The 54,083-nt window shown below is 69.4% G+C and carries 61 protein-coding genes and 1 pseudogene (1 of these 62 running past the window's edge); 37 read left to right on the top strand and 25 right to left on the bottom strand.

The window, feature by feature from the left end; all coding sequences use genetic code 11:
- Positions 1-623, top strand: the 3' portion of a protein-coding gene (locus tag ACLJQ7_RS14050; protein ID WP_410648652.1) for an SAM-dependent methyltransferase. 235 nt of this gene lie to the left of the window's left edge; only the last 623 of its 858 coding nucleotides appear in the window; its start codon lies off the left edge, out of view; the stop codon is at positions 621-623.
- Positions 624-627: 4 nt separating this feature from the next.
- On the opposite strand, the gene ACLJQ7_RS14045 is transcribed toward ACLJQ7_RS14050, so the two are convergent.
- A complete protein-coding gene (locus ACLJQ7_RS14045) occupies positions 628-891 on the bottom strand; it encodes a hypothetical protein (RefSeq protein WP_410648651.1) in 264 nt (87 codons plus the stop codon).
- 5 nt (positions 892-896) lie between these two features.
- Positions 897-1,169, bottom strand: a complete 273-nt coding sequence (locus ACLJQ7_RS14040; RefSeq protein WP_034310462.1) for a hypothetical protein — start codon at positions 1,167-1,169, stop codon at positions 897-899.
- A 350-nt stretch (positions 1,170-1,519) separates the two neighbouring features.
- Here ACLJQ7_RS14040 and ACLJQ7_RS14035 point away from each other — a divergent pair, with 350 nt between their 5' ends.
- Positions 1,520-1,774, top strand: a complete 255-nt coding sequence (locus ACLJQ7_RS14035) for a DUF397 domain-containing protein (protein WP_364200540.1) — start codon at positions 1,520-1,522, stop codon at positions 1,772-1,774.
- 58 nt (positions 1,775-1,832) lie between these two features.
- Here ACLJQ7_RS14035 and ACLJQ7_RS14030 read toward each other — a convergent pair whose 3' ends face one another.
- The 7 genes from ACLJQ7_RS14030 to ACLJQ7_RS14000 all read right to left on the bottom strand — a co-directional run bounded on the left by ACLJQ7_RS14030 (position 1,833) and on the right by ACLJQ7_RS14000 (position 8,298).
- Positions 1,833-2,381: a hypothetical protein gene (locus ACLJQ7_RS14030; protein WP_410648650.1), complete on the bottom strand. Its 549-nt coding sequence runs from the start codon at positions 2,379-2,381 to the stop codon at positions 1,833-1,835.
- Positions 2,374-3,507 (bottom strand): hypothetical protein, encoded by a 1,134-nt coding sequence (locus tag ACLJQ7_RS14025; protein WP_410648649.1) that lies wholly within the window; start codon positions 3,505-3,507, stop codon positions 2,374-2,376. The genes ACLJQ7_RS14030 and ACLJQ7_RS14025 overlap by 8 nt, the downstream gene beginning before the upstream one ends.
- A gap of 20 nt (positions 3,508-3,527) precedes the next feature.
- Positions 3,528-3,944 (bottom strand): FixH family protein, encoded by a 417-nt coding sequence (locus tag ACLJQ7_RS14020; protein ID WP_410648648.1) that lies wholly within the window; start codon positions 3,942-3,944, stop codon positions 3,528-3,530.
- Positions 3,941-5,389 carry a hypothetical protein gene (locus ACLJQ7_RS14015; RefSeq protein ID WP_410648647.1) on the bottom strand — a complete coding sequence of 483 codons (1,449 nt, stop codon included), beginning with the start codon at positions 5,387-5,389 and terminating at the stop codon, positions 3,941-3,943. The genes ACLJQ7_RS14020 and ACLJQ7_RS14015 overlap by 4 nt, the downstream gene beginning before the upstream one ends.
- Before the next feature lie 130 nt (positions 5,390-5,519).
- Positions 5,520-6,374 carry an oxygenase MpaB family protein gene (locus ACLJQ7_RS14010; protein WP_410648646.1) on the bottom strand — a complete coding sequence of 285 codons (855 nt, stop codon included), beginning with the start codon at positions 6,372-6,374 and terminating at the stop codon, positions 5,520-5,522.
- Positions 6,371-6,919 carry a TetR/AcrR family transcriptional regulator gene (locus tag ACLJQ7_RS14005; RefSeq protein WP_410648645.1) on the bottom strand — a complete coding sequence of 183 codons (549 nt, stop codon included), beginning with the start codon at positions 6,917-6,919 and terminating at the stop codon, positions 6,371-6,373. Before ACLJQ7_RS14005 ends, ACLJQ7_RS14010 begins: the two co-directional genes overlap by 4 nt.
- Positions 6,916-8,298 carry an amidase gene (locus ACLJQ7_RS14000; RefSeq protein ID WP_410648644.1) on the bottom strand — a complete coding sequence of 461 codons (1,383 nt, stop codon included), beginning with the start codon at positions 8,296-8,298 and terminating at the stop codon, positions 6,916-6,918. The genes ACLJQ7_RS14005 and ACLJQ7_RS14000 overlap by 4 nt, the downstream gene beginning before the upstream one ends.
- A 74-nt stretch (positions 8,299-8,372) precedes the next feature.
- On the opposite strand from ACLJQ7_RS14000, the gene ACLJQ7_RS13995 reads away from it, so the two are divergent.
- A complete protein-coding gene (locus ACLJQ7_RS13995; protein WP_410648643.1) occupies positions 8,373-9,377 on the top strand; it encodes a D-cysteine desulfhydrase family protein in 1,005 nt (334 codons plus the stop codon).
- A gap of 78 nt (positions 9,378-9,455) precedes the next feature.
- On the opposite strand, the pseudogene ACLJQ7_RS13990 reads toward ACLJQ7_RS13995, so the two are convergent.
- Together ACLJQ7_RS13990 and ACLJQ7_RS13985 are read right to left on the bottom strand one after the other, a co-directional pair.
- Positions 9,456-9,926, bottom strand: a pseudogene (locus ACLJQ7_RS13990) (DUF998 domain-containing protein); the annotation flags it as partial.
- Positions 9,927-10,060: 134 nt separating this feature from the next.
- Positions 10,061-10,834, bottom strand: a complete 774-nt coding sequence (locus ACLJQ7_RS13985) for a hypothetical protein (RefSeq protein ID WP_410648642.1) — start codon at positions 10,832-10,834, stop codon at positions 10,061-10,063.
- Positions 10,835-10,895: 61 nt separating this feature from the next.
- Here ACLJQ7_RS13985 and ACLJQ7_RS13980 point away from each other — a divergent pair, with 61 nt between their 5' ends.
- A complete protein-coding gene (locus ACLJQ7_RS13980; RefSeq protein ID WP_004559389.1) occupies positions 10,896-11,105 on the top strand; it encodes a sigma factor-like helix-turn-helix DNA-binding protein in 210 nt (69 codons plus the stop codon).
- Positions 11,105-11,629 carry a Clp protease N-terminal domain-containing protein gene (locus tag ACLJQ7_RS13975; protein ID WP_410648641.1) on the top strand — a complete coding sequence of 175 codons (525 nt, stop codon included), beginning with the start codon at positions 11,105-11,107 and terminating at the stop codon, positions 11,627-11,629. The genes ACLJQ7_RS13980 and ACLJQ7_RS13975 overlap by 1 nt, the downstream gene beginning before the upstream one ends.
- 1 nt (position 11,630) lies before the next feature.
- On the opposite strand, the gene ACLJQ7_RS13970 is transcribed toward ACLJQ7_RS13975, so the two are convergent.
- Entirely contained in the window at positions 11,631-12,281 is a 651-nt protein-coding gene (locus ACLJQ7_RS13970; RefSeq protein ID WP_410648640.1) for a YczE/YyaS/YitT family protein, read from the bottom strand.
- Between the two features lie 61 nt (positions 12,282-12,342).
- Between ACLJQ7_RS13970 and ACLJQ7_RS13965 the strand changes: the two genes are divergently transcribed.
- Positions 12,343-13,797: a PLP-dependent aminotransferase family protein gene (locus ACLJQ7_RS13965; RefSeq protein WP_410648639.1), complete on the top strand. Its 1,455-nt coding sequence runs from the start codon at positions 12,343-12,345 to the stop codon at positions 13,795-13,797.
- 515 nt (positions 13,798-14,312) lie between these two features.
- Here the strand turns inward: ACLJQ7_RS13965 and ACLJQ7_RS13960 are convergent.
- Positions 14,313-15,398 carry a hypothetical protein gene (locus tag ACLJQ7_RS13960; RefSeq protein WP_410648638.1) on the bottom strand — a complete coding sequence of 362 codons (1,086 nt, stop codon included), beginning with the start codon at positions 15,396-15,398 and terminating at the stop codon, positions 14,313-14,315.
- 365 nt (positions 15,399-15,763) lie between these two features.
- Between ACLJQ7_RS13960 and ACLJQ7_RS13955 the strand changes: the two genes are divergently transcribed.
- Positions 15,764-16,237: a sigma-70 family RNA polymerase sigma factor gene (locus ACLJQ7_RS13955; RefSeq protein ID WP_410648637.1), complete on the top strand. Its 474-nt coding sequence runs from the start codon at positions 15,764-15,766 to the stop codon at positions 16,235-16,237.
- 24 nt (positions 16,238-16,261) lie between these two features.
- Here ACLJQ7_RS13955 and ACLJQ7_RS13950 read toward each other — a convergent pair whose 3' ends face one another.
- Positions 16,262-17,425 carry a pyridoxal phosphate-dependent aminotransferase gene (locus ACLJQ7_RS13950; protein WP_410648636.1) on the bottom strand — a complete coding sequence of 388 codons (1,164 nt, stop codon included), beginning with the start codon at positions 17,423-17,425 and terminating at the stop codon, positions 16,262-16,264.
- Positions 17,426-17,454: 29 nt separating this feature from the next.
- On the opposite strand from ACLJQ7_RS13950, the gene ACLJQ7_RS13945 reads away from it, so the two are divergent.
- Positions 17,455-18,753, top strand: a complete 1,299-nt coding sequence (locus ACLJQ7_RS13945) for a DUF445 domain-containing protein (RefSeq protein ID WP_410648635.1) — start codon at positions 17,455-17,457, stop codon at positions 18,751-18,753.
- A gap of 347 nt (positions 18,754-19,100) precedes the next feature.
- Here ACLJQ7_RS13945 and ACLJQ7_RS13940 read toward each other — a convergent pair whose 3' ends face one another.
- A complete protein-coding gene (locus ACLJQ7_RS13940) occupies positions 19,101-19,601 on the bottom strand; it encodes a CGNR zinc finger domain-containing protein (RefSeq protein WP_410648634.1) in 501 nt (166 codons plus the stop codon).
- Between the two features lie 60 nt (positions 19,602-19,661).
- On the opposite strand from ACLJQ7_RS13940, the gene ACLJQ7_RS13935 reads away from it, so the two are divergent.
- Genes ACLJQ7_RS13935 through ACLJQ7_RS13925 form a run of 3 tightly spaced genes read left to right on the top strand, consistent with a single transcriptional unit; the run spans position 19,662 to position 21,106 of the window.
- Complete coding sequence (locus ACLJQ7_RS13935; protein WP_410648633.1) at positions 19,662-20,030, top strand: VOC family protein; 369 nt, start codon at positions 19,662-19,664, stop codon at positions 20,028-20,030.
- Between the two features lie 33 nt (positions 20,031-20,063).
- A complete protein-coding gene (locus ACLJQ7_RS13930; protein ID WP_410648632.1) occupies positions 20,064-20,447 on the top strand; it encodes a zf-TFIIB domain-containing protein in 384 nt (127 codons plus the stop codon).
- 2 nt (positions 20,448-20,449) lie between these two features.
- Positions 20,450-21,106 (top strand): AAA family ATPase, encoded by a 657-nt coding sequence (locus ACLJQ7_RS13925; RefSeq protein ID WP_410648631.1) that lies wholly within the window; start codon positions 20,450-20,452, stop codon positions 21,104-21,106.
- Here the strand turns inward: ACLJQ7_RS13925 and ACLJQ7_RS13920 are convergent.
- A complete protein-coding gene (locus ACLJQ7_RS13920) occupies positions 21,071-22,201 on the bottom strand; it encodes a methyltransferase domain-containing protein (RefSeq protein WP_410648630.1) in 1,131 nt (376 codons plus the stop codon). The genes ACLJQ7_RS13925 and ACLJQ7_RS13920 overlap by 36 nt on opposite strands.
- Positions 22,202-22,351: 150 nt before the next feature.
- Between ACLJQ7_RS13920 and ACLJQ7_RS13915 the strand changes: the two genes are divergently transcribed.
- The 5 genes from ACLJQ7_RS13915 (at position 22,352) to ACLJQ7_RS13895 (ending at position 26,000) form a co-directional block, all read left to right on the top strand.
- Entirely contained in the window at positions 22,352-22,759 is a 408-nt protein-coding gene (locus ACLJQ7_RS13915; protein WP_410649196.1) for a helix-turn-helix domain-containing protein, read from the top strand.
- Positions 22,756-23,430: a hypothetical protein gene (locus ACLJQ7_RS13910; RefSeq protein WP_410648629.1), complete on the top strand. Its 675-nt coding sequence runs from the start codon at positions 22,756-22,758 to the stop codon at positions 23,428-23,430. The genes ACLJQ7_RS13915 and ACLJQ7_RS13910 overlap by 4 nt, the downstream gene beginning before the upstream one ends.
- Before the next feature lie 84 nt (positions 23,431-23,514).
- Positions 23,515-23,808 carry a DUF2516 family protein gene (locus ACLJQ7_RS13905; RefSeq protein WP_125678935.1) on the top strand — a complete coding sequence of 98 codons (294 nt, stop codon included), beginning with the start codon at positions 23,515-23,517 and terminating at the stop codon, positions 23,806-23,808.
- 186 nt (positions 23,809-23,994) lie between these two features.
- Positions 23,995-24,549, top strand: coding sequence for a YbaK/EbsC family protein (locus ACLJQ7_RS13900; protein WP_410648628.1), 555 nt, complete (start codon positions 23,995-23,997; stop codon positions 24,547-24,549).
- On the top strand, positions 24,546-26,000 hold the full coding sequence (locus ACLJQ7_RS13895) for an aromatic amino acid lyase (RefSeq protein WP_410648627.1): 1,455 nt from the start codon (positions 24,546-24,548) through the stop codon (positions 25,998-26,000). Before ACLJQ7_RS13900 ends, ACLJQ7_RS13895 begins: the two co-directional genes overlap by 4 nt.
- Here ACLJQ7_RS13895 and ACLJQ7_RS13890 read toward each other — a convergent pair.
- Positions 25,939-26,655, bottom strand: a complete 717-nt coding sequence (locus ACLJQ7_RS13890; RefSeq protein ID WP_410648626.1) for an ABC transporter permease — start codon at positions 26,653-26,655, stop codon at positions 25,939-25,941. The two genes, ACLJQ7_RS13895 and ACLJQ7_RS13890, sit on opposite strands and share 62 nt — an antisense overlap.
- The gene (locus ACLJQ7_RS13885; protein WP_410649195.1) at positions 26,652-27,338 is read right to left on the bottom strand and encodes an ABC transporter permease; all 687 of its coding nucleotides are present in this window, start codon (positions 27,336-27,338) and stop codon (positions 26,652-26,654) included. Before ACLJQ7_RS13885 ends, ACLJQ7_RS13890 begins: the two co-directional genes overlap by 4 nt.
- Positions 27,339-27,487: 149 nt before the next feature.
- On the opposite strand from ACLJQ7_RS13885, the gene ACLJQ7_RS13880 reads away from it, so the two are divergent.
- The 3 genes from ACLJQ7_RS13880 to ACLJQ7_RS13870 all read left to right on the top strand — a co-directional run bounded on the left by ACLJQ7_RS13880 (position 27,488) and on the right by ACLJQ7_RS13870 (position 30,234).
- Complete coding sequence (locus tag ACLJQ7_RS13880) at positions 27,488-28,408, top strand: ABC transporter substrate-binding protein (protein ID WP_410648625.1); 921 nt, start codon at positions 27,488-27,490, stop codon at positions 28,406-28,408.
- Between the two features lie 293 nt (positions 28,409-28,701).
- Positions 28,702-29,136 (top strand): SRPBCC family protein, encoded by a 435-nt coding sequence (locus ACLJQ7_RS13875; RefSeq protein WP_410648624.1) that lies wholly within the window; start codon positions 28,702-28,704, stop codon positions 29,134-29,136.
- 99 nt (positions 29,137-29,235) lie between these two features.
- The gene (locus ACLJQ7_RS13870) at positions 29,236-30,234 is read left to right on the top strand and encodes an NADP-dependent oxidoreductase (RefSeq protein WP_410648623.1); all 999 of its coding nucleotides are present in this window, start codon (positions 29,236-29,238) and stop codon (positions 30,232-30,234) included.
- 79 nt (positions 30,235-30,313) lie between these two features.
- Here ACLJQ7_RS13870 and ACLJQ7_RS13865 read toward each other — a convergent pair whose 3' ends face one another.
- The 5 genes from ACLJQ7_RS13865 to ACLJQ7_RS13845 form a co-directional block, all read right to left on the bottom strand.
- Entirely contained in the window at positions 30,314-30,943 is a 630-nt protein-coding gene (locus tag ACLJQ7_RS13865; RefSeq protein ID WP_410648622.1) for a pyridoxamine 5'-phosphate oxidase family protein, read from the bottom strand.
- 178 nt (positions 30,944-31,121) lie between these two features.
- The gene (gene purU / locus ACLJQ7_RS13860; RefSeq protein ID WP_410648621.1) at positions 31,122-32,006 is read right to left on the bottom strand and encodes a formyltetrahydrofolate deformylase; all 885 of its coding nucleotides are present in this window, start codon (positions 32,004-32,006) and stop codon (positions 31,122-31,124) included.
- Positions 31,984-32,643: a DedA family protein gene (locus ACLJQ7_RS13855; protein ID WP_410648620.1), complete on the bottom strand. Its 660-nt coding sequence runs from the start codon at positions 32,641-32,643 to the stop codon at positions 31,984-31,986. Before ACLJQ7_RS13855 ends, purU begins: the two co-directional genes overlap by 23 nt.
- 63 nt (positions 32,644-32,706) lie before the next feature.
- The gene (locus ACLJQ7_RS13850) at positions 32,707-33,504 is read right to left on the bottom strand and encodes a class I SAM-dependent methyltransferase (protein ID WP_410648619.1); all 798 of its coding nucleotides are present in this window, start codon (positions 33,502-33,504) and stop codon (positions 32,707-32,709) included.
- Positions 33,486-33,983: a DUF2505 domain-containing protein gene (locus ACLJQ7_RS13845; RefSeq protein WP_410648618.1), complete on the bottom strand. Its 498-nt coding sequence runs from the start codon at positions 33,981-33,983 to the stop codon at positions 33,486-33,488. Before ACLJQ7_RS13845 ends, ACLJQ7_RS13850 begins: the two co-directional genes overlap by 19 nt.
- 26 nt (positions 33,984-34,009) lie before the next feature.
- Here ACLJQ7_RS13845 and ACLJQ7_RS13840 point away from each other — a divergent pair, with 26 nt between their 5' ends.
- From ACLJQ7_RS13840 to ACLJQ7_RS13810, 7 genes are all read left to right on the top strand, one after another.
- Complete coding sequence (locus ACLJQ7_RS13840) at positions 34,010-35,062, top strand: UDP-N-acetylmuramate dehydrogenase (protein WP_410648617.1); 1,053 nt, start codon at positions 34,010-34,012, stop codon at positions 35,060-35,062.
- A 220-nt stretch (positions 35,063-35,282) separates the two neighbouring features.
- Entirely contained in the window at positions 35,283-36,458 is a 1,176-nt protein-coding gene (locus ACLJQ7_RS13835) for a L,D-transpeptidase (RefSeq protein ID WP_410648616.1), read from the top strand.
- Positions 36,459-36,512: 54 nt separating this feature from the next.
- The gene (locus ACLJQ7_RS13830) at positions 36,513-37,325 is read left to right on the top strand and encodes an alpha/beta fold hydrolase (protein ID WP_410648615.1); all 813 of its coding nucleotides are present in this window, start codon (positions 36,513-36,515) and stop codon (positions 37,323-37,325) included.
- Positions 37,326-37,346: 21 nt separating this feature from the next.
- On the top strand, positions 37,347-38,651 hold the full coding sequence (gene mshA / locus ACLJQ7_RS13825; RefSeq protein ID WP_410648614.1) for a D-inositol-3-phosphate glycosyltransferase: 1,305 nt from the start codon (positions 37,347-37,349) through the stop codon (positions 38,649-38,651).
- Complete coding sequence (locus ACLJQ7_RS13820; RefSeq protein ID WP_410648613.1) at positions 38,648-39,163, top strand: YbjN domain-containing protein; 516 nt, start codon at positions 38,648-38,650, stop codon at positions 39,161-39,163. The genes mshA and ACLJQ7_RS13820 overlap by 4 nt, the downstream gene beginning before the upstream one ends.
- 68 nt (positions 39,164-39,231) lie before the next feature.
- Positions 39,232-40,158 (top strand): DUF4349 domain-containing protein, encoded by a 927-nt coding sequence (locus tag ACLJQ7_RS13815; protein ID WP_410648612.1) that lies wholly within the window; start codon positions 39,232-39,234, stop codon positions 40,156-40,158.
- Between the two features lie 592 nt (positions 40,159-40,750).
- The gene (locus ACLJQ7_RS13810; protein WP_410648611.1) at positions 40,751-41,500 is read left to right on the top strand and encodes a phosphoglyceromutase; all 750 of its coding nucleotides are present in this window, start codon (positions 40,751-40,753) and stop codon (positions 41,498-41,500) included.
- 70 nt (positions 41,501-41,570) lie between these two features.
- Here ACLJQ7_RS13810 and ACLJQ7_RS13805 read toward each other — a convergent pair whose 3' ends face one another.
- Positions 41,571-42,488: a hypothetical protein gene (locus ACLJQ7_RS13805; protein WP_410648610.1), complete on the bottom strand. Its 918-nt coding sequence runs from the start codon at positions 42,486-42,488 to the stop codon at positions 41,571-41,573.
- Positions 42,485-43,132: a DNA-binding response regulator gene (locus tag ACLJQ7_RS13800; RefSeq protein WP_410648609.1), complete on the bottom strand. Its 648-nt coding sequence runs from the start codon at positions 43,130-43,132 to the stop codon at positions 42,485-42,487. Before ACLJQ7_RS13800 ends, ACLJQ7_RS13805 begins: the two co-directional genes overlap by 4 nt.
- 271 nt (positions 43,133-43,403) lie before the next feature.
- Between ACLJQ7_RS13800 and ACLJQ7_RS13795 the strand changes: the two genes are divergently transcribed.
- The 11 genes from ACLJQ7_RS13795 (at position 43,404) to ACLJQ7_RS13745 (ending at position 53,930) form a co-directional block, all read left to right on the top strand.
- Complete coding sequence (locus ACLJQ7_RS13795) at positions 43,404-44,636, top strand: sensor histidine kinase (RefSeq protein WP_410648608.1); 1,233 nt, start codon at positions 43,404-43,406, stop codon at positions 44,634-44,636.
- Entirely contained in the window at positions 44,633-45,322 is a 690-nt protein-coding gene (locus ACLJQ7_RS13790; RefSeq protein ID WP_034310560.1) for a response regulator transcription factor, read from the top strand. The genes ACLJQ7_RS13795 and ACLJQ7_RS13790 overlap by 4 nt, the downstream gene beginning before the upstream one ends.
- A gap of 127 nt (positions 45,323-45,449) precedes the next feature.
- A complete protein-coding gene (locus ACLJQ7_RS13785) occupies positions 45,450-46,439 on the top strand; it encodes a hypothetical protein (RefSeq protein ID WP_410648607.1) in 990 nt (329 codons plus the stop codon).
- 105 nt (positions 46,440-46,544) lie between these two features.
- Positions 46,545-48,206: a hypothetical protein gene (locus ACLJQ7_RS13780; protein ID WP_410648606.1), complete on the top strand. Its 1,662-nt coding sequence runs from the start codon at positions 46,545-46,547 to the stop codon at positions 48,204-48,206.
- A gap of 22 nt (positions 48,207-48,228) precedes the next feature.
- On the top strand, positions 48,229-49,026 hold the full coding sequence (locus ACLJQ7_RS13775; protein WP_410648605.1) for a sugar phosphate isomerase/epimerase family protein: 798 nt from the start codon (positions 48,229-48,231) through the stop codon (positions 49,024-49,026).
- A gap of 141 nt (positions 49,027-49,167) precedes the next feature.
- Positions 49,168-49,998 carry a thioesterase family protein gene (locus ACLJQ7_RS13770; protein ID WP_410648604.1) on the top strand — a complete coding sequence of 277 codons (831 nt, stop codon included), beginning with the start codon at positions 49,168-49,170 and terminating at the stop codon, positions 49,996-49,998.
- Between the two features lie 24 nt (positions 49,999-50,022).
- The gene (gene proC, locus ACLJQ7_RS13765) at positions 50,023-50,838 is read left to right on the top strand and encodes a pyrroline-5-carboxylate reductase (protein ID WP_410648603.1); all 816 of its coding nucleotides are present in this window, start codon (positions 50,023-50,025) and stop codon (positions 50,836-50,838) included.
- 194 nt (positions 50,839-51,032) lie between these two features.
- Entirely contained in the window at positions 51,033-51,257 is a 225-nt protein-coding gene (locus ACLJQ7_RS13760) for a helix-turn-helix domain-containing protein (RefSeq protein ID WP_125678911.1), read from the top strand.
- A gap of 145 nt (positions 51,258-51,402) precedes the next feature.
- Entirely contained in the window at positions 51,403-51,504 is a 102-nt protein-coding gene (locus ACLJQ7_RS13755) for a 30S ribosomal protein bS22 (RefSeq protein ID WP_007030867.1), read from the top strand.
- A gap of 288 nt (positions 51,505-51,792) precedes the next feature.
- Positions 51,793-52,842 (top strand): NAD-dependent epimerase/dehydratase family protein, encoded by a 1,050-nt coding sequence (locus ACLJQ7_RS13750; RefSeq protein ID WP_410648602.1) that lies wholly within the window; start codon positions 51,793-51,795, stop codon positions 52,840-52,842.
- Positions 52,839-53,930 (top strand): lysophospholipid acyltransferase family protein, encoded by a 1,092-nt coding sequence (locus ACLJQ7_RS13745; protein ID WP_410648601.1) that lies wholly within the window; start codon positions 52,839-52,841, stop codon positions 53,928-53,930. Before ACLJQ7_RS13750 ends, ACLJQ7_RS13745 begins: the two co-directional genes overlap by 4 nt.
- The last annotated feature ends 153 nt before the right edge of the window (positions 53,931-54,083 follow it).

The following is a 54,083-nucleotide window of genomic DNA, read 5'->3' as shown; positions in this document are numbered from 1 at the left end:
AGTTCCTCGACATCGGCTCCGGCGTGCCCACCGTCGGCAACGTCCACCAGATCGCGAGCGCGGTCAATCCGGAGAGCCGGGTCGTCTACGTCGACATCGAGCCGGTCGCCGTCGCGCATTCCCAGCTGCTGCTGGAACGGGAGGGGTTGCTCGGGCGGCACGCGGTCCTGCAGGGCGATGTGCGGGATCCCGCCGACATCTGGAAACGTGCCCTCGAAACCGGGGTGATCGACCCGCGGCAGCCGATCGGGCTGGTACTGGTCGGCCTGCTGTACTTCCTCGGCCCGGACGAGCCCGTCCACGAGATGGTCCGGCGGTACCTCGATTTCCTGCCGTCGGGTTCGTACTTCCTGTCCTCGCATCTGACCGAGGACGGCGTCACCCGCAAGGAAGGCGACAACCGGGAGAACGTCCAGGAGCTGTACAAGAAGACAAGCGCGCCGTTCCATCTGCGGTCCCGCGCGGAGTTCGCCGCGTTCTTCGACGGGCTGGAGCTGGTGGAGCCCGGCATCGACTGGATGGCCACCTGGCATCTCGACGAAGCGGATTCCCGGGCGAGCGACCGGTTCGCGGACGACCCGACCTTCACCGGCGGGCTCGGCGGGCTGGGCCGCAAGCCCTGAGCGGTCAGGCCCGGCCGGTCAGATGCCCGATCAGGGGCGTCAGCTCGAACTGACCTTCGAGCGGCCGGCCGGTCCTGATCGGGTCCCGGTGCGCGCCGGGCGCGTCGACTTCGGAGTTCCACGGCGGCTGTTTGCGCAGTGGCGCCTGGATGAGGCTGAACCCGAACCGCTGACGCAGTTCGAGCCCGATGGTGCGGTGGTGGTGTTTCGCCGAGGCCAGGCGTTCGTCCTCACGGCGGAACAACAGCGTGGTGAGGCGGACGGCCATGGCGGTCACACCCCCCGGCTCGGACGCGGCAACCGCGCCTGGTCGGCCGAACCGGCGAGACCGAGGCAACGCTCACAGGGCATCCCCGAACCGACGGGGACCCATTCCAAGTGGTCGTACGGCATCGCCGCGCCGCAACGGGCGTGCAGGAACTCGGGGTGCGAACCCCCGGTGTGCAAATCGAAAAGATGCGCGGAGCGGCGGCTTTCGCCCGCCGTTCCGGCCATGAGCCTGCCGACGGCGAGTACCGTCGCCGGCATGGTGTCCTGAATGATCACGCTGATCCTCCCCCACGAGGTCGGCGGTGGGTGGTCATGCGCCGCGGGGTGGGTGTTCCTGCCGGTCACCTGCCGTCGGTGGCCTGCCGGAACGGCGAAACTCCCTGCTGACGCACCCGGTGACGTCCGTCGCCGGGGTGTCCGCGTGCTGCGAGCGAATCACCAACAACCGAGCCCCGGCCGCTGCGATTAATCCTACTCCTGGAATAATCTTCATGTCGAGGGTGGGCGGAGTTGATCACCCACTTGGCCGTGCGGGATAGTCCCGTTGAGGCAGGGAGAAGCCGGGACGGTGACGGTTCGCGCAGGTCGCGGCCCGCGCCCCCGACCGACGTTCGGAGGTACGACCAATGGCCGATTATCCATCGGCGGCGGATTACGATCCGACCACGGCCGTGTCGCTGTTCGACGACTCCGCGTGGGAGAAGTCCTTCGCGAGTGAGCCCAACGGGGGGAACTGCGTCGAGGTCAACCTCGCCAACGAAGGCCTGGTGGGGGTGCGTGACACCAAACTGGCCAATAGTCCCGTCTTCGTCTTCGATTCCGGTGAGTGGAACGCCTTCCTCAAGGCGGTCAAGGCCGGACAGTTCGATTTGAGCCCATAACGAAAGGCTCGCGCGCCCATCGGGACACGCGAGCCATCCGATCTTCGGCCACTTCGAGTCACACCGTCGCGGGGAGCCCGTTCCCCCGCAGCCTGGATTTCGTCCTGCGCCAGGCGACGGCGATCAGCACGGCGAGGACGATCAGCGGGATCAGGCTGATCGACCAGCTCACCGCCATCGGCGGCCCCGGCTGTTCGAGCACCGCCAGATCGCGGAGTTCCCCCGTGCCCTTGCCCGCGGGTCCGTCGATCTCGAACCGGAACGCCCACGAGCCCTCGGTCTGCAGGGCGCGGATGTCCAGTCCCCACACCTCCAGTTTCCGCGGATGCTTCGCGAGCGGCTGTGGACGGCCCAGCCGCCCGGTCTCCGGATTGAGGAACGCGAGCGTTCCCGACTTCCCGGCGATGCCGTCGTCCGGGATGAAGGTGAAGTCCAGCGATTGCATGGCGCGCAACGGCCACGTGCTGAAGCCGACCGTCATCCCGTACGGTCCGACTTGGACCCGTTCGGTGTGGACGATGTTCACCGGTTCGTAGGCGTTCGCCGCCGGCGTGGTCGCGAACAGCAAGCCGATCGCGGCCGCCAGGGCCAGCAGTGTCTTACGCATGCGCGTTGTCCCCCTTCGCCGGGGCCAGCAGCCCCAGCATCCCGCCGAAACGCCACCCGGCGAACCCGCCGAGCAGCCCGACCACCGCGCCGGCGGCGGCCGTCGCGAACACGACCGCCCACGGCATCCGGTCGGCGCCGTAGACGAGCGCGTTCTGGATCGGCATGCTCGCGCCGACCAGGAGGCCGCCGATCGCGCCCGCCAGCACCGAAACCCGGCCCGCGGACCAGCCGCGCCGCGAAAGCAGGTACACCGCTTCGAGCACGGCCGCGATCGGCAGCAGCGCCATCGGCATCATCGAGGGCATCGCGGGGACGCCGTCGATGTAGTCGCGCATCGGCAGGCCGACGGCTCCCGCGTACGCCTCCGCGGCCCACGGCGAGAACCACCAGGTGATCGCCTGGATGATCGCCAGCGCCGCGGCGACCCGGACCGCTCCGCCGGGCCGCGCCCAGAATCCGGCGCCCGCCGAGACCAGCAGCACCGAAAGCAGCGCGATACCGACGGAGACGACGTCGAGGCCGTCGACGTCGATCTGTTGCAGCCCCAGCACGGTCACCGTGCTGAACGCGATCAGCACGCCGAGGCTGCCGACCACGCCGACGGTGCCCCAGCGGTGTTCCCGCGCGGCCGCGAACACCATGACGGTGCCGATGATGCTCAGCGTGATCGACAGCAGCAGCCCGATATGCGGCGGCGAGTCGATCACCGCGTCGAAGCCGTAGAGACCGTGCCACCACTGGTCCCACAGGCCGTACAGCAGGAACATCGCCGCTCCGGTGCCGGTCACCAGATAGCCGGCCGGCGCGGCGAAGACCTTGCCGAAGACGTTGATCGCGCGGCCGCCGACCCTGGCGTCGACCGGGCGTCCCGCGCGGCGAGCGGCCGTGGTCATCAGCACGACCACGAGGCTCGCGAGCCCGGAGATCGCGCTGCCCGAATACAGGAACAGGTGCGGCATCGTGAAGAACGTGTCCGGGCCGACGTCGCCGTGCCACTGGATGTCCCAGGTCAGCCCGACCAGCGAGATCACCGATCCGGCCAGCACCGTGCCCGCCGGTACGAGACCGGTGCGTTCACTTCGTGCCACCGAGACGGCCCTCGCCCCTCCCGCGGTGAGATCCATACCCCCCGACCTTCCTCTCTTTACTTGACCAGCAAAGGAAAAACGTGCTGCGTGGCGCCGGACGGCCCGCGCAGTGAAACGGTGATCTCCCATTGCCCCGACATCGGCAGCAGGACGTCGCCGGTGCGGAACTTCCCCGGTGCCTCCGCGATCGCGGGCGACGGGGCGAGCGCGTGCCCCATCTGCGGCATCACGGGTTCGAGGGTGACGACGTCCGGCGTGGCGCCGGTGACGGTCAGCGCGAAGACATTCCCGCCCTGGTGCGGATCTTCGACCGAAAGCTGCACGGTGTACGGGCCCTGCGTCGAGCGCTGGACCTGAGCGCCGCCGCTGCTCGGCCAGACCAGCCAGGCCGCGATCGCCACCACGAGCACCGCGACCACGGAGATCAGCAGGACGGGTTTGCGTCTGTCTACTGTGGAATCTTCGGAACTCACCGCGGTGCCCCTTCCGCCGGGACCTCGATCTGCATGGGCACGGTCAGCACCGTGTAGTCGCGTTCGGCCTGCAGCCAGATCCGGTACTTTCCGGGTGCGGAGAAGGTGTAGGTGAACGGGACGTCGGGGCCGTACGCGGCGACGGTCTCGTCCGGCTTTCCCGGCATCCCCGGCGATTGCGGGATCATCGAGTGCACATGGGCCCAGGTCGGCGCGGCAGCGGCAGCCGCGCCGACCCGGCTGTCGTCGGTGATCGGGCCGACGACGATCAGGTGACCGAGCATGCCCAGCCAGGGTTGGAGATCCGCCTTGCCGAACCGTGCGGTGATCATGGTCGGCTTGCCCGGCTCGACCTCGACGTCGACCGGGTTCCCTTGCACGACTCGCTTTCCTGCTCCGGCAGGGGCGGGTTCGGCGGGGGAGTCCGTTCCGGTCGCGACGCTCAGCGTGGTGCGGGCCAGCTGCACGCCGCCGCCTCTCCGGGCGAGTTCCGCCGCGACGGCGTAGGTCCCGGCCTCGGGCGGCGTGAACTTCACCCGGTAGTCACCGGGCCCGACCCGCACCGGATGCAGATGCCACAGCCTGCCCGTCGGCGAGATGACGACGAGGTGGATCAAAGCGTTGTCGTGCACCAAAAGGTCGTCGACGGGACGGCCGGTCGCGCCGTCGGCGATGGCGATCCGGACCTCGGCGAGCGCACCCGATCGCGCGTTCGGCGAACGCACGGCCAGATTCACCGGCGGCCGCGAGAAGTCCACAGTGGACATCTGCGCGTTCGCGTACGGGTCCTGGATGTTGTCGATCGTCGGGTCCAGCGCCGTACCGGGTGCGGGCGGCGGCGGGGTGGACGCGGAGAGCATCGCGCCGGTGATCGCGACCGCGAGCGCGGCGACCATCCCGCCGGCGGGGATCAGCGCGAGCTGCGGCCGGCGCACGCGCAGCGCGACGATGAGACCGAGCACCAGGAACACGCCCGCGGCGACGAATCCGCCGAAGGTGGCCTTCTCCCACGGCGGGATGACCCTGGCCGGGACGATGAACGGGATCGACGCGGTATCCGTCCCGTCGTCGAGGCCGAGTTCCCACGGCCCCGGTTGGTCGACCCGCAGCTGTGCCGCGTGGGCGCCCGGTCTCCCGTCCAGCCGGATCGTGGTTTCGGAAAACGTCGTCCCGGCGGCCGACGCGCGCAGTTTCAGCGTTCCCGGCGCGCTTCCGGTGTGCGTGACGACGTCGACGTGCAGCGGCCCGGGCGCGATGTCCATCCGCCGCAGGATGACCGTGAGCTCGCGGGTGCCGAGCGTCTGCGCGACCTGGACGTCCGCGCCGCTCGACACGCCGTCCGCCTGGGCGGTGCCGCCCAGCAGCAAGGACGCCAGCGCGCAGAGCACGAGTACGCGGGCGATGACCAACGGCGTCGTGCGCCGCCCCCTCGGTGAATTCCCCATCCCGGCCGAAGTTAACGACGATGGCCCGGGAAAGCGTCACGGCGCGGGGTGAACCGGGGTCCCCCGTCCAGGGGACGTCGACCCTTACCCCAGTAGGGCGCCCCGCATTTGGTCCTCTGAATGCGGGGGCTCAGCCGCCCAGGAAACGGTACGCGCGCGGATGCGCCCGGAACCAGACGTTGAGCCTGCCGATCCGGCGCACGAGCGAAGACCGCAACGGCACCGGCACGAGCCCGCCCACCAGCCGCACCACCGCGCGGAACCGGTCGAACCGGCGCTGGTCACGAGCCGTCCACTGTAGACCGAGGCGTTCCCGCAGAGCGGGTGGCAGCGTGGCGCGGATGACGAACATCTGCCCTCGATGCTGCCATCGCTGAAGCCGAGTCCAGCGCTTGTCGGGCAGCCATCGCCACGGTTTCTTCACCGTCCGGATCGTTTCGAACAACGTCGAAATCGTGTCGTTCGGGCCGAACCCGTCGATCATCTCCGCGTAGTACCGCTCGAATTCCGGCCACGTCGGCGGCATGTCCTGCGCGCGCAGGCCGAGGAGCCGCCCGACGTCGCACATCTGCGCGTAGTACTCGTCCAGTTCGGACAGAGTCATCGGGGTTCCGTAGAACCGTTGTGTGTCAACGGGAACCATGACGAGCGTGGCATGCACCCAGGCGTACGCGCGCGGGTTCAGCGCGCTGTAGCGGCGACCTTCGTCGTCGACTCCGGTGAACGACCGGTGAAACTCGCGCAGCCGATCCGCCTCGTAGCGCGCGCCCTCGGGACCACCGTAGATGTAGATGGACAGCGAGGCGGCTGTGCGCATGAGCCGGGTCCACGGATCTTCGACGTAGTCGGAATGGTCCCGCACCCCGGCCGCGACCACCGGATGCGCGACCTGCAGCACCAGCACCTGGCCTGCCAGCAGCCCGGCCCGGAAGTCGCCGAAGTACTTCCACGCCGCCGTCCCCTTGACGATCGGCGGACCGGTCATGACGCGCCGCGGACGAGCATCATCAACGACTGGGCCACCCCGACGCCGTCGTCACCCGTGGCCAGCCTGCGCAACTGGAGTCCGGCGATCAGCGCGACGACCGGGCCGGTCAGCCGCTCCGGCGACGGAACGCCGAGCGTTTTCAGGATCACCAGCGCCAGCTCGTCGTAGGCGGCGAAACACCGGGCGGCCGCGTCCTGGAGTCCGGGGTCGCGCGCGGCCTGCAGGTAGAGCTCGTGCGCGCCGAGTTCGTCGGTGCCGAAGGGCAGTTGCGCGATGACCTGCTCGACCACCGACGCGGCCTGTTCGACGCTCAAGCCCTGCTCGCGATACGCGTCGACGAACCCGGTCAGCTTCGTGGTCTCTTCTTCGACGAACAGCAGCATCGCCTCACGCAGCAACGCGGTCTGGCTGGGGAAGTGGTAGGTCAGCGTGCCGAGCGAGACTTCGGCCTGCCGCGCGATCCGGCGATTGGTCAGCCCGCCGACGCCCTGTTCCCCGACCACCTTGAGCGTGGCGTGGAGAATGGCTTCGCGGGTGTTCACCAAGCGGTCTCGGGTTTGCGGTCCTGCCACCGTTCGACCTCTTCCAGTTGCGCGGCCAGCGAGATCAGCCGTTCCTCGGCGTGCGAGGGGCCGAGCAGCTGCCCGCCGAGCGGCAGGCCTTCCGGGGTCGGCCCGGCGGGGACGTTGACGCCCGGCCAGCCCAGCACGTTCCACGGCCAAGCGTAGGGGCACGCGGCGATCATGGCCTGGTCGGTCTGCCAGCCGGACAGCGCGTCGAAGCTGCCGATCCGCGGCGGCGGCGTGGCCGTCGTCGGCGTGAGGACGACGTCCACCCGGCCGAACACCGAGCCGATCTGCCGTTGCAGCAACGGTTCCGTGGCCCGGGCGAGCCGCAGCGCCGGCCCGGCCAGCGCCGAGCCCTGCCGGGCGTTCGCGCGCGTGCGCGGGTCGAGCCGCGCCTGGTCTGGGACGCGACGGGACCAGTCACGCACGCCGACGAGCGAACGCGGCAGGAAGGTGAGGCCGATCAGCCGGTAGTCGGGTTCGATCTCGACGATCTCGTGGCCGAGTTCGGCGAACCGCTCCGCGAGCCGGACGACGGCCGCGTGCGCTTGCTGGTCGAGCCGGGTTTTCGTGGCCGTGAAAGGGATCCTGGTGGAGAGCCCGATCCGCATCCGGCCCGGTTCACGGCGGGCGGCCGCCTGGAACGCGGTGCCGGTCCCGGCGGCGACGTCGAGCAGCAGCGCCGCGTCGGCGACGGTGCGCGCGAGCGGGCCGACCACGGTCAGCCCGTGGAAGAGTTCGCGTTCGGTCGGGACGCGGCCGCGCTGCGGTTTGATCCCGACCAGATCGGTCCACGCGGCCGGGATCCGGATCGACCCGGCCCCGTCGGAACCCAGCGCGGCGGCGATCACCCCCGACGCGATGGCCGCCGCCGCGCCGCCGGAGGAACCGCCCGGGGTGCGCTCGGTGTCCCACGGATTGCGGGTCGCGCCGAACGCCGGGCCTTCGGTGAACGGCCACTGGCCGAGTTCCGGGGTGTTGGTCTTGCCGATGAACACCGCGCCCGCCCGGCGAAGCGCGGCGACCGGCGGAGAGTCCGCCGTCGCGACGCAGAAGTCGCCTTCGCAGCCGAACGCCGTCGGCAGGCCGGTGACGTCGAGGTCGTCCTTGATGGCGGTGGGGACGCCGAGCAGGGGAGCGGTTTCACCGGCGGCCAGTCTTCGGTCGGCCTCCTCCGCCTCGCGAAGGGCTTCTTCGGCGCGGAGGCATTTGAAGGCGTTGAGAACGGGCTGGCTGGCCTCGGCCTTTTCAAGCGCCAGACGCGTGAGCTCGACCGACGTCGTGGCCCCGGCGGCGAGCATCGAGGCCTGTTCGGCCAGGCCGGTGAACGCGAGGTCCGATTTCGAGGTCGTCATGAGGTCTCCCCGCTGTCTCGTTCGTTCAAACGAACGATACCACCGGGTAGCCTCGGTATGGTTACGTGATTTTCATGAACCTCGAGCGCTTCCCCCGCGTCGACCTCGGCGGCTACCCCACGCCGCTGCATCCGGCACCACGGCTGGCCGAGGCCCTCGGCGTGGCGAATCTGCTGCTCAAACGGGACGACGTGCATCCACTCGGCGTGGGCGGGAACAAACTGCGCAAACTCGAGTTCCTGCTCGGCGCGGCGATCGAGAACGGCGCCGACACGGTGATCACCTTCGGCGCGCTGCAGACCAACCACGGCCGCCAGACCGCCGCGGCCTGCGCGAAGCTCGGATTGCGGTGCGAACTGGTGCTGACGGCGAAGGTCCCCCGCGAAGGTGACGCGTACGAACGGTCCGGCAACGTCTCCCTCGATCGTCTCTTCGGCGCGAACGTGCACATCTGTCGCGACGGCGAGGAGACCGGCAGGACCTACGAGCGGTTGATCACCGAGGCCGCGGCCGAGGGGCGAAAGGTGGCCACGTTCCCGGTCGGCGGTTCCGACGGCATCGGGGCGCTCGGGTACGTGGCGGCCGCGCGGGAGCTCGCCGGGCAACTCGGCGAGCTGGGCATCACCAAGGCGCGGCTCGTCGCCCCGCACGCCAGCGGCGGGACCTCCGCCGGCCTCATCGTCGGAACGGCGGACCTCGACTGGCTGACACTGGACATCGCCTGCGTCAGCCATCCGGTCGACGAGGCCCTCGACAACCTGGCCGACCTCACCATCGCGGCCTCCGTACTGCTCGGGAGCGAGCCGCCGTCACTCGACGGCCTGCGCATCGACGACCGCACGATCGGCCCCGGGTATGGGATCCCGACCGCCGGGACGTGGGACGCGGTGCGGCTTTTCGGCCGCACGGAAGGGATCGCGCTCGATCCCGTGTACACCGGCAAAGTGGGCGCCGCGCTGATCGAGTGGGCCGCCGAAGGCCATTTCGCGTCCGACGAGCACGTTGTCTTCCTGCATACGGGCGGTCTGCCCGCCCTGTACGGTTACGCCCCCGAATTCGCCGATGCGGTGCGCCGCTGACGCGGCCTTCAGCATCCCGGCGATCAGGATCACGTGTGCCACCAGCGAAACCCGCTGCATGACGCCGACCGGCGCGATGTCGGTCAGTGTCAGGAAGAACGGGATGTCGGACAGGCGCACGAAGATGAAGCTGAGCCCGAAGACGATCAACCCGGCCGCGCTGCCCCACGCCAGACGGCCGACCAGCTTGGCCGCGGGCGTGCCGCGCAGGTTGTCGCGCAGGGTGAAACCGGCGGCGGGCAGGCTGAGGAACGCGATGAGGCACGCGTACAGGTGGATCTCGCCACTGACCGGATCCGGGAATTCGGGGTAGCTCGCGGGAAAGATCGCGGCCGCCGCCAGGCCGAGCGACCACAGCACGAACAACAGTTTCGTGGTGCGGCTGAGCGGGATCCCGGCCGCGGCCAGCGCGCCGAGCGCGGTGAGCGAGCCGATGGACAGGGAAAGCACGCTGGCGCCGAGCATGCCCGTGCCGCGATCGACGTAGGCGTAGCTCGACAGCGTGTCGAACACCGGATCGCGTGAACTGATCAGGTGAAGCACGACCATGGTGAACACTGCCCAGCCGATGGCCGCGCCCGACGCGATCAGCCAAGGCTTGGCCCGCGATCTCTCCCCAGGGAACGTCATGCGTTCAGCGTGCTCGGGCAGGCGCGGATTTCCGATCCGGGAAGCCCCCGGTTTTACCCTGGGGCTACCCCGAAGTCGACGAGTACCAGTAGCTGGTCATCGTGCCTTTTCGCGCGGGGCCAGCGCTCGCCGTCCGGGTCCTGTTTCTCCGCCGTGCGCACCGCGTCGAGGACGGCGTCCGGACCACGCTCCCGGCTGATGGTGAGCACTTCCGGCCAGTCGAACAGGTCGTACTCGTCGACACCGACCGAGACGCCGTCCGTCGCCAGCAGGAGGGCGTCGACCTCCGAGCGCGGCCAACTGCGGCGGACGGCCTCGGCGGCGGCCTTCGGTTCCGCCTCGGCGACCCAGAAGCCGTCCGGCGCGTTGCGTTTCGCGCGGACGTCGGCGCCGGTGCGGAGCTGGCCGTTTTCGCGCAGCGAGACCAGCCTGTCATCGGTGAGTGGATCGGTGCCGGAAGGACCGAAGGCGATGATCGGGCTGTCGGCGAGCACTAGTCCGTCGACGGTGTCGTCCGTCCAGCGCGCGATCGCGACCGTGCTCGACGGCGATCGTCCCGGCTCGAGGCCTTCACGGCGGGCGACGTCGGCTATCGACTCCGCGAGCAGCACCCCGAGATCCGCTTGGGGTTCCGTGCTCAAGGCCCGCGACAGGCTGTGCACGAGCAGGCTCGCGTACCAGCCGCCGGACGGCAGATCCGGCCGTGGCGCGGTCGCCCCGTCGAGCACCACCACGGCGTTGCCGAGTACGGCGACGTGGTCTTCGGTCGGGCGCGTCGCTCCGTCCGCGCCTACTCCGTCCCTTTCCGCCACTGCGATTTCGACCATGACCCGACCCTAACTGTCAACTGAGGTTGACGCGGCCGGGATGTCAACGTAGGTTGACGTCATGACCGAAGCGACAGATCTGGCCGCGCGAGCCGGCGACCGTGATCCCCGGGTGGGATTGCGCGCCGTCGCCGCCTTGCGCCGGCTGTTGGAACAACTCGAGGCCGTGCAGGTCCGCAGCGCGCGGGTGCACGGCTGGTCCTGGCAGGAGATCGCGGCCGAGCTCGGGGTCAGCAGGCAAGCGGTGCACAAGAAGTACGGGAGGCATTGATGTTCGAGCGCTTCACCACCGAAGCCCGCGACGTCGTCGTCGGGGCCCAGCGCGTGGCGGCGGACGAGGGGTCCGGGAACGTCGATCCGCTGCACCTGCTCACGTCCCTCGCCCGGCACACCGGCGTGCTCGCCGCACTGGGCTGCCCGATGGACGAACTGGCCGACGACCTCCGCCGCGTCCGGCGGCGCGGCGGGATGAGCGACGCCGACGTCGAAGCCCTGAGCGGGTTCGGCATCGACGTCGAGCACATCGTCGAGCGGGTCGAGCAGACCCACGGCCCCGGCGCGCTGACCGGTGGACAGCGGGCCGGACGCGGTCATCGGCCGTTCACGCCGGAGTCGAAGAAGGTGCTGGAGAAGAGCCTTCGCGAAGCCATCGATGTCGGCAGCAAGCGCATCGAAGGCGAGCACCTGCTGCTCGCGATGACCGCTGTCCCCGGTGTCGCGGCCGACGTGCTCGCGCAGCGGGGCATCGACTACCTCGCCGTCCGGCGGTTGCTTGAGCAACGGGAGGCCAGCTGAGTCACGCCTCTGATGACGCGAGTTCGGCGGTGCGCTCCCGCCAGATGACGTACGGCAGGAAAGCCTGCGTCAGCGGTCCGATCGCGAGTGCGTAGAGGACCGTGCCGACGCCCACGGTGCCGCCGAGCAGCCAGCCGGCGGCCAGGACGGTGACCTCGATGAGCGTCCGGACGAGGCGGATCGACTTGCCCGTCCGGGCCGAGAGCCCGGTCATCAGCCCATCGCGCGGGCCGGGGCCGAGCCGCGCGCCGACGTAGATCGCGGCGGCGAGGCCGTTGAGCACGACTCCGGCGACCAGGTTGACGATCTGCCAGCCGAGCACGTCCTGGTCGGGCAGGAAGATCCGCACGAAGTCGACGGTGAGCGAGATGACCACGATGTTGGCGACCGTGCCGATCCCCGGCCGCTGCCGCAGCGGGATCCACAGCAGGAGCACCAGCACCGACGCGATCGCGGTGACCGTGCCGAACGAGAGGCCGGTGATCTTCATCAGCCCTTCGTGGAGCACGTCCCACGGATCGAGGCCGAGCCCGGACCTGGTCAGCATGGCCATGCTGGCGCCGTAGAGGACGAGCCCGGCGACGAGCTGGACCGAGCGACGGGTGGTGTCCTGGGAGATGCCGACGGGTCTGAGGTCGAGTTTGAGTGCCACGAGTCCACCATCAGGGGTAAGTGGCTATCTTGACCATGACCAATCTGGAACAATTGGTCTTATGGAACCGCTGATCCCGCTGACTGGACGCGTTTCAGGGTCGAAATTGGCCATTTTGCTGGGAAACTGGCGACGGAGTGGTACTCGACACGGTGCCGCGGATCTCGCGGCGGCCGTCGAGCTGCTGGTCCTCGACGGCAGGCTGCCGCTCGGCACGAAACTCCCGGCCGAACGGGAGCTCGCCGACGCGCTGGAAGTCAGCCGCACGCTGATCGGCGCCGCGCTGGACAAGCTGCGGACCGACGGACTGGTCGCCAGCCGTCGCGGGGCGGGCTCGTGGATCGCGTCTCCCGGCGGCCGGGGCCGGGACGCGATCCTGCCGACCGGCGAGGACCTCATCGACCTCGCCCAGGCCTGTCCGCCCGCCGTCGCCGGCCTGGTCCCGGCCGTGGACGCCGCGCGGAAGGCGCTGGTCGACCACCTCGGCGAGAACGGCTACCAGGTGCGCGGCCTGCGGATCCTGCGCGAGCGGGTCGCCCGCCGCTACACCGAACGCGGGCTGCCGACCAACGCCGATCAGGTGATGATCACCAACGGCGCGCATCACGCGTTCGTGCAGGTCCTGCGGATGCTGGCCGGCCCGGGCGACCGGGTGCTGGTCGAACAGCCGACGTATCCGAACTCGCTGGAGGCCATCGGCGCCGCGCACGCCATCCCGGTGCCGGTGCCGCTCGATCCGGCCACCGGCTGGGACATCGTCGGGATCGAGGCCGCGCTGCGGCAATCCGCGCCGAGGCTCGCGTATTTCGTCGCGGACTTCCAGAACCCGACCGGCCTGCGCATGGACGCCGAGGGCCGTCAACGGCTCGCGGCCGCGCTGAACCGCGCCCGGACGCCGGCGATCGTCGACGAGACGCTGGTCGAGCTGGATCTCGAAGGCGATCCGGCCGATGGTCCACCGCCGATGGGCGCGTACCTGGGTGACCTCGGCATCACGATCGGCTCGGCGTCCAAATCGCATTGGGCGGGCCTGCGGCTCGGCTGGATCCGTGCTTCCGAGGACGTCATCGGCAGGCTGATCGCGGCCCGGTTCGCCGTCGACCTGGGATCGCCGGTCTTCGAGCAACTCGTCCTGGCCGAACTGCTCGACGACGGCGGGGCCGCGCTGGCGCACCGCCGTCAGGAGACGTTGGCGCTGCGAGACGCGCTGACCGGGGCGCTGAACTGGTACTGCCCGGAGTGGACGTTCACCGTGCCGCGCGGCGGGCTTTCGCTGTGGTGCCGTCTGCCGGAACCGATGAGCACGCGGCTGGCCGTCGCCGCGGCCGGGCACGGAGTGCAGGTGGCGCCGGGCTCGCGGTTCGGTGTCCACGGCGGACTCGAGCGCTGGCTACGGCTGCCGTACGCGCTGCCGGCCGAACGGCTTTTCGAGGCCGTACGGCGGCTGGGCACGGCCGCCGCTTCGGTGGCCGCTACCCCCACCACGGTCGCCCCGGTCGCCGTCCAGGTCACCTGACCCCCGCGTTTCGTCCTCTGAATGCGGTAGTTGCGCGCGCAACTACCGCATTCGGAGGACGAAACACGGGGGTGAAAACGGAAATAGCCGGTGCGCCGGCGGGGCGGCCGATGCTCCAGGGAGGGCATCGGCGCCGCACGACCAGCGCACCGGCTATCCGGCCCGCCCCGAGGCCGAAACCTCGGGACGGGCACCGCGGCGGTTACCCGGCACAGCCCCTCGACGTGCCGGGAACCGCCCGCGGTTCAGGCGGGCTTCGAGCTTGGCCGGCTCCTGCTCGGCGCGGTGAGCAGAAGCCCCCGAAGTCCACCCGGTGCTGGTCCCGGCGCCGCAGGGGCAGCGCGGCGCCGGGGCCGGGATCCGAACCGGCCGGGCGCGGTCGGCCGTTCGGAAAGACAAAGGGGATGCCTGAAAGAGGGGCAGGCGAAAGCGGCTTGTGCCAGAGGGATCAGCCGACGTCGAAACCCGAAGTTGATCTTGGTTTGGACGTGGTTCTCCCCGGCGACCCGGTCAGGTCAGTCGGGGGAGGTGGCGGGAAGCGCGGCTTCCCTGCCGGTGCGCTCGCCCTCGTGGTCGCAGCCGGTTCCGAGGAGCTTCAGCTGCGTGGCGGGCACGCCGGAGTCGAGCACAGCGAGCGGCCCGCGGCCGCCGCCGGAGTTGTCGTGCCCCGGCTGAGCGGTCGTCGTGGGCGCGATCGGCGCCACCGGGGTGTTCGGCAGGCCACCGCCGCCGCCCGAGCCGCCGCCGTCCGGGGACGCGTGCGTGTCGGACTCGGCGGGCGCGGCCGGAGCGGGCTGGGCGTCGGCCTTGACCCGGACGGGCAGCGTGACGACGCGGTGGTGCTGGCTGGTCGTCGCCGGAGCGGGGCTCTCGGCGGGGGCGACCGGGCGCGGGGCCGGAGCGGCGGGCGCGGGCGCGTTCTCCGTGACGGCCTTCGCCGGGACGGCGATGGTGACCGAACCGCTCGCCGACTCGCCGGAGCCGCCGCCGAACACGGGGTCGAGCATGTCGCCGGTGCCCGGCAGGATCACCGGGGCACCCGCGCCGCAGCACGGATGCGGTGTCATGATCGGCGCGAGGACCTGGTCGCCGATTCCATCGACGATACCGCCGATACCGCCGACGTTCTGGACGACGCCGCCGACCGTGGTCGTGACGACATTCAGCACGCCGCCGATGAGGCCGCCCAGCAAGCCGTTGGACGACTGGGGCTTCGCGTTCTTCGTCGCCGGCTCCGGAGAAGAAGCCTTCTCGACGGAACTCGCGCTCGAAACCGCCTCTTCCTCCACGGTGGCCTCAGGCTCCTCGTGCACAACGGGAGCGGGCTCTTCCTGAGAGGATTCAGTGGGCTCAGCGGGTTTCGCGGTGGAGTCCGAAATGGACTCAGTGGGCTTTTCGGGGGTGGTCGTTTTCCCGGATCCGGTTTCGTCCGCGGGCTGCACCACGGAGGTCTCCGGCGGCGCGGGTGTCTGCTCGTCGGCCGAAGCCGGGGTGCTCAGCACGGCGCCGAGGATCCAGCCGGTGAGCACGAGTCCGCCCGCGAAAAGGATTCGCTTCGGGGTGATGAGGCCGCCACGGCGCACGACTGCCGTACCACTCACAGCAATCACCACCGTCCGCGCCTGAAACCCACGTTTCCCGCGTGAGTTCGATCTTGCTTGGGGTCTCTTCCGGTCAGGTCGCAGTTCCCCCGGGGCTGCACCAGTTTTAGCACCGGAGGGGAGTGTTTCACTTCAGCCGCCGCCGATCCAGCCCGTTAGGCGGAACGACGCAACCGGCTCCGGTGCCTGGAGTACTGGAGTTGATCACTCTCGGTATGTGCCGGGCGGCCATCCGGGGAGGGGTGGAACTACTCAAATCCTCGGTGACCTGATGTTTTCCGGATCCTCGCTGCGGTGTGTGCCGTCGAAGTCGCGTTCGGTGATCGGCGCGGCGGACGCGAGCCGCCGGGAGGGAAGGGTCCGGGATGTGGGACGTGAACGCGCTGTCGGCGGCGGTACTCAGGACGCTGAAGGCGTACCGGCTGAGCGAAGCCGACGCCAGAGACGTCTGTCAGGACGCGTGGCTGGAACTGCTTCGCGCGCCCGGCGCACTACGTGACGAAGCGAAGCTCGGTGCTTGGCTGACGACCACCGCGCGGCGCCGGGCGCTCCGGATGATCTCCAGGAACAGGCGCGAAACGCCGCGTCCGGTGTCCGATGCGGAGCCAACACCGGAGGCCGAGGTCGTCCGCGCCGAACGTGACCGCGCGCTCTGGGCGGCGGTCGATCGCCTGCCGGAGCCGCATCGGCGGATGATGCGGCTCCTCGCGTACCGGCCGGAGCTGTCCTACGCCCAGCTCGCGGGGGAGCTGGGCATCAGCCCGGCCAGTGTGGGCAGGCTGCGAAGACGGTGTCTGGACCGGCTCAAACGGACGCTCGAAAAGGGCGGCTGGGCGTGACCGGCGCCGTGGACATCGGACGAGTCACCGAAGTTTGCGCAATCGGGTGACCGCTTCGTCGATGACCTCGTTACGTTTGCAGAACGCGAAACGCAGGAGGTGTTTCCACTCGTCCGGGTGATCGGTGAACACCTTTACGGGCACGGCCGCCACACCCACCCGTTCGGGGAGTTCCCAGGCCAGCTCCGCGGCGTCGTCGAAGCCGAGCGGCCGGACGTCGACGCAGACGAAGTACGTCCCGGCGGTCGGCCGGACCGCGAACCCGGCGTCCGCGAGCCCCGCCGCGAGCCGGTCCCGTTTGCCCTGAAGGCTCGTGCGCAGGTCCTCCACCCAGGGCAGTTCCTCGTCCAGCGCGTGGGTGACGGCGGGCTGGAACGGGCCACCCGAGACGAAGGTGATGAACTGCTTCGCCGCCTTCACCGCCGCGACCAGTTCGGGGCTCGCGCAGACCCAGCCGATCTTCCAGCCGGTGCAGTTGAACGTCTTGCCCGCGCTGGAGATCGAGACGGTCCGGTCGCGCATGCCGGGAAAGGTCGCCAGGGGCAGATGCTCGGCGTCGTCGAAGACCAGGTGCTCGTACACCTCGTCGGTGATCGCGATCAGGTCGTGCTCCACGCAGAGCGCGGCGACGGCTTCCAGTTCGGCGCGGGTGAACACCGTGCCGGTCGGGTTGTGCGGCGAGTTGATCAGGATCGCCCTGGTCCGGCCGGTCACCGCGGCGCGCAGGGCCTCGACGTCCAGCGCGAACCGGCCGTCGCGTTCCACCAGGCCGACGACCCGCCGCTCCGCACCCGCCATGGCGACCGCGGCCGCGTACGAGTCGTAGTAGGGCTCGATGACGATGACCTCGTCGCCGGTCTGCGTCAACGCGATCAGCGACGCCGCGATGGCCTCGGTGGCGCCGGCGGTGACCAGGATCTCCGTGCCGGGGTCGTACTCGACGCCGTAGCGGAGCCGATGCCGCGCGATCGCCGCGCGCAGCTCCGGCCGTCCGGGGCCCGGCGGGTACTGGTTCGCACCTCCGAACAGCGCGTTCTTGGCGGCGTCGAGCATTCCGGCGGGCCCGTCGGTGTCGGGGAAACCCTGGCCGAGGTTGACGGCTTCGTGGCGGACGGCCAGTGCCGTCATCTCCGCGAAGATGGTCGACGTGAAGGGCTGGAGGCGGGGTACGAGGACAGGTTCGCGCACGATCAGCCATCCTCACGGACAATGGCGGTGTGGAGCAACTGACGCCCGCCAAGGTGACCCCAGCCGATCCGCCCGGTGGAACCGCCGCGGAGGAGGAAAAGCGCCGCGGCCTGCGCAAGATGAAGATGGTCGCGCTGTCGTTCCTGCTCGGCGCGACGGTGATCTTCCTGCTGACCAGCTGGGCCGAAGCCGCGGGCTGGCCCGCCTGGGTCGGCTACGTCCGCGCGGCCGCCGAAGCCGGGATGGTCGGCGCGCTCGCCGACTGGTTCGCGGTGACGGCGCTGTTCCGGCATCCGCTGCGGATCAAGATCCCGCACACCGCGATCATCCCGAACAAGAAGGACGCGCTGGGCAGCAGCCTCGGTGACTTCGTCGGCTCGAACTTCCTTTCCGAGAGCGTGATCCGGGAGAAACTGAGCCGGATCGAGGTCTCGAAGCGGCTCGGCGGCTGGCTCGCGCAGCCCGCCAACGCCGAGCGGGTGACGTCGGAGCTGGCCACCGTCGTACGGGCCGCGGTCAAGGTGCTCCGCGACGAAGACGTCCAGGCGATCATGGAACAGGCCGTGGTCAAGCGGATCGTGGACAAGCCGTGGGGCCCGCCGCTCGGCAAGATCCTGGCGGGCGTGTTCGCGGACGGGGCGCACCACAAGCTGGTGGACCTGATGTGCGACCGCGCCTATGAGTGGGTGCGCGACAACCACACGACGATGCTGCGCGTGGTCTCGGACCGGGCGCCGAGCTGGTCGCCGAAATTCGTCGACGAGATGCTCGCGGACAAGGTCTACGGCGAGGTGCTGTCGTTCGTCTGGGCGGTGAAGACCGACGTCAACCACCCCATGCGGCTGGCGCTGGACAAGTTCCTCGGCGAGTTCGCCCAGGACCTGCAGACCGACCCCGAGGTGATGGCGCGCGCCGAGCAGGTCAAGTCCCAGATGCTGGGGCATGACGAGGTGCAGAAGCTGATCGGCTCGGCGTGGGCGACGGCGAAGGAGATGCTGCTCAACGCCGCCGAGGACCCGTCGAGTGAGTTGCGGCGCCGCGTGCGCACCGGTCTGGAGGCCCTCGGCGGGCGGCTGGTCTCCGACGACCACATCCGGTCCAAGGTGGACACCTGGGTGGAGGGCGCGGCGGCCTACGTCGTCACGCACTACTCCAAGGAGATCACCACGATCATCACCGACACCGTGGAGCGCTGGGACGCCGAGGAGACCTCGCGCAAGATCGAGCTCCAGGTCGGCCGGGACCTGCAGTTCATCCGGATCAACGGCACGGTGGTCGGCGCGCTCGCCGGGCTGGTCATCTACGCGGTCGCGCAGCTGCTCTTCTGAGTCTTTCGAGCGGATGCGCCTATACCACACTCCGGAGGCATTGCCGGGAGTTGTCCACAGGAAGTGGAGTCATCCCCAGGGTTATCCACAGCTTTTCACGTTTTTGGCCTAACGGTGTGCACAACCCCTGGGGGTAACTCGGGGGTGGGTGACACCAGAAGTTGTGGTCGTTCGGGTGCCTCGGGACCCGGGGTGAGGCTGAGCCGGGGCGTTGCGAAAGCCACTTTCGCAACGTTGAAGGTTGCGAAAGTGGCTTTCGCAACGTTGGTGGGGGCAGTTCCGGGGCGCCGTTCTGCTGTCGCCTCGGGCTTGCAACGCCGGTGGGGCTGAAGGGCTCACCCCGGGCCTCAGGTCGAGATGTCCGCCGTCCGCGCCCGCCAGGCCCGCGCCTTCTCCCGGTTCCCGCAGGCTCGCATCGAGCACCACGTCCTCGACCGGTTCCGCGATTCGTCGTAGAACGCCCACAGGCAGTCGTCGGCCGGGCAGATCTTGAGGCGGATCCATTCGCCGAGCACGGTCAGCCGCGTCGACGCCGCCATCACCGCCTCGCAGACCGTTTCCGAGACCAGCAGCGGGCCTTCCGGACCGAGGACGATCTCCGCCGGCGCGCGCAGGCCGGGCCGCGGGAGCCGCGGGTCGCCGATCGCGGCGCGCAGCGCGTCCCGAGTTTCCCGTGCGGCCGCGGGGGTATCCGCGCGAAGCCGGTGATCCCGGGCCCAGTGCTGCCAGGACTCCAGATCGTCCAGGAGGTCGGTGCCGCGTTCGACGTTCACCGTGTTCAGAAACTCGACCACCAGGGACGCGTCGGTGTTCACCCTCCCCAGTGTACGGGCGAGACCGGTTGTCATCGGCTGCGATAACCCGCATACTCAGTTCACTGGTTACTCGATCATTCTGGAGGCTGAACCATGGGTGCGGTACCGACCTTCGGCGCGGTGGCCCTCGACTGCCCGGACCCGGTCGCGCTCGCGGAGTTCTACCGCGAGCTGCTCGACTGGGAGGCGGCCGAAGTCGCCGAAGACGGCCATTGGGTGACCCTGCGGAACCCGCAGGGCGGCGCGCGGTTCTCGTTCCAGCGCGTCCCCGACTACCGGCCGCCGGCGTGGCCGTCCGCCGAGAACCCGCAGCAGGCCCACGTCGACCTCGACGTCACCGACATGGAAGCCGCCCACGAGCGCGCGCTGAAGATCGGCGCGAAGCTGCTCGACGACTCGCCGGAGACCTTTCGGGTGTACGCGGATCCGGTCGGGCACCCGTTTTGTCTGTGCGCCTGCTGACCTCGGACGAGAAAAATGCGTAATCTCTGATACGTGATTTGTCCGAAGTGCCAGAACGCCATGAAGACCGTCGACAAGAACGGCATCCACATCGACCAGTGCCAGGGGTGCCGCGGCATCTTCCTGGACCGGGGTGAGCTGGAAGCCATCGCCGGTGCCGAGAACTCGTACTACGGCGGCGGGCACCAGCCGCCCCCGCCGTACCAGGGAGGTGGACACGCGCCGGCTCCGCACTACGGACGGCCGGACTCCCCGCGGCCGCATCGCGGCGGTTACGCGGACTCGCCGAAGGGCTACCGCGGCGGTTACGCCGACTCGCCCAGGGGGCACCGCGGCGGCTACGCGGACTCGCCGCACGGCTACGGCCATGGCCACAAGCGTCGTAAGGGCGGCTTCCTCGAGGGCCTCTTCGACTGACCGTGGTCCTCGATCTCAAGATCTGCCCGGCCTGCGGTGATCGCGCCGAACGGCCACGAGTCGAGAACGGGCTGCTGGTGTGCGCGGTATGCGCACACCAGTGGCCGTTCCGGCGGCTTCCGCTGTTCGCGCTGACCGGGCCGAGCGGCGCCGGCAAGTCGACGGTCGGGCCGCGGCTGGCGGACCGGCTCGGCGATCTCGCGCTCGTGGTCGAGCAGGACGTCTTGTGGACCGGGGCGTTGCGTGACGACGTTCCCGGCCATCCCGCGTTCCGCTCGACCTGGCTGAGGATGGCCGCGATGCTTCACCAGAACGGACGACCGGTCGTCCTCTGCGGCACCGTCGCGCCGCCCGAGTTCGAGCGGCTGCCCGAGCGCGTCTTCTTCTCCGCCATTCACTACCTGGCCCTCGTCAGCGAGCCCGACGCCCTGCGCAAGCGTTTGCTCGCGCGGCCCGCCTGGCGCGAGTGGGACGAGGAGCGGGTCGAGGAGATGCTGGAGTTCAACGAGTGGCTGCAAGCGGAAGCGCCCTCGATGGATCCGCCGGTCGAGTTGTTCGACACCACCCATCTCCCGGTGGACGACGCCGTCGACCACGTCGAGAAGTGGGTGCGAGGCCTGCTTTCAGGGACGCAGCGGCCAAGTACGCCCGTCGGGTGAATCCAGCCAGATCACCTGGTCTTCGCCGTCGAGGCTGAGCCCGAACCGGTCTCGCCCCGGCTCGCCGAGGCCGAGCCAGTCCTCGTGCGCCGCTTCGACGATTTCCCACAGCCGCCGCGGGCCTCCTTCGGCCACTTCGAACTCGTTGCCCCGCTGCCGATGCCGCATCCATGAGCCGTCCGGATGGACCAGTGTGGTGCTCTGGCCCGCCCGCGCGGCCGTCACGCCCGGCAGGTGGAGCCCGCCGAAGAACTCGAAGCGGTTGCGGGCTTCGGTGAGTACACCCATCGGCAGCCGGGTCGGCCGCCAGGAGACATCGCCTTCGAGCGCCTTCGACGACTTGAAGCGGTGCGCGCGCAGCGGCATGAAACGACCGTCGCGCGCGAGCACCCGCCCGTGTCCCGTCGCGCCCTCGCCCGCGACGATCCGGACGAGCCCGCCGCCGATCGGCCGGTTCAGCGTGGTGACGATCAGCCCGCCCGGCATCGTCTGCGCCAGCCACGCGGGCGGGATCGACGAAACCGAACAGGTGCACAGGACCCGGTCGTAGAGGACACCCGCCGGGAAGCCCTCGGCGCCGTCGGCCGCCACGCACGAGGGCGCGTACCCGATCTCCGCCAAGCGTTTGCGCGCGGCGTCGACAAGTTCCGGGTCGATGTCCACTGTGTACACGAGTCCGGAACCGAGCCGATGGCACAGCAGGGCGGTGTTGTAACCGGTGCCCGTGCCGATCTCCAGGACGCGATGCCCGTCGGCGACCCGGAGCTCTTCGAGCATGATCGCCATGATCGACGGCTGGCTGGACGAACTCGTCGGCGTTCCGGGCTGGGCGCCGAGATAGCGCGCCCGTTCCCAGAGCCCGGAGTCGTCGTCGAGCTGGACGACCAGCACGTCGGGGGAGTACACGCGCCGGAGCCACTCGTCGTCGCCGCTTTCGACCGCGGCCCAGCCGTTCGCCGACGGGACGAAGAACCGCGGCAGGAAGACGTGTCTGGGCACGGAGCGGAACGCGGTCATCCAGCGCGCGTCGTGCAGCACGCCCTCGGCGAGCAGATGCTCGACGAGGCGCCGCCGCAGCCGCGTCGCGTTCGACATCCCTCCACGGTAGCGGGGTGAGGACCAACACACCCGATGGTTGCAAGCAGAGTGCTTGCAATTGCTAGCACCCGCGCGTAGCGTTGAAGACGTCGCGAGGAGGTACCGATGTCAGACATCGACCGGGATCAGCCCGCATCGGGTGGGCCGATGGAAAAGGTCGCGGACATCGCTTCCGACATCGGCGAGTACATCCGCCAGCAGCGCAGCAACGCGAAGATCTCCTTGCGGCAGCTGTCGAAACTCGCCGGCGTGTCCAATCCGTACCTGAGCCAGATCGAGCGCGGGGTCCGCAAGCCCAGCGCGGAGATCCTCCAGCAGATCGCCAAGGGCCTGCGCATCTCGGCCGAGGCGCTCTACGTGCAAGCGGGAATCCTCGATCTGCCCACGGGCGGCCCGGTCGGCGACGCGATCCGCGCCGACACCGAGCTGACCGAACGGCAGAAGCAGGTCCTGCTCGACGTCTACGAATCGTTCCGCCGCGAGAACGCCGCCGCGAAGCCGAAGCCGGTGGCGTCGACCCCAGAACAAGCCACCGAATCCAAGGAGTCAGCATGACCACGGCCACCAAGAACGACCGCAAGCACACCGCCCTCGACCAGGTCCGCACGCCGCTGCTGGCCGCGCTGGGCGCCGGCAACCTGGCGGGCCAGGCCGTCGTCGACGCCGTGTCCAAGGCCAAGGAGAAGGTCGTCGAGGGCAGCGAGAGCGCCCGCAAGAACATCGAGGAGCTTCCGCACGACGTCGAGGGCCTGCGCGAGAAGCTGGACCCGGCCGAGCTGCGCAAGGTCATCGACGAGTACACCGAAGCCGCGCTGAAGCTGTACAACAAGCTGGCCGAGTCCGGCGAGCAGGCGTGGGACAAGATCGCCGCGCAGCCGCAGGTCAAGAAGGCCATCGAGCAGCTCGAGGACGCGATCAGCACCGCGCAGGACCGCGTCGAGGGTGCGACCACCGACGCCCGCGAGCGCATCGACACCGTGCTCGGCAAGGTCACCAAGGGCACCCGCTCGGTCGGCGAGAAGGCCGCCCGCAAGGTCTCCGACGCCGCGGTCGACCTCGCCGGTGAGGTCGAGGAGATCGGCGACGACCTCGCGCACGAGACCCGCTCGGCTTCGCGCAAGGTCGCCAACAAGACCGAGCCGAAGACCACGACCCCCGCGCGCCGCACCACCACCAGCCCGGCCGCCAAGAAGCCGACCACCGCGCCGAAGACCACCGAGAAGTAAGGTCCGCGTGAACTCCCGGGCCCCCGGCGCCGCTTCGGTGCCGGGGGCCCGGGTCATTCGCCCGGTTTGACGTAAGCTGAGTTCGTGTTCGTTGCCACCTGGATCCTCATCGCCATCCATTGGGGCGGCGCGCTGACGGGGCTGTTCGCTTTCGTGCATGCGCTGTTGCAGCGTGCGGACGCGTACTCGGCCGCCGATCGGAAGACCAAGCCCATCTGGATGCTCATCACCGGCGGATCCACCGTGGTGCTGACCGTCTTCCAGTTCTACGGCGGCGGCATGATCCTGTGGCTGCCCGCGCTGGTGGCGGTCCTGGTCTACCTCGTGGACGTCCGCCCCAAGCTCATCGAGGTGCAACGCGGCGGCCGTAACTGGTGATCGAGGCCGGTTGGCGGAGCTGAGATGTACTCGGACAAGTCACTGAACGCGTGAACCCGCCCCGCCGAAGGCCCGCTATCGCGGTGGCAGGGCGCGCTGATGGTCCATCGTGACGTTTTCACCGGGCGGCGCTCTGCCGACGTCGATCGCGGACGCGGGTTCACCGACAGACATTAGGGTGGGCCTGTGACCACTTGGACCATCGCCGGAAGCCTCACCGTCGTCCCCGCCCTCTCCCGCCCGGACCTGCTGGCCGAGCCCGTCGCCAAGGCACTCGCCGCCCTGCCCGATCCGGACGCCGTCGGCGTCGTCGAGATCGACGCCGAATTGGCCGACACCGCCGCCTTCTGTGAGGCGTACGGCTCCCCGCTTTCCGCGTCCGCGAACTGTGTCGTCGTCGCCGGCAAACGCGCCGGTGAGGTCCGCTTCGCCGCCGCCATGATCCTCGCCACCACCCGCGCCGACGTGAACGGCGTGATCAAGCGCCGTCTCGACGTCCGCAAGGCCTCCTTCGCCCCGATGGACGAAGCCGTCTCGCTCACCGGAATGGAGTACGGCGGCATCACGCCGGTCGGTCTGCCGGAGGAGTGGCCGATCCTGATCGACCAGCGCGTCGCCGACGAACCCGAACTGGTCATCGGCAGCGGTATCCGTGGCGGCAAGCTGCTGATCTCGGGTTCGACCCTCGCGTCCCTGCCCGGCGCCGAGGTGATCGACGGGCTCGCGCGCCCCGTCGAGTGAGGCTGTCCACAAAGGACTTCCCGCTGGCCTCGGCGTTCGAGGCCGGGTTCCTCGAGATCGACCCCGCGTTGCTGGCGAGGCTCGGCGAGAACCGCGCCCGTGTCCTCGCCGCGTTGACCGAGCGCCCCGTCTACGGCGTGAACACCGGGATGGGGCGGCTCGCGGGGACCGCCGCGCCCGCGTCGAGCGCGCATCAGCGGAACCTGCTGATCGGCCGCGCCGTCGGCGGCCCGCCCTGGCTCTCGGCCGACGAAGTGCGATGGCTGCTGCTGGTGCGCCTGCGGGATCTGCTCGCCCCCGAGGCGGGTGCGAGCCCGGAGTTGGTGACCTTCCTCGTCGATCGGCTGAACGAGGGGTTCACTCCCGCCGTACCGCGGACGGGGCTGGGCAGTGCCGGCGAGATCATCCCGCTGGCGCACGCCTTCCAGACCTTCCTCGGCGTCGGCACCGTGCTGGTGGACGGCGTCGAGACACCCGCGGCGGAAGTGCTGGCGGAGCCGTACGAACCGGGCCTCAAGGAAGGCGCGATCCTCATCCAGGGCTCGCCACTGGCCGAGACGCTCGCCGCCTTCGCGCGGACCGAGGTCCGGCAGGTGGTGGACCTCCAGACGCTGGCCGCCGCGATCGCGATCGACGTTCTCGGTGCGCCACAAGCGATCTATCGCCCCGCGTTGGCGGGAGACGACCAGGTGCTGGAATCGGTGCTGTCCGAGATCGGCGGCTTGCTCGACAGTGCCACGGTGCGCCCGGGAGTCGTCCAGGCGCCGGTCTCCGTGCGGGTCGCTCCGCGGGCGATCGCTCACCTGACGCGGGTCGCCGCGGAACTGGACGACGTGCTCGGGCGCTCGATGCCGACCGACTCGCCGGTGTTCCTGGACGGCGAATTCGTGTCCACGACGGGTTTCCACGCCGTCGAACTCGGGCTGCGGATGGACGCGGCGACGGCGGCGCTGGTGCATCTCGGCGAAGTGAGCGTGCAGCGGACGCATCGGTTGCTCGACGAGCGGTTCAGCGGCCTTCCCGCGCAGCTCGCGGTGGATCCGGGACCACAGGCGGGGCTGGTGCCGTTGCACAAACGCGCGGTCGGGGAACTGCACGCGCTGCGGCGCCTGGCCACGCCCGCGACGTTGGGTTCCGTCGACACTTCCGGTGGGCAGGAGGACGTGCAGGCGTTCGCGTGGGCGGCGGGGAACCAGCTCCGTGACGCCTGTGCGCGGATGTTCGCCATCACGGCCTGCGAGCTGATCACGGGTTCGCAGGCGCGATGGCTGGCGCCCGGGGATGGTTCGCCCGGGCTTCGTGAGACTTACGGGTGGTTGCGAGAGCTGGTGCCGCCTGTCGAAGAGGATCGAGGCTTGGGGCCGGAGGTGGCGGCTTTGGTTTCAGCGCTCAGGTCCGGGCGTCCGCGCGGGACTGGATCGCCAGCCCGCGCGGGGTCACCCAACGCGTGACAAGTGCGAAAACGCCTTCGCACACCAAAGCCAGTACGACGACCGCGATGCCACCCGCCATGATCTCGCCGTGACCGGGATCGCCGAGGGCGAAACCGTCCACAATGTACCGGCCGAGCCCGCCGCCGTCGTTGACGATCGCGCCGATCGCGACCGTCGCCACCAGCTGCAGGAACGCGACGCGGGCACCCGCCAGGATGACCGGAGACGCGAGCGGCAACTCCAGGCGCAGCATGATCTGCCACTCGCGGTAACCGGTTCCGCGCGCGGCGTCGACGGTTTCCTGCCCCAGCTGGATGACGCCCGCGTAGGTGTTCGTGAACAACGGCGGCAGCGCCAAGGCCACCAGCGCGAGCATCAACGGCCAGAAGGTCGTGTCGACTTCGAGCCGGGAAGCCAGGAACCAGAACAGGATCACGAGTCCGAAGCTGGGGATCGCGCGGCCGATGTTCACCGCGCTCGTGGCGAGGAACTGCGCGCGGCGGTAGTGCGCCAGCCACAACGCGGGCGGGATCGTCAGCACGGCGGAGATCGCCAGCGCCAGCAAGGAGAACTGGAGATGCTCGACCGTCCGGTACGGCACGCCGGCGGGATCCGTCCAGCTCCAGCGATTCGGTTCGCCGAACCATTCGATGGTCTGGTCGATGATGCTCATCGCGACGCCGCCTTCCGCGACCACGGCGCGAGCGCGCGCCCACCGAGCCACAGCAGCAGATCCACCAGCACGGCCAGCACCACGGAAAGCACGACACCGACGATGATCGACGTCGGGTTCGGCGTGGCGGTCTGGATCCCGTTGCGGATGAAGTACCCGAGACCGCCCTTGCCGAGCATGGAGGTCACCGTCACCAACCCGATCGTGGTCACCGCCGCGACCCGCAGGCCCGCGATCACCACCGGCAGCGCGAGCGGGAGTTCGACCTGCCACAGCAACCGCGAACGCGTGAAACCCATGCCTATCGCGGCTTCGCGGACTTCCTTGGGCACTTGTTCGACACCGGTGACGATGTTGCGGATGAGGATCAGCAACGTGTACGTGGCCAAGGGGATCACCGCGGTGGTGAAGGACGTCAGCCCGGTGAAGGGCACCAGTACGGCGAAGGCGCCGAGGCTCGGGATGACGTACAACGAACCCGCCGTGCTCAGCGCGATGACGTAGAACCACCTGCGACGCAGCGAAACCACGGAAACACCGATCGACACCACCAGCCCGATGGCGAGCGCCACCGCGGTCAGCGTGATGTGCTCGCCGAGCCGCTCGAAGATCTCGTCGAGGTTGCGGTCCACCCACCGCCACTCGAAGAGCGGCCGTCCGCCTTGGGCGGGAACGGGGAACACGGAGGATGCTCGCACCGGCCGACCTTACCCCGATCGGGCGGCCGGATTCCGCTCTCTGGGAGCAGACGGGGCGCAACTCTCAAAATGTGGATTCTGTCGTGACGCGGGGATACGGTTCATTCCTCTGAACGAGTCATAGGAGTGTGCACGTGCGCTGGACACGGAATGTTCGAGTGGGCGCGGTGCTCGCCGCCGCCATCCTCGGGATGACCGCCTGTGGGGGCGGAGACGACGCGGCGGCCCCGGCCGCGCAGAGCAAGGGCGGGGCACCGATCGTGGTCGCCTCCTTCAACTTCACCGACAGCCTGATCCTCGCCGAGCTGTACGCGAACGCGTTGGAGGCCAAGGGTTATCCGATCACCCGCAAGCTGAACCTCGGTTCGCGCGAGCTGATCTACCCGGCGCTGAAATCCGGCGAACTCCAGTTCATCCCGGAATACCAGGGCGCCGCCATCACCACCGGCTTCGGCAAGGAGGCCGCGAAGGACGCGGCGGGCGAGCACGAACAGCTCAAGAAGCTGTTCGAGCCCGACGGCATCGCCCTGCTGGACTACTCGCCGGCCGAGGACAAGAACACCTACATCGTGAAGGCCGACCTCGCCAAGGAGAAGGGCCTCGCGAAGATCAGCGACCTGTCCAAGGTCGACAACGTCGTCGTCGCGGGCGGTCCGGAGTGCGAGAAGCGGCTTCCCTGCTTCAAGGGCTTCACGGACGTCTACAAGCTGAAGGCCACGTTCCAGACCGTGCAGGAGGCGGGCCCGCGCGTCGAGCAGCTGCGGTCCGGCAAGGTCACCGTCATCCCGGTCGACTCGGTGAGCCCGCTCGTCGGCGACCCGCAGTTCGTCGCGCTGGAGGACGACCTCGCCATCGTGCCGACCGAGAACGTCGTGCCCGCGGTGAACAAGAAGGTCCTCGACGAGCGCGGCGCCGACTTCGTGGCCGCCGTCAACGCCGTGAGCAAGGCCCTCGACACCGTGCAGCTGCGTGAGCTGAACAAGCGCGTCGACTCGGACGGCGAGAAGCCGGCCGACGTCGCGAAGGACTGGCTGAAGGAGAAGTCCCTCATCTAGGCCCTCCCTCTCTCGCGCGCTATGAAAGGTCCTTTCCTTGCAAAATTTGCAAGGAAAGGACCTTTCATGGCGTTCGGGGCCCCCTTCATCGCGTCGGAGGCGTTGCGCGCAGGGGGACTTCGGACAGGTGTTGCGAAAGCCACTTTCGCAACCTTCAACGTTGCGAAAGTGGCTTTCGCGACACGGTGTCCCGCTCCGCGCCGCCGTACCCGCGCGAGGGGCCGCTCGTTCCCCCTGCGAGCACCGGTGGAATCGTGGACGCTGTCGTTGCAACACGGGTGAAAGGGAGTGGGATGGGAAAGGTCACGGCCATCGCGGAGCGCACCATCGAGGCGCCGGCGGACAAGGTCAGGGCGCTCGTCGCGGACTACGCCGAAACCCGGCCGAAGCTGCTGACCGAGCACTACCGCGACTACGAGGTCACCGAAGGCGGTGTCGGGGCGGGCACGAAGGCGCGCTGGAAGCTGCAGGCCACGTCGAAGCGCGTGCGCGACGTCGCCGCGACGGTGACCGAGCCGTCCGAAGGCACCCTCGTCGAGACCGACGCGAACTCCAGCATGGTCACCACCTGGACCGTCCGCGAGGTGCCGGACGGCAGCATCGTCCGCATTGAAACCACCTGGGACGGCGCGGGCGGCATCGGTGGCTTCTTCGAGAAGACCTTCGCGCCCGGTGGGCTCAAGCGGATCTACGAGGGAGTGCTCGGCAAACTCGCCGAGGTCGTGTAGTGCTCGCCACAACCGGAATGGTCGCCCCGGTTCGCTCGTTGTACCCGTCGTGAATACGGGGCGATCGCCCCGGTTGGGCAACAGACTTGGAGTTACCTCGTGAACGCAACCGAGATCCGGCTCGCCTCCCGTCCGCACGGCGTCCCCACGCTCGAGAACTTCGAGATCGCCGACGTCGAGATCCCGGTGCCGGGCGAGGGCCAGATCCTGGTCCGCAACCAGGTACTGAGCGTCGACCCGTACATGCGCGGGCGGATGAGCAGCGCGAAGTCCTACGCCGAACCGTACGAGGTCGGCAAGGTCATGCACGGCGGCGCCGTCGGTGAAGTGCTCGAGTCCACCGTGGACGATTTCCGGCCGGGTGACATCGTGCTGCACGGTCTCGGCTGGCGCTCCCACGCCGTCGTCGCCGCGAAGCACGCGGTGAAGGTCGACCCCGAGGCCGCGCCGATCACCGCGTACCTCGGCGTCCTCGGCATGACCGGGCTCACCGCGTACGCCGGCCTGCTCGACGTCGCCGAGTTCACCGACGGCGACACCGTCTTCGTATCCGGCGCGGCGGGCGCGGTCGGTTCCGTCGTCGGCCAGCTGGCGAAGCTGAAGGGCGCGAAGCGGGTCATCGGCAGCGCGGGCACCGACGAGAAGGTCAAGTGGCTGACCGACGAGCTGGGCTTCGACGCGGCGTTCAACTACAAGGACGCCCCGGTCGCCGAGCAGCTGCGCGCCGCGGCGCCCGAGGGCATCGACGTGTATTTCGACAACGTCGGCGGCGAGCACCTCGAAGCGGCCATCGACTCGATCAACCTGCACGGCCGGATGGCGATCTGCGGGATGATCTCGGTCTACAACAACACCGAACCGGCCGCGGCGCCGCGCAATCTCGCGTCGATCATCGCGAAGCGGTTCACCATGCGCGGCATGCTGGTCGGCGACCACTTCGCGCTGCAGCCGCAGTTCGTGAAGGAGGTCGCGCCGCTGGTCGCCTCCGGTGAGCTCAAGTACTCGGAGACCATTGTGGACGGTATCCGCAACGCGCCGCAGGCCTTCCTCGACCTGCTGGGCGGAGCGAACACCGGCAAGATGCTGGTCCGCGTCTGACCCTGCCTCGCGTGCAATGAAGGGGCCTTTCATCGCAAATTTTGCAATGAAAGGCCCCTTCATTGCACGCGCGAGGGGCTCAGTACTGCGTCGTGAGCGCGCCTTCCGTCAGTGCGGCGTCCAGCGCCTCCACCGACATGTCCAGCTTCATCTGATCTCGGAAGATCCGGCCGGCGGTCGGCAGGCTGGACCGCTCCGGCCAGGTCTCCGGCTGCCACAGCGACGACCGCAGGAAAGCCTTGGCGCAGTGCATGTACAGCTCTTCGACCTCGACCATGATCGCCAGCGCGGGCCGCTTCCCCTTGACCACGAGGTCGTCGAAGAACGGCGCGTCCGCGATCAGTTTCGCGCGGCCGTTGATCCGCAGCGTCTCGTTCATCCCCGGGATCACGAACAGCAGGCCGGCGTGCGGGTTCTCGAGGATGTTGGTCTGGCTGTCGAGCAGCTTGTTGCCCGGCCGGTCCGCCAGCACCAGCGTCTTGTCGTCGAGCACCTTCACCGAACCGGCCGGGTCACCGCGCGGTGAGACGTCACAGGTCCCGTCGGACGACGCCGTCGCCAGCAGGTAGAACGGCGAGTGCTCGATCAGCGTGCGCGCGTGCTGGTCGAGGAAGGGGATGATCTTCCCCTTGGTGCGCTCGGCCGGGTGGCCGAGGTGTTCACGCAGCGCTTCGCGCGTCTCGATCACTTTGATCTCTGAGATCCCCATGACCCCAGTGAACCACTAGGCGCTGTCCTGTGGGTCTGTCCGCGGTCTTCGCGCCCAGGTGCTCCCTGACGGCACGGGCGGGCTCGGCCGAGTACGACCCGGTACGAGGCCGACCCGCCCGCACCGTCAGGAACCACCTGGATCACGAAGCCCATCGAACAGACCCACAGGACAGCGCCTAGAACACGACAGTCCGGTTCCCGTGCACCAGCACGCGGCCCTCGAGGTGCCACCGCAGCCCGCGCGCCAGCGTCACCTTCTCGATGTCGCGGCCCTTGCGGACCATGTCCTCGACGGAGTCGCCGTGGTCGACACGGATGACGTCCTGGTCGACGATCGGGCCCGCGTCGAGGTCGGCGGTGACGTAGTGGCAGGTCGCGCCGATGAGTTTCACGCCGCGCGCGTGGGCTTGGTGGTACGGCCGCGCGCCGACGAACGACGGCAGGAAGCTGTGGTGGATGTTGAGCGCCCGCCCGGCCCACGCCTCGCACAGTTCCGCGGGCAGGACCTGCATGAACCGCGCGAGGACGACGGCGTGCGGCTCGTGTTCGTCGACCAGTTTCCGCACCTCGGCGAAGGCGGGAGCCTTGACCGAAGCGTCACCGGCGGGGAACGGGACGTGGTGGAACGGGATGCCGTGGGCGCGGGTGATGTCGCCCAGCGACGCGTGGTTGCCGATGACGGCGGCGACGTCGACGTCCAGTTCACCGGAGGCGACCCGGCCGAGGAGGTCGTAGAGGCAGTGCCCGGCCTTGGAGACGAGGATCACGGCGCGACGGCGCTCACCGGTGTCGCTGACCTGCCAGCTCGACTCGGCCGAAAGCGACTTCGCGACGTCGGCGAAGCGGGTGCGCAGTTCGGCGGCGTCGAACGGGAGCGAGTCGGCGCGCACGACCTGACGGGTGAAGAACCAGCCGGTGTCGGGGTCCGTGTGGTACGCCGCTTCGACGATCCAACCGCCGTGTTCGGCGAGGAAACCCGAGATACGGGCGATGATGCCCGTGCGGTCGGGGCAGCCGAAGGAGATCACATAGCGACGTTCAGGGTTCGACACGGACTCCATTGTCGCTGGTCTCGGCCGCCGCACGGCGCCGGGTCAGTATCCGGACGCGGACCCGCCGCCCGACCTCGATCGCCGCGACCAGCAGCAGGCCGAGCGCGAAGGACAGCAGAAGACCCTTCTCCGGCTCGTCCGCGAAGGCCGCTCCACCGACGAGACCGATGAGGACGCTGTACACCGCCCAGATGCTCGCGCCGAGGGCATCCAGCGGGACGAACTTGCGCGGTGGGTAGCCGAGGCTGCCGTTGGCGAGCCCGCTCGCGACCCGGCCTCCGGGCAGATAGCGGGCGGCGAGGATCAGCAGGACGGCGTTGCGCCGCACCTGGATTTTCGCCCATTCGTAGCGCCGGACCCCGTCCGGACCGCGCTGCAGACGGGCGAGCGCTCGCGGACCCGCTGCCGCGCCGACGGTGTAGCCGAGGCAGTCGCCCAGCCAGGCCCCGAGCGCCGCGACCAGCGCGAGCAGCGCCAGCTGGGGGAAGTCCGTGCCGATCAGGACGGCGACCGTGATTACGGTGGTCTCGCTCGGCATGAACGGCAGGAGCGCGTCCAACCCGGACACGAGGAACACGATCACCCACAGCCAGGGCGATCCGAGCGTGCCTTCGAGCAGCTCGGTGACGTACTCCAGCAGTTCCACGGTTCCATGGTGATCACCGCAGGTCGCTTTGGGGTGACGGAGCGGGGTTCGACCGGTGAATTCCTAGTCGGGAGCCACCGAGGACCACGGCACGGTGAGTTCACCGAGCCGCCACCGCGACGGCCGGTTCAGCACCGGCCAGCCCCGGGCGGTGAGCAGGTGGACGGTGTGCGCCCAGCGCGCGCGGACGCCGAAGTTCTGGTGTGGCGCCGCCGTCGCCCAACAGATGTCCAAAATAGACAGTAGTTCGTGGACGCGTTCACCGGGAACGTTGCGGTGAATCAGGATCTTGGGCAGTCGTTCGGCCACTGTGGACGGACGTTCCAGGCTGGCGAGATGGACCGACAGGGTCAGGCTGCGCGGTCCGCCGGAGCCGACCGCGACCCACGTGCTGAGCCGCCCGATCTCGTCGCAGGTGCCTTCGACGACCAGCCCGCCCGGCGCCATCGCGTCCAGCATCAGCGACCAGGCGCCCGGGACCTCGGCTTCGTCGTACTGGCGCAGCACGTTGAACGCGCGCACCAGCACCGGCCGCGTCCCGGCGAGTTCGAAACCGCCGCGCCGGAAGTCCAGCCACGGCCGGTCGACGGCGGCTTGCGCGACGGCGACCCGTTCGGCGTCCAGCTCCAGGCCCAGCACCCGGACGTCGCGCCGGACGGTGCGCAGCCGGCGCGCCATCTCGACCGTGGTCACCGGTGAGGCGCCGTAGCCGAGGTCCACCACGAGCGGTTCGTCCGCGCGGTGCAGCAGCCCGGTCACGCCAGGATCGCTCGCCAGCCAGCGGTCGACGCGGCGGAGCCGGTTGGGGTTGGTCGTGCCCCGAGTCGGTGCCCCGACCGGTTTCAGCGCTCGGCCAGCCACTTCGCGACGAATTCGGCCTCGCGTTCCAGCAGCTTGCCGACCTGTTCGGCGATCACGCCTTCCAGCTTCCCGCCGACGAACGGGATCCGCACCTTGACCTCGCCGCTGTTGACCAGCGTCGCCTGCTCGCCTTCGCCGGTCAGCGACGTCTTCGCGGTGATCTCGCCCGGAACGCCCGAGACCGACGCCGTCGCGGTGCCGGTGTAACCGGATCCGGCGGTCTTCCAGGTCTGCTCACGCTCGACGATCAGATCGCCCCGGTGCAGCGTCCGCACGGCCGACGGGAGCTTGTCCGAGCTGATGCCCTGACGCAGCTTGTAGCGCACGCCGTCCCCGGCCGGGGCGTACTCCAGCAGCTCCGCGTCGTCGCCGCCGATCTGCGCCAGCCTCGCCCGCAGCGCCGCCTCGCCGGCGACCGCGTCGAACGTGGTCGCGAGGTCTGCGGAGAACGTCGATCGGTGCTCGATACGGGAGGCCATGGCGCCAGACAGTACCGTTCACGGGCGTGAGCACTGCCGAAACTCCCACCCTCGCCGACCACACCACGTTGCGCCTCGGCGGTCCGGCACGGCGTTATGCCGAGGCGAAGACCGTGCAGGCCCTGGTCGACGCGGTCGGCGAGGCCGACGACGCCGGTGAGCCGGTGCTGCTGCTCGGTGGCGGTTCGAACCTCGTCGTCGCCGACGACGGCTTCGACGGCGCGGTGCTGAAGGTCGGCACGACCGGCTGGACACGTGACGGGGATCTCGTCGAGGTCGCGGCGGGGGAGAACTGGGACGGTTTCGTCGAGGATCTGGTCGCGAAGGGCGTCGGCGGGCTCGAATGCCTGTCCGGGATCCCCGGTTCGGTCGGCGCGACACCGATCCAGAACGTCGGCGCGTACGGCTGCGAGGTGGCCGAGTCGCTGTTCTCGGTCGACCTCTACGACCGCGCCACCCGCGAGATCCGCACGCTGACCGCCGAAGAGCTCGGCTTCGGCTACCGCACGTCGATCCTGAAGGGGACTGACGCGGGCGTCGTGCTCACTGTCCGCTTCAAGGTCGCCGAAGACGGCCTCTCCGCCCCGATCCGCTACGCCGAACTCGCCCGCACGCTGGGTGTCGAGATCGGTGACCGGGTGCCGACGGCCGAAGCCCGCGAAGCCGTCCTCGGCCTGCGTCGCGGCAAGGGCATGGTCCTGGACGCCGACGACCACGACACGTGGAGCGCGGGCTCGTTCTTCACCAACCCGATCATCGGTGAGGCGCGGCTGGCGAAGGTGCTGGCAGGGATCGTGGACGTGGTCGGCGAAGACGTGCGCGTGCCGCAGTACCCGGCGCCCGGCGGGACGAAGCTGTCCGCCGCGTGGCTGATCGAGCGGGCCGGGTTCGCGAAGGGCCACGAAGGCCCCGGCGGCAGGGTCTCGCTGTCGACGAAGCACACGCTGGCGCTCACGAACCGGGGCAAGGCCTCGACAGAGGACCTTCTCGCTTTGGCGCGCGAAGTGCGCGACGGCGTCGAGGCTCGCTTCGGCGTTTCCCTGCACCCGGAACCCCTTTTGATCAACTGCTCGCTCTAGCCCCCGCCCGCGTTTCGTCCTCTGGATGCGGTACTTGCACGCGCAAAGATCGCATGCAGAGGACGAAATGCGGGAGGGTGAACAACCCCACGGCGTCCCCATGCGTCTATCCCCGTGAGGGGCGCGGGTGAGTTCCGTCGCCGCGGGTAACGTCGGAGAGGTTCCCAGCGCTGAGCGGGTAGGGGCTCGCGGGAAACGGGGATCTTCATGGGAGGTACAAGTGATCGAACGGCGCACGGTGTTCAAGGCCGCGCTCGCCGCGGGCGCGGCCATGCTGGCCGCTGCCTGCTCCAGTGGTGAAGGCGGCAACGCCAAGCCGGAAGGCAGTGGCGGCGAAGCGCAGAACGCCGCCCCGGTCGCCAAGATCACCGCCGAACCCGCAGCCGACGCCAAGGACGCCTCCGTGGTGACACCGGTCGTGGTGAAGGTCGCCGACGGCAAGCTCACCGAGGTCAAGGTCACCGGCGACGGCGGCAAGGACGTCAAGGGCGAACTTTCCCCCGACGGGCTCACCTGGACCAGCACCGAGGTCCTCGGCTACGGCAAGACGTACACCTACGCCGCGAAGGCCACCGGCAGTGACAACAAGCCTGCCGAGTTCAAGGGCTCGTTCAGCACGGTCAAACCCGCCAAGGAGGTTCGCGCCACGCTGAACCCGACCGACGACGCCGAGGTCGGCGTCGCGATGCCGATCAGCGTGAAGTTCGCGTCCCCGGTCAAGGACAAGGCGGCCGCCGAGAAGGCGCTCAAGGTGAAGACCGACAAGGACGTCGAGGGCTCCTGGGGCTGGCTGTCGGACACGCAGGTCGACTGGCGGCCCAAGGAGTACTGGCCCGCCAACATCAAGGTCAACGTCGAGGCGAAGCTCTACGGCGTCCCGCTCGGCGGCGGCGCGTACGGCAAGGCCGACGTGACCACCGAGTTCAAGATCGGCCGCAACCAGGTCGTCAAGATCAACACCCCGGACCACGTGATGAAGGTCTACCGGGGCGGGTCGGAATCGGCGAGCTACCCGTGCTCGAACGGGCTCGACTCCGACGTCCAGCGCAACACCCCGAACGGCACGTTCATCGTGATGACGAAGGAGCCGACGGCGCGGTTCGACAACGCGCGCTACGGCTACACCAACGTCAACAAGAAGTGGGCCTGCCGGATCTCGAACAACGGCGAGTACATCCACGAGAACCAGGACAACGCGGCGAACATCGGCAAGGCCAACACCTCGCATGGCTGCGTGAACCTGCTCGACGCGGACGCGAAGAAGTACTTCGACACGGCGATGATCGGTGACCCGGTCGAGATCACCGGTTCGAAACTGGGCAGTCCGACCAAATCGGACGTCAAGAACTGGTTCTACGATTGGAAGTCCTGGAAGGCTCTCTCGGCTGTCAAATAGCCCGTCAGCCACTCACGAGCCCCACGCGTGTGGGGACCTCATAGGCTTGCGGACATGAAGACCGAGGTAGTCGGCTACGGCGGGACCCGCATCGGCTTGTGGGTCGAGGGCGCCGAGAACACCCGTCCGATCGTGTTCGTGCACGGCTGGGCCCAGTCCGCCAAGGCCTGGGCGCCGCAGCTGGCGGATCCCGCGCTCAGTGAGCGGTTCCGCCTGGTCGCGATGGATCTCCGCGGTCACGGCGATTCCGAGGTGCCGTCCGCCGGCTACGACGATCCGCGGGTCTGGGCCGAAGACCTCGCCTCGGTCCTCGACTTCGCCGGTGACGACGCGATCGTCGTCGGCTGGTCCTACGGCGGGCTGGTGATCACCGATTACCTCCGCGTGCACGGCTCGTCGAGGCTCGGTGGCGTCGTTTTTGTGGGCGCCATCACAGAAATCGGCAAGGACCGGCCCGGCGGCAAGGTCGGGCCCGCCATGCGCGAGGCCATCCCGGCGGTGCTTTCGGACGATCCGTCGCTCGCGATTCCCGCGTTGGTGCAGTTCAGCGAGCGGATGACCGCCACCCCCGTGTCCGGCACGCTCACCCAGTCCTTGCTCGGCGCGTGCCTTTCCACCCCGCCCGCGGTGCGCTCGGCGTTGTTCCGGCGCGACGTCGGGAGCGAGGACGTACTGCGCGATCTGGACAAACCGGCACTTATCGTCCATGGTCTCGCGGATGCTGTGATCGATCCGACGTCGGCGGAATACGCGGCGGGGAAGATTCCGGGGGCTGTCGTGCGTTGGCTACCTGAGGTGGGGCATCTGCCGTTCGCCGAAGTGGCGGACGAGTTCGGTGATCTACTGCGCCGGTTCGCCGATCAGTAGGACTTCGGGAGTGTTGACCAGGTGACGATCCCCCTGCACGGGTTCGACGCCGCGCCCAGGCGCGTCGCGGTGCTGTCATTGCACACCTCTCCGCTGGAGCAGCCGGGCACCGGCGACGCCGGCGGCATGAACGTCTACGTGAGCCAGACGGCCACCGAGATGGCCCGCCGCGGCGTCGAGGTGGAGGTGTTCACGCGCGCGACGTCTTCGGATCAGCCTCCGGTCGCCGAACTGGCGCCGGGCGTGCTGGTCCGGCACATCCCGGCCGGGCCGTTCGAGCCGCTGGGACGCGACGAGCTGACCGCGCAGCTGTGCGCGTTCACCGCCGGGGTGCTGCGGGCCGAGGCGTTCCACGAGCCGGGCTACTACGACCTCATCCATTCGCACTACTGGCTTTCCGGCCAGGCGGGCTGGCTGGCCCGCGACCGCTGGGGCGTGCCGCTGGTGCACACCGCGCACACCCTGGCCAAGGTCAAGAACGCCGCGCTCGCCGAGGGCGACACCCCGGAGCCGCGCACCCGCGTGATCGGCGAGGAGCAGGTCGTCGAGGAGGCCGACTGCCTGGTCGCGAACACCCGCGTCGAGGCCCGAGAGCTGATCGAGCTGTACGACGCCGACCCGCACGCCGTGCACGCCATCCCGCCCGGCGTCGACCTCGACCGGTTCACCCCCGGATCCCAGCCGGCCGCGCGCCGGGCGCTGGGCCTGCCGCAGGACGCGATCGTGCTGGCCTTCGCGGGCCGCATCCAGCCGTTGAAGGCGCCGGACGTCCTCCTGCTGGCCGCGGCCGAAATGCTGCGCGAGCGGCCGGAGCTGGCGTCGCGGCTGGTGGTGCTGATCGTCGGCGGCCCGTCCGGGACCGGGCTGGAGCAGCCGCAGGCCCTGCGCGAACTGGCCGTCTCCCTCGGGATCGAGGAGCAGACCCGGTTCATGCCGCCGCAGCCCGGCCGGTCGCTGGTCGACGTCTACCGCGCGGCCGACGTCGTCGCCGTGCCGAGCTACAACGAGTCGTTCGGGCTGGTCGCGCTCGAAGCGCAGGCCTGCGGGACGCCGGTGATCGCGGCCGAAGTCGGCGGGCTGCCGGTCGCGGTCCCGCACGGGGTTTCCGGGCTGCTCGTGCCGTCGCACGACGCGAAGGACTGGGCCGGCGCGCTCGCGAACGTCGCGCTGCGACCAGGCCGGCGTGCCGAACTTTCGGCCAACGCCGTCGTCCACGCGCGGCGCTTCTCCTGGCGCCGTACGACGGACCGGCTGCTGGACACGTACGCTCAGGCGACCGGCGCGTTCCGGCGTGCCCTCGAACAGCGCGCGGAGGTGGCGGTTTGACGCTCGACGAGACCTTGCGGTTCTCTTTGGACAACGCGGGCCTGGAATACGAAAGGCGTGGCGAAGGAAAGTACTTCGTCACCTTGCCAGGTACCAAGAAGTTGCAGACCAACTGCTGGCTGGTCGCCGGGGACCACGCTTTCGCCGTCGAAGCCTTCGTCTGCCGCCGTCCCGATGAATCCCACGAGGACGTTTACCGGTTTCTGTTGCGCCGCAACGCGAAACTGTACGGCGTGCACTACACGGTGGACGCGATGGGCGACATCTATCTGGTCGGCCGGTTCGGTCTGGACACGGTCACCGAGTCCGAGTTGGACAAGATCCTCGGGCAGGTACTCGAAGCCGCCGACGGCGATTTCAACACGTTGCTGGAGCTCGGATTCGCGGAATCGATCAAACGCGAATGGGATTGGCGCGTTTCCCGTGGCGAGTCGCTGGCGAACCTGCAGGCGTTCAAACATCTCGTCGAACCTTCGAACGGACACGAACCCGGAGCCTTGACCGACTCGTGACCCGAAGGGTGCAACGGCACCGGATCGGGATCCGTCTCTTCCCGCGACACTGGAGGGAGACGGTTTTGATGCGCAAGCGAGTGAGATGGGTGGCCGCCGCAGGCATCGTACTGGCGCTGGCAGGCTGCTCGGCGAACGATTCCGGCAGCAGTGAATCCGCCGGGATGCCGATGTCGGCCGACACCAAGCAGGCGGCGCCGAACCAAGGGCAGCCGGGCAAGAACAACACAGAGGGCGCCGACAGCAAGGCGGGTTCGGGCAAGGCCCCGGCGCCGGCGGGGCAGCCGGGCATCGCCGACCGCAAGCTGGTGCGCACGGCGAGCCTGGAGCTCACCGCGCCGAACGTCGCCGACGTGGTCTCGCAGGTGCGCGTCATCACCCAGGGCGCCGCCGGCTACACGGGGCAGGAGAGCACCCAGGAGAAGCGGGCGTCGGTCAACGTCATCGTGCCCGCCGAGCGTCTCGACGGTGTGCTGGACCAGCTGGGGAAGCTGGGGAAGCAGGTCAAACGCGAGGTCACCGCGACGGACGTGACCGAGCAGATGGTCGACGTCGATTCGCGGCTGGCCACCCAGCGGGCGAGCGTCGAGCGCATCCGCGCGTTGCTCGCGAGGGCGACGTCGGTCTCGGAGATCGCGTCGGTCGAGAGTGAGCTGACCAGCCGGGAGGCCGAGCTCGAGTCGCTTCAGAAGCGGCGCGAAAGCCTGGCCGGAAGTGTCGCCATGTCGACGATCTCCCTGCAGGTGAAGGCGGAGACGGTCGCGGCGGCGGAGGAATCCCGCAGCGGGTTCTTCGGCGGACTGACCGACGGCTGGGACGCGTTCCTGACCTTCGGCGGTGGCCTGCTGACCGTGCTCGGCGCGATGGCGCCGTTCCTGCTCGTCTTCGGCGTCCCCGCGGCCGCGCTGGTGTGGTGGCTGCGCAAGCGGCGCCGTCCGGGGGAGCCCGCGATGGCGACCGCTTCGGATCTGCCGTCCGCGCCCCCGCTGGACTGAGCGATCAGGACGAGCCCCCTGTGCCGGCGGTGTCACGTGACCGAACGGACGACACGCGTGATCCGGCGGACGACACGCGTGATCGGATGGACGACACGACCGCGGCCGGCCCGGCACCGGCGCGGGATACCCAAGAAACTCTTGTCACTCAAGAGGGAAATGAACAGGCGGGACGGCTCGAGGGAGGGGGGAGTCGCGATCTCGAGCCGCCCCGCTGAAGTTCCCGCCAAGGTGGACCCGGTGACGAGGGGGATGCCAACGGGGCCGGCGGGCGCCGCGACTCGGCAGGGGGGAGACGAGTCGCGGTCGTCACCCGCGTCGAACCGGGGAGTGCGTGGAATCCGGCCGCGCGGGACGTAGTCAACCTGTCAGATCTCCACCTGTAATCACAAGACTACCGGTTACTCCGTTCGAGTGAACTTGGAAAGCGGGGATAACGGAGTGCAGCCTGAATTCCGGGGAAGGGGACTTGTTGGCAACCCGTCTTCTGGACGGGTGAAGTGGTACTCACGGGTAACGCACTCTCCGTAGAAACAAAGCCAAGCGTGGCCCTCTGACCGGCGGTTCCGCTCACTCTGGCAGGCTGAACCCCATGGCTGAGCTTGGGACTCTGGTGCTGCTGCGTCACGGGCAGAGCACGTGGAACGCCGAAAACCTGTTCACCGGCTGGGTGGACGTGCCGCTGTCCGAGCAGGGCGAGCAGGAGGCGCGCAAGGGCGGGCAGCTCCTCGCGGAGTCCGGTCTGCTGCCGGACGTCCTCCACACGTCGCTGATGCGCCGGGCGATCTCGACCGCCAACCTGGCGCTCGACGCCGCCGACCGGCACTGGATCCCGGTGAAGCGCGACTGGCGCCTCAACGAGCGGCACTACGGCGCGCTGCAGGGCAAGAACAAGAAGCAGACCCTGGACGAGTTCGGCGAGGAGCAGTTCATGCTCTGGCGCCGCTCCTACGACACCCCGCCGCCCCCGATCGACCCGGCCGACGAGTTCAGCCAGGTGGGCGACGCGCGCTACGCGGACCTCGGCGACGCCGCCCCGCTGACCGAATGCCTCAAGGACGTGGTCGCGCGGCTGCTGCCGTACTGGGAGTCCGCGATCGTGCCGGATCTGCGCGCGGGCAAGACCGTGCTGGTCGCCGCGCACGGCAACTCGCTGCGGGCGCTGGTGAAGCACCTCGACGGCATCTCCGACGACGCGATCGCCGGGCTCAACATCCCGACCGGCATCCCGCTGCGCTACGACCTCACCGAAGACCTCAAGCCGGTCACCGCCGGCGGGACCTACCTGGACCCGGAGGCCGCCAAGGAAGCCGCGGCCGCCGTCGCGAACCAGGGCCGCTGAACCCCACGCATTTCGTCCTCTGAACGCGGTAGTTCGCTCTCGAACCACCGCATTCAGAGGACGAATTGCGTCAGGGCAGGGGCTGGACCGACTCGACCCCCGCGACCTTCCAGCCTTCGGGCGGCCGCTGGAGACGCAGGACGATCGGCAGGTATCGCTTCGTCGCCTGCCCGGCCGCGTCCTTGACCTCTGTCGTCGCGCAGAGCAGCACGCTCGCCTTGTCGTCCACGACCTCCATGACCGCGGCGGCCGGATTCGGCGCAAGAGACGCCTTCGAGCCCGCGGACCGGATCTGGTTCAGCCGCGCCGCCTTGTCCTGCCGGAACTGGGCGAGCAACGGCCCGGTCGACACGGATTCGTAGCGGGCGTACGTGCCTTCGGGGTCGGCCGGGTCCACGTTCAGCAGGGCCTCCGCGGCGCGGAGCGCGCCGTCGCGGGCGGAATCCCGCACCCTCGCGAACACCCGGTCACCCGCACCCGGTTTCTCCGCCGCGGGCGAAGGCACGGACGGGTTCACCTCGACCTTGCCGATCCGCCAGCGGTCGCCTTCGCGCACGGTCGCGAGCAGCACCGACGCGACGCCCTTGCTGGTGGCGCCCGCCCTGGTGCTGCTCTGGTCGAGCACCGTCAGCACCCGCGCCTTGTCCGGCGTCATCTCGACCGCGGCCGAGATGATCACCTTCGTCGCGAGTTTGATCGGTTCCGCCGATTTCCGGACCTCGGCGAACAGTTTCGCCAGCTCGTCGCGCGCGCCGGGCGTCAGGTTGTCGGCGATCGCCTTCTCGTAGGCGGGCACGGCCGTGCTGTCGTAGGAGAACACCGCTTCGGTGGCCGTCTTCACCGCCGTGAGCACGGAGGCCGTCCGCGCCGGGTCGACGAGCGCGAGGTTCGAGGGCGGGGTTTCCGGCTCGGGCCGGGCGGTGCCGGAGGTCGCGGTGGTGCAGCCCGCGAGCGCGAGCAGTACCGCGAACCCCGCCCAGCGCTTCACAAGAGGCCGAGTTCCCGCGCCCGCGCGTCGACCTGGAACCGCGACGTCACGCCGAGCGCGACCAGCAGTTCCGAGACGCGACGTTGATAGGTGCGCACGCCCATGCCGAGGCTCTTCGCGGCCTTCTCGTCCTTGCAGCCGGTGGTCAGGAACTCGAGGATCTGCGGTGCCTCCATTCGGATGTCGGCGAACCGCGCGTCGAACGTCTCCAGGGTGGTGGACGCCAGCCAGGCGGTTTCGAACAGCGACAGAATGCCCTGCACCAGCTCGGGGCGCGAGATGACGCTGTAGGAGCGCACCGCCTTGCCCTCGTCTCCGGCCATGATCGCGACCCGCTCGTCGAGCAGGATCGTCTCGTTGATCTCCTCGGTGCCGATCCGGATCTGCGCGCCGAGGCCGGACAGGCGATGCAGATGCCGCGCGGTCTGCTCGTTCAGCAGGACGCCGGGCCGGTACAGCTTGCGGATCCGCTTGTCGCGCACCAGCCGTTCGCCCTGCCGCGTGAGGGACGGCCGGGAAAGCGCCCAGGTGTAGAGGTCGTCGGCCGCGCACGCGATGTCGGTCGCCGCGACGAACAGATGAGCCGTCCGGTCGAACAGCTCTTCTTCTCCGCGAATCAGGGAGATGTCACTGACGAGTTCCACGGCGACAGTCTCCCAACATTCCCCGGCAGCCGTGACGGGAACGTCGCTATTCGTCGCTGAGTGGGTTTCGAAGGTCACGACGAAAGTCGGAATCCGGGCATGAGGCGTCGCCGGGGTCCCCGTTTCGGGTGACCCGCCTCACCCGGGAGGTCTCGGCCACGTGAACGAGGCCTGACCTGCAGGCGAACAGGGTGTCCCCAGGTGTCATAGGCATCACGAGTACGCGGCCGGGACTAGGCCAAAAGACTACCCACGCGCTTACGATTCCCCTGTGACCACGCCTGTTGCACTCGCCATGGCCGTCGGCGGACTGATCGTCGGTGTGGTTTTCGGCTTCCTGATCGCGAGGGGCCGCACCCGCCGCGAGGAGCGGCGACCGACCGGCCCCACCGTGGCCGAACTGCTCGAACGCCTCGTGCGGTCGAGCAACAACGGCGTCGTCGTGCTCAACAAGTTCGGCGACATGGTCCTGCACAACCCGCGTGCCTACGAGCTCGGGCTGGTGAAGGTCAACCAGGCCGATCCGCGGGCCCGCAAGGCCGCCGAGCAGGTGGTCGAGACCGACGATCCGATGGAGATCGACCTCTCCCCGCTGGAGGCGAGGGGCCGTCAGCCCGAGGCCGTCCTCGGTGAGGTCCGCCCGCTCGGCGACGGGTTCACCGTGGTCGAGGCCGTCGACCACTCCGAGGCCATCCGCCTCGAAGCCGTCCGGCGGGACTTCGTCGCGAACGTCAGCCACGAACTGAAGACGCCGGTCGGCGCGATCGCGCTGCTCACCGAGGCCGTCCTCGACGCCGCGGAAGACACCGAGGAGGTCCGCCGCTTCGGCGGCAAGATCCTCCGCGAATCGACGCGGCTCGGCCAGCTCGTCACCGAACTGATCGCGCTGTCGCGGCTCCAGGGCGCCGAGCGGCTGCCCGACCTCAACGTCGTCGAGGTCGACGCCGTCGTCCGCGAGGCGCTCGGCAGGACGACGCTTTCGGCGGAATCCGCCGAGATCACCATCACCACCGACGCGGCCAGCGGGCTCCTCATCGAGGGCGACCGGACGCTGATGGTCACCGCGCTGTCGAACCTGCTGGAGAACGCCGTCGCGTACTCGCAGCCGGGCAGTCCGGTCTCGATCAGCAGGCGGCTGGTCGACGGGAAGGTCGAGATCGCCGTGACCGACCGCGGGATCGGCATCGCCGAGGACGAGCAGCAGCGTGTCTTCGAGCGGTTCTACCGCGCGGACAAGGCACGGTCGCGGGCGACCGGCGGCACCGGGCTGGGGCTGGCGATCGTCAAGCACGTGGCCGCCAACCACGGCGGTTCGGTGGGCCTGTGGAGCCGTCCCGGCACCGGGTCGACCTTCACGCTGCGGATCCCCGCGCACATCCCCGCCGAACCGGCCGCGACCGCGAAACAGGCTCCGCCGGCGTCCCGGCCGGAGAAGACCCCCGAGCGGACACCCCGTCTCGTGGCAACAGGGCAAGAAAGCCCCGACCATGGAGGAAACCTGTGACGAGGGTTCTCATCGTCGAGGACGAAGAGTCGTTCGCCGACCCGCTCGCGTTCTTGCTCCGCAAAGAGGGCTTCACCGCCGCCGTCGCCGTGACGGGGCAGCAGGCGCTCGAGGAGTTCGACCGCAACGGCGCCGACATCGTCCTGCTCGATCTCATGCTCCCCGGGATGAGCGGAACGGACGTCTGCAAGCAGCTCAGGCAGCGTTCCGCGGTGCCGGTGATCATGGTGACCGCGCGCGACAGCGAGATCGACAAGGTCGTCGGCCTGGAACTCGGCGCCGACGACTACGTCACCAAGCCGTACTCGGCCCGTGAGCTCATCGCGCGGGTACGGGCGGTGCTGCGCCGCGGTGGCGAGCCGGGCTCCGAAGGCGATCTGGCGCCGCTGGTGCTGGCCGCCGGGCCCGTGCGGATGGACGTCGAGCGGCACGTGGTGACCGTCGACGGCCAGGAGGTCTCCTTGCCGCTGAAGGAGTTCGACCTGCTCGAGTACCTGCTGCGCAACGTGGGCCGCGTGCTCACCCGCGGGCAGCTGATCGACCGGGTGTGGGGCGCGGACTACGTCGGCGACACCAAGACGCTCGACGTCCACGTGAAGCGACTGCGGTCGAAGATCGAACCGGACCCGGGCTCGCCGCGGCACCTGGTCACCGTGCGTGGCCTGGGCTACAAGTTCGAGACGTGAGCTAGCGCGTGAAGGCCCCCTTCCCTCGGCTGAGCCGAGGGAAGGGGGCCTTCACGCGGAGCCCCTGCGATACAGATCACGGTTACGGTTTCGTGACCTGACGTGGGGACGGGTACCGTAGACGCTCGTGCGCCTAGGGGTACTCGACGTCGGTTCCAACACCGTCCACCTGCTCGTGGTCGACGCCCACCGTGGCGCCCACCCGACCCCGATGCATTCCGAAAAGGCCGTCCTCCGGCTCGCGGAGCAGATCACCCGCAACGGAGACCTGAGCCGCGCGGGCGCGGACAGCCTCGTGCGTGCGGTCGAATCGGCGAAGGCGGCCGCGGCTCGGCTCGGCTGCGAAGAGGTCATGGCGTTCGCCACCTCCGCGGTCCGCGAAGCCAAGAACGCCCCGAAGGTGCTGGCGAAGGTCCAGGAACAGACCGGCGTCGAACTCCAGGTGCTTTCCGGGATCGACGAATCCCGGCACACCTTCCTCGCCGTCCGCCGCTGGTTCGGCTGGTCGGCGGGGAAGCTGCTGGTGCTCGACATCGGCGGCGGCTCGCTGGAGGTCGCGATGGGCCGCGACGAGGAGCCGGATCTGGCCGAATCGCTGCCGTTGGGCGCCGGCCGGACCACCCGGACGCGGTTCCAGCACGACCCGCCCACCAGGTCGGAGCTCATCGCGACTTCGGCGTGGCTTGAAGAACAACTCGCCCCGCTCGCGAAGAAGGTCGCCAAATTGGGTGAACCCGATCGTGTCGTGGCGACGTCGAAGACGTTCCGGTCACTCGCCCGGCTGACCGGAGCGGCGCCGTCGGCCAGCGGGCCGCATGTGCGCCGTACCCTGACCGACACCGCGTTGCGGCAGCTCATCGCGTTCATCTCCCGGATGACCGCCCATGACCTGGCACAACTCGAGGGGGTCAGCGCGAGCAGGTCGCATCAGCTGGTGGCGGGCGCGCTCGTCGCACAAGCCACCATGCGGGCGCTTTCCCTGGAAGAACTGGAGATCTGTCCGTGGGCGCTGCGAGAAGGTGTCATCCTTCGACGGCTGGACCATTCGAATGGTGCGGACAAGACTGTGGGCGGCAGCGCCCGACTGGACTTAGTCGACGGAGAACGGGCACGGTGAAGTGGTGACGGAAATGCGGATGACGGTGGACAGCGCGCGCGACGCCGCCGATGCCCCGTCGCGTGCCGGTTCGCAACGGCTTGAGCGCGCATTGGACAGCACGGTATGACGGACGAGACAGAGAGCGGCCAGCCACAGAAGACCGTGGCGGAGCTGCTCGCGCAGCACGGAGCCCAGCCCGAGGGCGGGCGCCGCAGGCGACGCCGCGCGGCCGACGATGACGACGAGGCTCCCGAGCCCACTCGCGGTCGGCGCGCGCCGACCGCGAGCGACACCGCGCCCCAGGCGATTATCGACAGGGTGTCCGGCGACACCCCGCCGCCGCTCAACCGGCCGCCGCGCCGCTCGCGCCCCCAGCCTCCGCCGGATGGGTTCCCGGCGGAAAAAAGTCCCTCGAACCCCGGAGCGCGTCCGCTCCCGAAGCCGCCGCAGGACTCCGGCGCGCGTCCCCTTCCGCAGCCGCCGCAGGACTCCGCGCCGCTGCCGGTGCCGCCGGACGTCGCGTCCACCCCGACCCGGCAGACGCCGCCGGTGCGCCCGCCGCAGGAACAGAGCGGCTATCAGCGTCCGCCGCAGCAGTCCGGTCAGTTCCTGCGGCCGACTCCGCCGCAGGAACAGAGCGGTTACCAGCAGCGCCCCCCGCAGCAATCCGGTCAGTTCGTCCGGCCGACGCCGCCGCAGGAGCAGTCCGGCTATCAGCAGCGCCCGCCGGACTCCGAGGGCCTGCCCCCGCGCGGCCGTCCCCGCCCGGCAGGTCCGGAGGAGACTCGCGGCGCGGTGCCGCCGGTCCGCCGACGTCCCGAGCCGCCCGCCGGACCCCCGTCGTCCGGGCTGTCGGCGAGGCTCGACGGCGGTCTCGGTGGTCCCGGTGGCCCCGGTGGCCCTGATGCCCCGGCCGAAGACGTGCAGGACCAGCCGGGTCCGATGCCCAGCGGCGGGTTCGCGACGCCGCCCGCCCAGCCGGTGCGGCGCCGCCGTCCCGCGGCGCGCCCGCCCCAGCCGAAGGCCGAGCCGAGCACCGAACAGTTCGCCGCGGTCGGCGACGAGGCGCCGGTCGAACCCGAGGCACCCGCCGAACCCACGGCGCCCCCGGCGCCGCCCGCCGGCCTCGCCGGCTGGCGCAAGCGCAGGCAGAAGGTGCAGTCCGAGGACACCGAGATCGGCGGGATCCCGCCGGTACCGCCCCCGGTCGTGCCCGTCGAACCGGACGCCGACCCCGAGCCGGACCCGTTCGACGCGGGCCCCCCGACCATGGCATCTACCCACCAGCCCCACCCGGCGCCGATGCCGTTCGTACCGCCGCATTCCCTCGACGACCGCGACCGGCAGGACTCCCTCGACGAGTACGAACGCGAGTTCGCCGACCCGGCGTACCCGGACGGCGGCCCGGACTTCGGCCGTGACGACTACGGCTACCGCGCCGATGACTACGAGGACGACTACGACGACAGCGCCGAGGAGGTCGTCGAGGACGACGAGCCCGCGGCGCCCGCCGAGAAGGTCTCGCCGGGGAAGCAGTGGCTGGCGCTGGCCGGCCAGCTCGCCCTCGGGGTCGTCGGCGGCGCCGGTGTCTGGCTGGGCTTCAACTGGCTGTGGGTGAACATCCCCGCCGCCGCGCTGGTCGCCGCACTGCTGGTGATCGTCGCGTTGGTGTGGATCGTCCGGAAGATCCGCAAGGCGGACGATCTCCAGACCCTGGTGCTCGCGGTACTGGTCGGACTGGTGGTGACGGTCTCACCGGCCGCACTCCTGCTGGTCGCGCGTTAGCGGCCTCGGGAAGGATGCCGGAATGGTTCCGCAGATTCCGGTAGGCCTCTCGACGGCGTCCGTCTGGCCGTTGCGGGCGGGCACGGCGTTCGAGCTGGCCGCCGACCTCGGCTACGACGGCGTCGAGGTGATGGTCTGGGCGGACCCGGTCAGCCAGGACATCTCCGCGCTGCGCCGCTGGTCCCGTCGCACGGGCGTGCCGGTGCTGTCGATCCACTCGCCCTCGTTGCTGATCACCCAGCGCGTGTGGTCGCCGGATCCCGAGGTCCGCCTGCGGATGTCCGTGGACGCGGCGCTGGAGCTCGGGGCGCGCACGGTCGTGGTGCATCCGCCGTTCCGGTGGCAGCGCCGCTACGGAGACGCCTTCGGTGACCTCGTCGACGAGCTCGAAGAAACCAGCGGGATCGAGATCGCGGTCGAGAACATGTTCAAGGTCCGCCCGCCCGGCGGCTCGCGGACGTCCCGCGTGTCGGCGTTCCGGCCGTCGATCGACCCTACGGACGTAGGGTTTCGCCACTACACGCTCGACCTGTCCCATACAGCGGCAGCCGGGATGGACGCCCTCGCGCTCGCCGAACGGATGGGGTCCGGGCTCGCGCACGTCCATCTGGCGGACGGCACGGGCCTCCCGAAGGACGAGCACCTGGTGCCCGGACGCGGGATCGAACCCTGCGCCGAACTACTCGAAAAGCTCGTGAACAGCGATTTCTCCGGACAGATCGTGCTGGAGATCAATACCCGGCGGTCACCGAGCGCGGCGCAACGGTCGCGGGACCTCGTGGAGTCACTCCTGTTCGCGAGGCTTCACCTCGGGCAGTGACAAAGATCGTCTCCGGGTGCGGAGATTCATTCCTCCCTGCGCTCGAGGCGCTGGTACACGTAAAGTTCCGACCGTGAACCAGCTGCGCTTGTTGATCTCCCGCACCCCGATGGATCGGCTCGTGGCCTGGGTCAGTGCTCGGTGAGCGCGGCCGACGAAACGAGCACCTCCTTCGACGCGGCGTGCGCGACGAGATCGCTGGGTGACGGCACTTTCACGGCGGTCCTCCGGACCGAATGGTCGATCGGTGGACACCCCCATGGCGGCTTCCTGATGGCCTTGATGGCCAAGGCCGCGCTCACCTTCCTCCACGAGCGCGGCGAGCCGCCGTCCGAGCCGCTGGCGATCAGCGCGGAGTTCCTGCATCCACCGGCGGTGGGGCCGGTGCTGCTGCGCATGGACGTCCGGAAGGTCGGCAGGCGCGCCTCGGTCGTCGCGGTCACGCTGGAGCAGCGGGGCCGCAGTTGCGTCGAGGCCAGGGTGACCACCGGGCGGCTGCCGATGCGGCGTCCGGAGTGGACCGACGTCCCCGCCATGCCCGCGGAGCCGCCGCCCGGCGCGGTCCCCATGACCGGCGAGACCTCCGAAGGCCTGTTCAACCTCGCGAAGGGCTGTGAGGTCCGGCTCGATCCCGCGAGCGTCGGCTACCTGCACGGCCGGATCGGCGACCCGCCGAGGATCCGGCTGTGGATCCGGCCGAGGCACGGGCTCGCGGATCCGTTCTTCGCCCTGCTCGCGAGCGACGTGAACCCGCCGGTGGTCTACAACCTCGGCCGGGTCGGCTGGGCGCCGACCGTGCAGCTGACCGCGTTGCTGCGCACGCGGCCGGCGCCGGGCTGGCTGCGGGTGCTCGTCCAGAGCCAGTCGGTGCACGAGGCCTGGTTCGACTCGGACGCGCTCGTGGTCGATTCGCAGGGCAGGCTCGTCTGCCAGGCGCGGCAACTGGCGCTTGCCCCGGCACCCGGTGGCTGACGGCCGTTTGGCACGCTGAGTGGCATGAGTGTGATCGCGGTTCTGGGCGCCGGGAAGATCGGAGAGGCCCTGCTCTCGGGCCTGCTGCACGGCGGGCACAGCCCCGGCGACCTGCTGTTCACCGAGCGGTACCCGGCGCGCGCGGCCGAGCTGACCGAGCGCTACGGCGTGCACGGGGTCACCGTCGCCGATGCCGCTCGCCGAGCCGACGTGCTGGTCGTCGCGGTCAAACCGCAGGACATCGAACCGGTGCTGGACGAACTCGCGCCGCTGCTCGGCACGGAGTCGCTGGTGGTCTCGCTGTGCGCGGGCCTGCCGACCGCCCTGTACGAGCGCAGGCTGGCCGAGGGCGTCCCGGTGGTGCGGGTCATGCCGAACACCCCGATGCTCGTCGGAGAGGCGATGAGCGCGGTCTCCGCGGGGGCGCACGCGACCGCCGAGCACATCGCGGTGGTGAAGGAACTGCTGTCGCACGTCGGGCAGGTCGTCGAGGTGCCCGAGTCGCAGCAGGACGCCGTCACGGCGCTGTCCGGTTCCGGGCCCGCGTACTTCTTCTACCTGGTCGAGGCCATGATCGACGCCGGCATCCTGCTCGGCCTGCCCCGCGCGCTCGCCGGGCAGCTGATCATCCAGTCGGCCGTCGGGGCGGCGAAGATGCTCGCCGAGTCCGACGAACACCCGGTGCTGCTGCGCGAAGCCGTCACCTCGCCCGCCGGGACGACCATCAACGCCATCCGCGAGCTGGAGAAGCACGGCGTCCGCGCGGCGCTGCTGGCCGCCATCGAGGCCGCGAAGGACCGCTCGACCGAGCTTGGCGCCGCCCACGACCCCCGCACTTAAGTCCTCTTGATGCGGTAGTTCGCCGTCTGACTACCGCATCAAGAGGACGAAATACGTAGTCGGACGGGCCCATCTCGGTGACTCGCGTCGCTTTGGCCACATGTGTCCCGCTACTCTCAGGAGAGCACGTGCGTGTCGATACCACAGGTGGGGAAGCCTCGTGGCGCGACACGTGTCGAAGGACACGGTGAATCATGCCGCCGAACAAGAAGGATGACCTGGCCAAGCTCAACACAGTGGGCCAGGTCCAGTTCCTGACGGTCGCCGAGGTGGCCACGCTGATGCGGGTCTCCAAGATGACCGTCTATCGCCTGGTTCACTCGGGCGAGTTGCCCGCGGTGCGCGTCGGGAAGTCGTTCAGAGTGCCCGAAAAGGCCGTTCACGAATATCTGCAGGGCGCGTACTTCGACGTGGGCTGAGGCCCGCTTCGGGAGGTACGACGTGCCCGCCCGAGGGCGTCTTCCGGGGCGCGAGTACCCTGGAAGACCGCTCGTGCCTGTGCGCTCCACCCGTTGGACGCTGCGCCGGGCAGCGTGACCGACGACGAAGGAAGGAGCGCTCACGATGGGCTCTGTGATCAAGAAGCGCCGTAAGCGCATGTCGAAGAAGAAGCACCGCAAGTTGCTGCGCCGGACGCGTGTTCAGCGTAGGAAGGCCGGCAAGTAAGACACAGCCGGTGAGTGGCCCGTCCAGTTTCTGGACGGGCCATTCCCATTCAGTGGGCGATTGCCGCCCATTCGAGTGAGACGTGCATCCCCCTCTGCGAGCGTCGGGTTAATAGCATGTAAGCACCGACTCGACTACCCCTAATGAGCGGTAACATCTCAAGGGCAGCCGCGCGATGCTTCCCATGAGTGCAGGTACGCGCACACTCGGTGGGCCGGCCAGTGCTCACGGTCATCAGGACCCCGTGATCGAAGTCCGTGAACCGCCCGAAAAGCCGCAGGGAGTCCTATGCCGTCGAACATCGTGCTCGTGACCGGGGTCGGGGGAGACCTTGGCGGGAAGCTGCTCGCCAGACTCGGCAACAATCCGGGGTTCGAGCGGGTGATCGGCGTCGACACCACGCCCCCGCGGAAGTCGGTCCTGCAACGCATGGGGCACGCCGAGTACGTCCGTGCCGACATCCGCAACCCGCTGATCGCCAAGGTGATCAGCACGGCCAAGGTCGACACCGTGGTGCACGCGTCGTGCACCGCGCATCCGGCGGGCCCCGCTCGCCGGACGGCGATCAAAGAGGTCAACGTCATCGGCACGATGCGGCTCTTGGCGGCCTGCCAGCGCTCGCCGCTCGTGCGCAAGCTCGTGGTGAAGTCGACGGCCGCCGTCTACGGCGCCGGAGCGCGTTCCCAGGCCGTCTTCACCGAGGATTCCGAACTCATCCCCACCTCGACCAGCGGTTACGTGAAGGACGCCGTCGAGATGGAGGGATACGTCCGCGGTCTCCTGCGCCGTCGTCCCGACATCACGACGACACTGTTCCGCTTCGCCAACATCATCAGCCCGGAGATCGACACCGTGCTTTCGCGCTACTTCGCGCTGCCGGTCGTCCCCACCGTCTTCGGCTACGACGCGCGGATCCAGCTGCTGCACGCTTCGGACGCGCTGTCCGTGTTCGAGCAGGCGACGCTGAACGACAAGCCCGGCGTGTTCAACGTGGGCTCGGAAGGGGTACTCACCCTTTCTCAGGCGATCCGGCGAGCAGGCCGCGTCGGACTGCCGATGCCCAGCGGTGTCGTGCCGTCGGTCGGCAAGGTGCTGCGCGGAGCGAGGGTCGTCGACTTCTCCGCCGATCAGGTGCGGCTGCTGAACTTCGGCCGCGTCGTGGACATCACGAAGCTCAAGAACGACTTCGGCTACACCCCGCGCTGGACGACGCGGGAAGCGTTCGACGACTACATCACCGGCCGCGGGCTCCGGCCCGTGGTGGACGGCGGCAGGCTGGCCGGTTTCGCGGGCAAGGTGCTGGTGGCCGCGGCGACCGGACAGGCGACCCACCGATGAGCAGACCGCACGAGAACTCTCACGAAGGCGAGGCGGAAAACGTGAGCGGCGCTGAAGCGCAGGTCATCCCGTTGCACGGCCCCGGCAGAGAGAAGCCGGACCCGGCCGTCCAAGCGGATCGGGATCTTCGCGAGTCGGAAGAAGCGCAAGAACATCTGGAGCAGGAGCGCCGGGCGGACGCGCCCGTCGTCGAGTTCCCCGGGGCGGCGCGCGTCGCGCCCGCCAGGACCCGCCCGGCCGACGCGGATCTCCTCCCGGCCTCGCTGAGGTCGGCGCTGGGGTTCCTGCGTGACCGGTTGACCGGTGACTACACCGTCGACGAGTTCGGCTTCGACGCCGAGCTCACCGAGACCCTGCTGTTGCCGCCGCTGCGCGCGCTGTACGAGAAGTGGTTCCGCGTCGACACCTTCGGCGTCGAGAACCTGCCCGCCGACGGCGGCGCGCTGCTGGTGTCGAACCACTCCGGCACGTTGCCGCTCGACGCGCTGATGACCGCCGTCGCCGTGCACGACCACGTCCCCGGCGGCAGGCATCTGCGCGGCCTCGGCGCGGATCTGGTGTTCCAGGTGCCGCTGGTCGGCTCCTTCGCCCGCAAGTCCGGACAGACACTCGCCTGCAACGCCGACGCGGAACGCTTGCTGCGCAAGGGAGAACTCGTCGGCGTCTGGCCGGAAGGGTTCAAGGGGATCGGGAAACCGTTCTCGTCGCGGTACAAACTCCAGCGGTTCGGCCGCGGTGGTTTCGTCTCGGCCGCGCTGCGGACCGGCGTGCCGATCATCCCCGTGTCGGTCATCGGCGCGGAGGAGATCTATCCGAAGATCGGCGACATCAAGCTCCTCGCGCGCGTGCTCGGCCTGCCGTACTTCCCGGTGACGCCGTTCTTCCCGCTGCTCGGCCCGCTCGGCGCGATCCCGCTGCCGACGAAGTGGAGCATCGAGTTCGGCGAGCCCATCCGCACGGACAGCTACGACGCGGACGCCGTCGACGACCCGATGCTGGTGTTCACGCTGACCGACCAGGTGCGGGAGTCGATCCAGCAGTCGCTGTACAAACGACTTTCGCAGCGGAAGAGCGTCTTCAAGGGCTAGAACCGCGTCACTCGCGTGACGGCCTCGATCACGTGAGTTACGGCTCAGCGCTTCGCGTTCAGTGAGGCGTTGGGCAAGGGTGGCGGGTTGCGAAAGCCACTTTCGCAACCTTCAACGTTGCGAAAGTGGCTTTCGCAACGTCCGGCGGCGGGG

The sequence above is a fragment of the Amycolatopsis sp. cmx-4-54 genome (assembly GCF_046548895.1).
Classification (GTDB): domain Bacteria; phylum Actinomycetota; class Actinomycetes; order Mycobacteriales; family Pseudonocardiaceae; genus Amycolatopsis.
Note: the sequence above shows the minus strand (reverse complement) of the source record. Positions and strands in the feature narration are given on the sequence as shown.

What these genes read in the sequence shown, in the direction of transcription:
- ACLJQ7_RS13865 (WP_410648622.1), bottom strand. Translation starts at nt 30,943, where the DNA reads ATGGGGATCTCAGAGATCAAAGTGATCGAGACGCGCGAAGCGCTGCGT.
- ACLJQ7_RS14025 (WP_410648649.1), bottom strand. Translation starts at nt 3,507, where the DNA reads ATGGATCTCACCGCGGGAGGGGCGAGGGCCGTCTCGGTGGCACGAAGT.
- ACLJQ7_RS13980 (WP_004559389.1), top strand. Translation starts at nt 10,896, where the DNA reads ATGACCGAAGCGACAGATCTGGCCGCGCGAGCCGGCGACCGTGATCCC.
- ACLJQ7_RS13935 (WP_410648633.1), top strand. Translation starts at nt 19,662, where the DNA reads ATGGGTGCGGTACCGACCTTCGGCGCGGTGGCCCTCGACTGCCCGGAC.
- ACLJQ7_RS14010 (WP_410648646.1), bottom strand. Translation starts at nt 6,374, where the DNA reads ATGACCGGTCCGCCGATCGTCAAGGGGACGGCGGCGTGGAAGTACTTC.
- ACLJQ7_RS14015 (WP_410648647.1), bottom strand. Translation starts at nt 5,389, where the DNA reads ATGGGGAATTCACCGAGGGGGCGGCGCACGACGCCGTTGGTCATCGCC.
- ACLJQ7_RS14000 (WP_410648644.1), bottom strand. Translation starts at nt 8,298, where the DNA reads ATGACGACCTCGAAATCGGACCTCGCGTTCACCGGCCTGGCCGAACAG.
- ACLJQ7_RS14035 (WP_364200540.1), top strand. Translation starts at nt 1,520, where the DNA reads ATGGCCGATTATCCATCGGCGGCGGATTACGATCCGACCACGGCCGTG.
- purU (WP_410648621.1), bottom strand. Translation starts at nt 32,006, where the DNA reads ATGGAGTCCGTGTCGAACCCTGAACGTCGCTATGTGATCTCCTTCGGC.
- ACLJQ7_RS13810 (WP_410648611.1), top strand. Translation starts at nt 40,751, where the DNA reads ATGGCTGAGCTTGGGACTCTGGTGCTGCTGCGTCACGGGCAGAGCACG.
- ACLJQ7_RS13915 (WP_410649196.1), top strand. Translation starts at nt 22,352, where the DNA reads ATGGAAAAGGTCGCGGACATCGCTTCCGACATCGGCGAGTACATCCGC.
- ACLJQ7_RS13910 (WP_410648629.1), top strand. Translation starts at nt 22,756, where the DNA reads ATGACCACGGCCACCAAGAACGACCGCAAGCACACCGCCCTCGACCAG.
- ACLJQ7_RS13875 (WP_410648624.1), top strand. Translation starts at nt 28,702, where the DNA reads ATGGGAAAGGTCACGGCCATCGCGGAGCGCACCATCGAGGCGCCGGCG.
- ACLJQ7_RS14030 (WP_410648650.1), bottom strand. Translation starts at nt 2,381, where the DNA reads ATGCGTAAGACACTGCTGGCCCTGGCGGCCGCGATCGGCTTGCTGTTC.
- ACLJQ7_RS13995 (WP_410648643.1), top strand. Translation starts at nt 8,373, where the DNA reads ATGAACCTCGAGCGCTTCCCCCGCGTCGACCTCGGCGGCTACCCCACG.
- ACLJQ7_RS13920 (WP_410648630.1), bottom strand. Translation starts at nt 22,201, where the DNA reads ATGTCGAACGCGACGCGGCTGCGGCGGCGCCTCGTCGAGCATCTGCTC.
- ACLJQ7_RS13985 (WP_410648642.1), bottom strand. Translation starts at nt 10,834, where the DNA reads ATGGTCGAAATCGCAGTGGCGGAAAGGGACGGAGTAGGCGCGGACGGA.
- ACLJQ7_RS13780 (WP_410648606.1), top strand. Translation starts at nt 46,545, where the DNA reads ATGACGGACGAGACAGAGAGCGGCCAGCCACAGAAGACCGTGGCGGAG.
- ACLJQ7_RS13955 (WP_410648637.1), top strand. Translation starts at nt 15,764, where the DNA reads ATGTGGGACGTGAACGCGCTGTCGGCGGCGGTACTCAGGACGCTGAAG.
- ACLJQ7_RS13815 (WP_410648612.1), top strand. Translation starts at nt 39,232, where the DNA reads ATGCGCAAGCGAGTGAGATGGGTGGCCGCCGCAGGCATCGTACTGGCG.
- proC (WP_410648603.1), top strand. Translation starts at nt 50,023, where the DNA reads ATGAGTGTGATCGCGGTTCTGGGCGCCGGGAAGATCGGAGAGGCCCTG.
- ACLJQ7_RS13940 (WP_410648634.1), bottom strand. Translation starts at nt 19,601, where the DNA reads ATGACAACCGGTCTCGCCCGTACACTGGGGAGGGTGAACACCGACGCG.
- ACLJQ7_RS13890 (WP_410648626.1), bottom strand. Translation starts at nt 26,655, where the DNA reads ATGAGCATCATCGACCAGACCATCGAATGGTTCGGCGAACCGAATCGC.
- ACLJQ7_RS13760 (WP_125678911.1), top strand. Translation starts at nt 51,033, where the DNA reads ATGCCGCCGAACAAGAAGGATGACCTGGCCAAGCTCAACACAGTGGGC.
- ACLJQ7_RS13745 (WP_410648601.1), top strand. Translation starts at nt 52,839, where the DNA reads ATGAGCAGACCGCACGAGAACTCTCACGAAGGCGAGGCGGAAAACGTG.
- ACLJQ7_RS13965 (WP_410648639.1), top strand. Translation starts at nt 12,343, where the DNA reads ATGGAACCGCTGATCCCGCTGACTGGACGCGTTTCAGGGTCGAAATTG.
- ACLJQ7_RS13755 (WP_007030867.1), top strand. Translation starts at nt 51,403, where the DNA reads ATGGGCTCTGTGATCAAGAAGCGCCGTAAGCGCATGTCGAAGAAGAAG.
- ACLJQ7_RS13975 (WP_410648641.1), top strand. Translation starts at nt 11,105, where the DNA reads ATGTTCGAGCGCTTCACCACCGAAGCCCGCGACGTCGTCGTCGGGGCC.
- ACLJQ7_RS13830 (WP_410648615.1), top strand. Translation starts at nt 36,513, where the DNA reads ATGAAGACCGAGGTAGTCGGCTACGGCGGGACCCGCATCGGCTTGTGG.
- ACLJQ7_RS13775 (WP_410648605.1), top strand. Translation starts at nt 48,229, where the DNA reads ATGGTTCCGCAGATTCCGGTAGGCCTCTCGACGGCGTCCGTCTGGCCG.
- ACLJQ7_RS13750 (WP_410648602.1), top strand. Translation starts at nt 51,793, where the DNA reads ATGCCGTCGAACATCGTGCTCGTGACCGGGGTCGGGGGAGACCTTGGC.
- ACLJQ7_RS13845 (WP_410648618.1), bottom strand. Translation starts at nt 33,983, where the DNA reads ATGGCCTCCCGTATCGAGCACCGATCGACGTTCTCCGCAGACCTCGCG.
- ACLJQ7_RS14045 (WP_410648651.1), bottom strand. Translation starts at nt 891, where the DNA reads ATGGCCGTCCGCCTCACCACGCTGTTGTTCCGCCGTGAGGACGAACGC.